The 55,651-nt window shown below is 64.1% G+C and carries 54 protein-coding genes (2 of these 54 cut by a window edge); 34 read left to right on the top strand and 20 right to left on the bottom strand.

Annotation, left to right across the window (positions count from 1 at the left end):
* Positions 1–421, bottom strand: the 5' portion of a protein-coding gene (locus ACP2YP_RS10185) for an RMD1 family protein (RefSeq protein ID WP_426423995.1). The gene continues 416 nt to the left of window position 1, outside the view; 421 of the gene's 837 nt are visible here — the first part of the coding sequence; the start codon lies at positions 419–421; the stop codon falls past the left edge of the window.
* A gap of 234 nt (positions 422–655) precedes the next feature.
* On the opposite strand from ACP2YP_RS10185, the gene ACP2YP_RS10180 reads away from it, so the two are divergent.
* Both ACP2YP_RS10180 and ACP2YP_RS10175 read left to right on the top strand, forming a co-directional pair.
* A complete protein-coding gene (locus ACP2YP_RS10180; RefSeq protein WP_426423994.1) occupies positions 656–1,231 on the top strand; it encodes a glycosyl transferase in 576 nt (191 codons plus the stop codon).
* Between the two features lie 61 nt (positions 1,232–1,292).
* The gene (locus ACP2YP_RS10175) at positions 1,293–2,222 is read left to right on the top strand and encodes a bifunctional helix-turn-helix transcriptional regulator/GNAT family N-acetyltransferase (RefSeq protein ID WP_426423993.1); all 930 of its coding nucleotides are present in this window, start codon (positions 1,293–1,295) and stop codon (positions 2,220–2,222) included.
* 204 nt (positions 2,223–2,426) lie between these two features.
* On the opposite strand, the gene moaB is transcribed toward ACP2YP_RS10175, so the two are convergent.
* Positions 2,427–2,990: a molybdenum cofactor biosynthesis protein B gene (moaB, locus tag ACP2YP_RS10170; RefSeq protein WP_426423992.1), complete on the bottom strand. Its 564-nt coding sequence runs from the start codon at positions 2,988–2,990 to the stop codon at positions 2,427–2,429.
* A gap of 158 nt (positions 2,991–3,148) precedes the next feature.
* A complete protein-coding gene (gene ypfJ, locus ACP2YP_RS10165; RefSeq protein WP_426423991.1) occupies positions 3,149–4,090 on the bottom strand; it encodes a KPN_02809 family neutral zinc metallopeptidase in 942 nt (313 codons plus the stop codon).
* Positions 4,091–4,505: 415 nt separating this feature from the next.
* Between ypfJ and ACP2YP_RS10160 the strand changes: the two genes are divergently transcribed.
* Together ACP2YP_RS10160 and ACP2YP_RS10155 are read left to right on the top strand one after the other, a co-directional pair.
* Positions 4,506–5,636 (top strand): site-specific DNA-methyltransferase, encoded by a 1,131-nt coding sequence (locus ACP2YP_RS10160; protein ID WP_426423990.1) that lies wholly within the window; start codon positions 4,506–4,508, stop codon positions 5,634–5,636.
* Positions 5,637–5,972: 336 nt separating this feature from the next.
* Complete coding sequence (locus ACP2YP_RS10155) at positions 5,973–6,653, top strand: glutathione S-transferase family protein (RefSeq protein WP_426423989.1); 681 nt, start codon at positions 5,973–5,975, stop codon at positions 6,651–6,653.
* Between the two features lie 51 nt (positions 6,654–6,704).
* On the opposite strand, the gene ACP2YP_RS10150 is transcribed toward ACP2YP_RS10155, so the two are convergent.
* Positions 6,705–8,714, bottom strand: coding sequence for a methyl-accepting chemotaxis protein (locus ACP2YP_RS10150; RefSeq protein WP_426423988.1), 2,010 nt, complete (start codon positions 8,712–8,714; stop codon positions 6,705–6,707).
* 279 nt (positions 8,715–8,993) lie between these two features.
* Positions 8,994–9,437, bottom strand: coding sequence for a nuclear transport factor 2 family protein (locus ACP2YP_RS10145; RefSeq protein WP_426423987.1), 444 nt, complete (start codon positions 9,435–9,437; stop codon positions 8,994–8,996).
* Positions 9,438–9,528: 91 nt separating this feature from the next.
* Between ACP2YP_RS10145 and ACP2YP_RS10140 the strand changes: the two genes are divergently transcribed.
* On the top strand, positions 9,529–10,443 hold the full coding sequence (locus ACP2YP_RS10140) for a LysR family transcriptional regulator (RefSeq protein ID WP_426423986.1): 915 nt from the start codon (positions 9,529–9,531) through the stop codon (positions 10,441–10,443).
* 110 nt (positions 10,444–10,553) lie between these two features.
* Here ACP2YP_RS10140 and ACP2YP_RS10135 read toward each other — a convergent pair whose 3' ends face one another.
* A complete protein-coding gene (locus tag ACP2YP_RS10135) occupies positions 10,554–11,174 on the bottom strand; it encodes a glutathione S-transferase family protein (protein ID WP_426423985.1) in 621 nt (206 codons plus the stop codon).
* 141 nt (positions 11,175–11,315) lie between these two features.
* Here ACP2YP_RS10135 and ACP2YP_RS10130 point away from each other — a divergent pair, with 141 nt between their 5' ends.
* Entirely contained in the window at positions 11,316–12,593 is a 1,278-nt protein-coding gene (locus ACP2YP_RS10130; protein WP_426423984.1) for a flavin-dependent oxidoreductase, read from the top strand.
* A gap of 203 nt (positions 12,594–12,796) precedes the next feature.
* Here ACP2YP_RS10130 and ACP2YP_RS10125 read toward each other — a convergent pair whose 3' ends face one another.
* Both ACP2YP_RS10125 and mutY read right to left on the bottom strand, forming a co-directional pair.
* Positions 12,797–13,219 carry a PaaI family thioesterase gene (locus ACP2YP_RS10125; protein ID WP_426423983.1) on the bottom strand — a complete coding sequence of 141 codons (423 nt, stop codon included), beginning with the start codon at positions 13,217–13,219 and terminating at the stop codon, positions 12,797–12,799.
* Between the two features lie 52 nt (positions 13,220–13,271).
* A complete protein-coding gene (gene mutY / locus ACP2YP_RS10120; RefSeq protein ID WP_426426102.1) occupies positions 13,272–14,390 on the bottom strand; it encodes an A/G-specific adenine glycosylase in 1,119 nt (372 codons plus the stop codon).
* Between the two features lie 122 nt (positions 14,391–14,512).
* On the opposite strand from mutY, the gene ACP2YP_RS10115 reads away from it, so the two are divergent.
* From ACP2YP_RS10115 to ACP2YP_RS10070, 10 genes are all read left to right on the top strand, one after another.
* On the top strand, positions 14,513–15,004 hold the full coding sequence (locus ACP2YP_RS10115) for a DUF721 domain-containing protein (RefSeq protein WP_426423982.1): 492 nt from the start codon (positions 14,513–14,515) through the stop codon (positions 15,002–15,004).
* A 136-nt stretch (positions 15,005–15,140) separates the two neighbouring features.
* Complete coding sequence (locus tag ACP2YP_RS10110; RefSeq protein WP_426423981.1) at positions 15,141–15,812, top strand: DsbA family protein; 672 nt, start codon at positions 15,141–15,143, stop codon at positions 15,810–15,812.
* Positions 15,813–16,028: 216 nt separating this feature from the next.
* Positions 16,029–19,493, top strand: a complete 3,465-nt coding sequence (smc, locus tag ACP2YP_RS10105; RefSeq protein WP_426423980.1) for a chromosome segregation protein SMC — start codon at positions 16,029–16,031, stop codon at positions 19,491–19,493.
* Between the two features lie 58 nt (positions 19,494–19,551).
* Positions 19,552–20,529 carry a small ribosomal subunit Rsm22 family protein gene (locus ACP2YP_RS10100; RefSeq protein WP_426423979.1) on the top strand — a complete coding sequence of 326 codons (978 nt, stop codon included), beginning with the start codon at positions 19,552–19,554 and terminating at the stop codon, positions 20,527–20,529.
* Between the two features lie 134 nt (positions 20,530–20,663).
* The gene (locus ACP2YP_RS10095) at positions 20,664–21,224 is read left to right on the top strand and encodes a LemA family protein (protein WP_426412300.1); all 561 of its coding nucleotides are present in this window, start codon (positions 20,664–20,666) and stop codon (positions 21,222–21,224) included.
* 32 nt (positions 21,225–21,256) lie between these two features.
* Complete coding sequence (locus tag ACP2YP_RS10090) at positions 21,257–22,495, top strand: M48 family metallopeptidase (protein ID WP_426423978.1); 1,239 nt, start codon at positions 21,257–21,259, stop codon at positions 22,493–22,495.
* 208 nt (positions 22,496–22,703) lie between these two features.
* Positions 22,704–23,456, top strand: coding sequence for a hypothetical protein (locus ACP2YP_RS10085; RefSeq protein ID WP_426423977.1), 753 nt, complete (start codon positions 22,704–22,706; stop codon positions 23,454–23,456).
* Between the two features lie 62 nt (positions 23,457–23,518).
* Positions 23,519–24,187: a hypothetical protein gene (locus tag ACP2YP_RS10080; protein WP_426423976.1), complete on the top strand. Its 669-nt coding sequence runs from the start codon at positions 23,519–23,521 to the stop codon at positions 24,185–24,187.
* An 85-nt stretch (positions 24,188–24,272) separates the two neighbouring features.
* Positions 24,273–24,605, top strand: coding sequence for a GIY-YIG nuclease family protein (locus ACP2YP_RS10075; protein ID WP_426423975.1), 333 nt, complete (start codon positions 24,273–24,275; stop codon positions 24,603–24,605).
* Positions 24,606–24,756: 151 nt separating this feature from the next.
* Positions 24,757–26,742: a methyl-accepting chemotaxis protein gene (locus ACP2YP_RS10070; protein ID WP_426423974.1), complete on the top strand. Its 1,986-nt coding sequence runs from the start codon at positions 24,757–24,759 to the stop codon at positions 26,740–26,742.
* Between the two features lie 67 nt (positions 26,743–26,809).
* Here ACP2YP_RS10070 and ACP2YP_RS10065 read toward each other — a convergent pair whose 3' ends face one another.
* The 5 genes from ACP2YP_RS10065 to petA form a co-directional block, all read right to left on the bottom strand.
* Positions 26,810–27,349 carry an adenine phosphoribosyltransferase gene (locus ACP2YP_RS10065; RefSeq protein ID WP_426423973.1) on the bottom strand — a complete coding sequence of 180 codons (540 nt, stop codon included), beginning with the start codon at positions 27,347–27,349 and terminating at the stop codon, positions 26,810–26,812.
* Positions 27,350–27,461: 112 nt separating this feature from the next.
* A complete protein-coding gene (locus tag ACP2YP_RS10060) occupies positions 27,462–29,627 on the bottom strand; it encodes an anthranilate synthase component I (RefSeq protein ID WP_426423972.1) in 2,166 nt (721 codons plus the stop codon).
* A gap of 231 nt (positions 29,628–29,858) precedes the next feature.
* The gene (locus ACP2YP_RS10055; protein ID WP_426423971.1) at positions 29,859–30,533 is read right to left on the bottom strand and encodes a dienelactone hydrolase family protein; all 675 of its coding nucleotides are present in this window, start codon (positions 30,531–30,533) and stop codon (positions 29,859–29,861) included.
* A gap of 148 nt (positions 30,534–30,681) precedes the next feature.
* Complete coding sequence (gene fbcH / locus ACP2YP_RS10050; protein WP_426423970.1) at positions 30,682–32,745, bottom strand: cytochrome b/c1; 2,064 nt, start codon at positions 32,743–32,745, stop codon at positions 30,682–30,684.
* A 62-nt stretch (positions 32,746–32,807) separates the two neighbouring features.
* Complete coding sequence (gene petA / locus ACP2YP_RS10045) at positions 32,808–33,338, bottom strand: ubiquinol-cytochrome c reductase iron-sulfur subunit (protein WP_426423969.1); 531 nt, start codon at positions 33,336–33,338, stop codon at positions 32,808–32,810.
* 277 nt (positions 33,339–33,615) lie between these two features.
* Here petA and ACP2YP_RS10040 point away from each other — a divergent pair, with 277 nt between their 5' ends.
* The 6 genes from ACP2YP_RS10040 to ACP2YP_RS10015 all read left to right on the top strand — a co-directional run bounded on the left by ACP2YP_RS10040 (position 33,616) and on the right by ACP2YP_RS10015 (position 37,283).
* Entirely contained in the window at positions 33,616–34,074 is a 459-nt protein-coding gene (locus tag ACP2YP_RS10040; protein ID WP_426423968.1) for a tRNA (cytidine(34)-2'-O)-methyltransferase, read from the top strand.
* Between the two features lie 30 nt (positions 34,075–34,104).
* Positions 34,105–34,737, top strand: a complete 633-nt coding sequence (gene queE / locus ACP2YP_RS10035; RefSeq protein WP_426423967.1) for a 7-carboxy-7-deazaguanine synthase — start codon at positions 34,105–34,107, stop codon at positions 34,735–34,737.
* Positions 34,738–34,754: 17 nt separating this feature from the next.
* A complete protein-coding gene (locus ACP2YP_RS10030) occupies positions 34,755–35,120 on the top strand; it encodes a 6-pyruvoyl trahydropterin synthase family protein (RefSeq protein WP_426423966.1) in 366 nt (121 codons plus the stop codon).
* A 4-nt stretch (positions 35,121–35,124) separates the two neighbouring features.
* Complete coding sequence (gene hemF / locus ACP2YP_RS10025; RefSeq protein WP_426423965.1) at positions 35,125–36,024, top strand: oxygen-dependent coproporphyrinogen oxidase; 900 nt, start codon at positions 35,125–35,127, stop codon at positions 36,022–36,024.
* Entirely contained in the window at positions 36,021–36,767 is a 747-nt protein-coding gene (locus ACP2YP_RS10020) for an HAD family hydrolase (RefSeq protein WP_426426100.1), read from the top strand. Before hemF ends, ACP2YP_RS10020 begins: the two co-directional genes overlap by 4 nt.
* A gap of 318 nt (positions 36,768–37,085) precedes the next feature.
* Positions 37,086–37,283 (top strand): YodC family protein, encoded by a 198-nt coding sequence (locus ACP2YP_RS10015; RefSeq protein WP_426423964.1) that lies wholly within the window; start codon positions 37,086–37,088, stop codon positions 37,281–37,283.
* Positions 37,284–37,433: 150 nt separating this feature from the next.
* On the opposite strand, the gene ACP2YP_RS10010 is transcribed toward ACP2YP_RS10015, so the two are convergent.
* Both ACP2YP_RS10010 and ACP2YP_RS10005 read right to left on the bottom strand, forming a co-directional pair.
* On the bottom strand, positions 37,434–38,408 hold the full coding sequence (locus ACP2YP_RS10010; protein WP_426423963.1) for an ABC transporter substrate-binding protein: 975 nt from the start codon (positions 38,406–38,408) through the stop codon (positions 37,434–37,436).
* 130 nt (positions 38,409–38,538) lie between these two features.
* Positions 38,539–40,305, bottom strand: a complete 1,767-nt coding sequence (locus ACP2YP_RS10005; RefSeq protein ID WP_426423962.1) for an adenylate/guanylate cyclase domain-containing protein — start codon at positions 40,303–40,305, stop codon at positions 38,539–38,541.
* A gap of 315 nt (positions 40,306–40,620) precedes the next feature.
* Between ACP2YP_RS10005 and ACP2YP_RS10000 the strand changes: the two genes are divergently transcribed.
* From ACP2YP_RS10000 to ACP2YP_RS09980, 5 genes are all read left to right on the top strand, one after another.
* Complete coding sequence (locus ACP2YP_RS10000; protein ID WP_426423961.1) at positions 40,621–41,400, top strand: transporter substrate-binding domain-containing protein; 780 nt, start codon at positions 40,621–40,623, stop codon at positions 41,398–41,400.
* A 349-nt stretch (positions 41,401–41,749) separates the two neighbouring features.
* Positions 41,750–41,965: a dodecin family protein gene (locus ACP2YP_RS09995; RefSeq protein WP_027529685.1), complete on the top strand. Its 216-nt coding sequence runs from the start codon at positions 41,750–41,752 to the stop codon at positions 41,963–41,965.
* A 162-nt stretch (positions 41,966–42,127) separates the two neighbouring features.
* Entirely contained in the window at positions 42,128–42,439 is a 312-nt protein-coding gene (locus tag ACP2YP_RS09990) for a hypothetical protein (protein WP_426423960.1), read from the top strand.
* Between the two features lie 155 nt (positions 42,440–42,594).
* Entirely contained in the window at positions 42,595–42,780 is a 186-nt protein-coding gene (locus ACP2YP_RS09985) for a hypothetical protein (protein ID WP_426423959.1), read from the top strand.
* Between the two features lie 39 nt (positions 42,781–42,819).
* Positions 42,820–43,146 (top strand): GcrA family cell cycle regulator, encoded by a 327-nt coding sequence (locus ACP2YP_RS09980; protein WP_426423958.1) that lies wholly within the window; start codon positions 42,820–42,822, stop codon positions 43,144–43,146.
* A 163-nt stretch (positions 43,147–43,309) separates the two neighbouring features.
* Here ACP2YP_RS09980 and ACP2YP_RS09975 read toward each other — a convergent pair whose 3' ends face one another.
* Positions 43,310–44,302 carry an ABC transporter substrate-binding protein gene (locus ACP2YP_RS09975; RefSeq protein ID WP_426423957.1) on the bottom strand — a complete coding sequence of 331 codons (993 nt, stop codon included), beginning with the start codon at positions 44,300–44,302 and terminating at the stop codon, positions 43,310–43,312.
* A gap of 421 nt (positions 44,303–44,723) precedes the next feature.
* On the opposite strand from ACP2YP_RS09975, the gene ACP2YP_RS09970 reads away from it, so the two are divergent.
* From ACP2YP_RS09970 to ACP2YP_RS09960, 3 genes are all read left to right on the top strand, one after another.
* Entirely contained in the window at positions 44,724–44,975 is a 252-nt protein-coding gene (locus tag ACP2YP_RS09970; RefSeq protein WP_426423956.1) for a DUF3551 domain-containing protein, read from the top strand.
* Between the two features lie 245 nt (positions 44,976–45,220).
* Positions 45,221–45,481: a hypothetical protein gene (locus ACP2YP_RS09965; protein WP_426423955.1), complete on the top strand. Its 261-nt coding sequence runs from the start codon at positions 45,221–45,223 to the stop codon at positions 45,479–45,481.
* A gap of 442 nt (positions 45,482–45,923) precedes the next feature.
* The gene (locus tag ACP2YP_RS09960) at positions 45,924–46,280 is read left to right on the top strand and encodes a hypothetical protein (RefSeq protein WP_426423954.1); all 357 of its coding nucleotides are present in this window, start codon (positions 45,924–45,926) and stop codon (positions 46,278–46,280) included.
* Positions 46,281–46,649: 369 nt separating this feature from the next.
* Here the strand turns inward: ACP2YP_RS09960 and ACP2YP_RS09955 are convergent, their stop codons facing one another.
* Genes ACP2YP_RS09955 through ACP2YP_RS09940 form a run of 4 tightly spaced genes read right to left on the bottom strand, consistent with a single transcriptional unit; the run spans position 46,650 to position 49,465 of the window.
* A complete protein-coding gene (locus tag ACP2YP_RS09955; protein WP_426423953.1) occupies positions 46,650–47,906 on the bottom strand; it encodes a CCA tRNA nucleotidyltransferase in 1,257 nt (418 codons plus the stop codon).
* Positions 47,907–47,916: 10 nt separating this feature from the next.
* Entirely contained in the window at positions 47,917–48,180 is a 264-nt protein-coding gene (locus ACP2YP_RS09950; RefSeq protein ID WP_027529215.1) for a DUF6111 family protein, read from the bottom strand.
* The gene (locus ACP2YP_RS09945) at positions 48,177–48,857 is read right to left on the bottom strand and encodes a CoA pyrophosphatase (RefSeq protein ID WP_426423952.1); all 681 of its coding nucleotides are present in this window, start codon (positions 48,855–48,857) and stop codon (positions 48,177–48,179) included. The genes ACP2YP_RS09950 and ACP2YP_RS09945 overlap by 4 nt, the downstream gene beginning before the upstream one ends.
* On the bottom strand, positions 48,854–49,465 hold the full coding sequence (locus tag ACP2YP_RS09940; RefSeq protein ID WP_426423951.1) for a DUF1285 domain-containing protein: 612 nt from the start codon (positions 49,463–49,465) through the stop codon (positions 48,854–48,856). Before ACP2YP_RS09940 ends, ACP2YP_RS09945 begins: the two co-directional genes overlap by 4 nt.
* A gap of 272 nt (positions 49,466–49,737) precedes the next feature.
* On the opposite strand from ACP2YP_RS09940, the gene ACP2YP_RS09935 reads away from it, so the two are divergent.
* The 4 genes in view from ACP2YP_RS09935 to ACP2YP_RS09920 are tightly spaced (at most 7 nt apart) and all read left to right on the top strand, a layout consistent with a single transcriptional unit that may run on beyond the window.
* Positions 49,738–50,736 carry an AAA family ATPase gene (locus tag ACP2YP_RS09935; RefSeq protein WP_426423950.1) on the top strand — a complete coding sequence of 333 codons (999 nt, stop codon included), beginning with the start codon at positions 49,738–49,740 and terminating at the stop codon, positions 50,734–50,736.
* Positions 50,736–51,680, top strand: coding sequence for a DUF58 domain-containing protein (locus ACP2YP_RS09930; RefSeq protein ID WP_426423949.1), 945 nt, complete (start codon positions 50,736–50,738; stop codon positions 51,678–51,680). The genes ACP2YP_RS09935 and ACP2YP_RS09930 overlap by 1 nt, the downstream gene beginning before the upstream one ends.
* Complete coding sequence (locus tag ACP2YP_RS09925) at positions 51,677–54,490, top strand: DUF4159 domain-containing protein (protein WP_426423948.1); 2,814 nt, start codon at positions 51,677–51,679, stop codon at positions 54,488–54,490. Before ACP2YP_RS09930 ends, ACP2YP_RS09925 begins: the two co-directional genes overlap by 4 nt.
* A gap of 7 nt (positions 54,491–54,497) precedes the next feature.
* Positions 54,498–55,651, top strand: partial view of a hypothetical protein gene (locus ACP2YP_RS09920; protein WP_426423947.1) — the 5' portion only. It continues 910 nt past the right edge of the window; only the first 1,154 of its 2,064 coding nucleotides appear in the window; the start codon lies at positions 54,498–54,500; the stop codon falls past the right edge of the window.

The following is a 55,651-nucleotide window of genomic DNA, read 5'->3' as shown; positions in this document are numbered from 1 at the left end:
GCGACGTGCTCTTGGCGAGTGCGTCCGCGATCAGCAGCAGCCGTTCGTCGGAAAACTTGGAGAGGTTGATCGGCCCGCCCGGCTGAATCGCCTCGGCGTTTTCGTCGTGACAAAGCTGAGCTTGCGCGGTCTCCTCCTCATGGGGGCTGAGCTCGCCGATCACGCGCGACTTGAGACTGTCGAGGAGGACTTTCTCCTCCGATGGCAACAGCCCGATCAGCACCACGACGCCGTAGCGGAAGATCACGGCAAGGCCGCCATGGACGCGGAAGGCCGCCGGCGTCGAGGACACCAGCGTGCCGATCTCGAGCCCCGACGGATTGATGCGTTCGCCCAGCATCACGGCGCGGATCCGCAAGGTCGGCGCGGCGTCCGGCTTCGGCGATGGCGGCGCGCCAATGGGAAGTTGATCGGCGTTCATTGGACACATCGAAAGAGAAAAACCCCGTCTGAAACTCACGAAAGCGAAAATCGCCGAAACATTCGGCAAATTGACCACCCTGCGCACGACATATTCGGCTGCGATGGGCGCCGCCGGTTTACCATCGCACGCCGTGGGGGCCTGCGAAAAGTTGCACTCGGCAGCGCAGCATGTTTATGACAACATCGTAACGAGCTACGCTTCTCCCGAATTGCGGACATCGAAGTCTCAATCATGCTGAGCGTCATCATTCCGACCGAAGGCGTCGAGCAGACCGCGGTCGCAACTCTGGCCGCGCTGGTCCCCGGTGCCGCGGCGGGCATCATCAAGGAAGTTTTGCTGGTCGACGGCACCCGCAATGGCGTCATCGAGCGCGTTGCCGACGTCGCCGGCTGCCGTTTCATCGGCTGCGAGGGAACTTCGCAAGGCGCTGCGCTGGCCGCCGGCGCGCTCCAGGCCCGTTCGCCCTGGCTGATGTTCCTTCCTGCCGGCGCGGTGCTGGACACCGGCTGGATCGACGAGACCACCCAATTCATCCAGGCCGTCGCGGCCAGCGGTCGGGATCGTGCGGCGGTGTTCCGCTATGCCCGCTCGCCTTACGCCGATACCGGCTTCCGCGACGTGCTGTGGTCCGTGGCGCGCAAGCTGGTCGGCCCCCTCGGCGATCAGGGGCTGCTGATCGCACGCGATCATTACGACCGGATCGGCGGCTATCCGCCGCAGGCCCGCCGTTCCGAGGCGCGGCTGTTGCGGCGGCTCGGCCGCTCCTCCCGGACCATGCTGCGTAGCCGAATCGTCATGGTCGCGTGAGGCACCAGATACTTGCCAAAGTCAAATAATTATTTGACAATGGCAATTATCGAGGTGTCCCATGCCAATCGACGGTACCGACGAGCAAATCGCAGCGGTTCGCGCCTTCAACCGCTTCTATACCCGCAAGCTCGGCGTGCTCGACCAGCACCTTGGAAAGAGCCCGTTTTCGCTGAGCGAAGCACGGGTGCTCTACGAGCTCGCACATCATGACGACCTTGCGGCCAAAGAGATCGGAAACGAGCTCGGTCTCGACCCCGGCTATCTCAGCCGCATCGTCCAGAGCTTCGACGAACAGGGGCTGATCACGCGGAAGCCCCTGCCTGCGGATCGCAGGCAATACCAGCTGAGCCTCACGGCCAAGGGGCGCCAGGCTTTCGCCAAGCTGAACCTGAGCTCTCAGACTGAGGTCGCCGCAATGCTGGCTCGGCTTTCGGCCAGCGATACGTCGCGGCTGACGCAGGCTATGGCGACGATCGAGGCCGTGCTGGAGCAACGTCGAGACCAGCCTGCAGCTTTCATGCTGCGCAGCCATCGCGTCGGTGACATGGGGTGGGTCATCTCCAAGCAAGCGGCCGCCTATGCCGCGGACTACAACTGGGATATCAGCTACGAGGCGCTGGTCGCCGAGATCTGCGCACAGTTCATCAAGACCTACGACCCCGCGCGCGAGCACTGCTGGATCGCGGAAATCGATGGCGAGCCGGTCGGCTCGATCTTCCTGGTCAAGGCCACGGACGAGATCGCAAAACTCCGCCTGTTGCAGGTGGAGAAGAAAGCACGCGGGCTCGGTGTCGGCCGCGCGCTGGTCGAGCAATGCATCCAGGGCGCCCGCGAGAGAGGCTATCGCCGCATGACGCTATGGACGCAGAGCATTCTGGTCGCCGCACGCGGCATCTATCAGAGCGCCGGCTTCAAGCTCGTGAAGGAAGAGAAGCACCACAGCTTCGGTGCCGATCTGGTTGGTGAGACCTGGGAGCGGGATCTCTGACGGTCCCGCAAGGGCGAGAAGCAGATTGCGGCGCGATGCGCATTGTCGTGCCCTCTCCCCTTGTGGGAGAGGGCATCTCTGCTCGCAGACATGAACTCGCTTGGGTGAGGGGTATGTCTCCGAGCATTCCGTGCGGATAGATAACCCCTCATCCGGCGCTTCGCGCCACCTTCTCCCACAAGGGGAGAAGGGAAAAAGCAGCGCTCACGCCGTCGCGCCCTGCGCTTTGGGCCTTCGCAGATGCTCGTCCAGCCGCGGCATGATCTCGACGAAATTGCAGGGGCGCGTGCGATAGTCGAGCTGGCTTGCGAGGATCCCGTCCCAGCCGTCACGGCAAGCACCGGGCGAGCCCGGCAGGCAGAAGATATACGTCGCGCCAGCAACGCCCGCGGTGGCCCGGCTCTGGATCGTCGACGTCCCGATCTTGGCGTGGCTCAGCATGTGGAAAGCGATGGAGAAACCGTCCATCCGCTTCTCGAACAACGGCTCGATCGCCTCCGGCGTGACGTCTCGCCCGGTGAAGCCGGTGCCGCCCGTGGTGATGACGACGTCGATGCCGGCATCTGCGACCCAGCGGCGGATGACGGCGCGGATCGCCTCGACATCATCGGTGACGATCTCGCGCGCGGCGAGATGGTGGCCGGCTGCGGTGAGACGATCGACGAGCGTCTGGCCGGACTTGTCATCCGCCAGCGCACGTGTGTCGGACACGGTAAGCACCGCGATGTTGAGCGGGATGAATTGTTTGGATTCGTCGATGGAGGCCATTGGTGCTTCCTCTCGTGTCCCGGACGCGATGCAGCGCGGCAGCGGTGCATCGCAGAGCCGGGACCCATTTCTAAACCTGGCGCGACCGGCATTGTGGACCCCAGCTCTGCAGCGCACCGCAAGAGCGCTGCGCTGCGTCCGGGTCACGAGACCTGTGACTACGGCCCGCCGCCGAACGTGTTGCAGGCCTGCAGCGTGCCCTGCTGATAGCCGGTCATGAACCACTGCTTGCGCTGCGCGGCCGAGCCGTGGGTGAAGGAATCGGGCACGACGCGCCCGGTTGCCTGACGCTGCAGCGTATCGTCGCCGATCGCGCTCGCCGTGGTCAGCGCGGCGTCGATGTCGCCGGTTTCGAGGAAGTTCGGACGTTTCTTCGCCTCGCGATTGACCCAGACGCCGGACAGACAGTCGGCCTGCAATTCGACCTTGACCTGGAGCGCATTGGCCTCGGCCTTGCTGCCGGCCTGCTGCTGCAATCGCGTCACCTTCGGAAGGATGCCGAGCAGGTTCTGGATGTGATGGCCGGCCTCATGCGCGATGATATAGGCGGTGGTGAAATTGCAGGCTGACTTGCCGGAGCAGCCGTGGAAACGCGACTCGACCTCGCGGAAGAACGAGGTGTCGAGGAAGATGGTGCGGTCCGGCGGACAATAGAACGGACCCATCGCCGATTCCGCCCGGCCGCAGCGGCCGCCATTGGTGGCGTTGCGGAACAGCACGACCTTCGGGCCGGTGTAGGACTGGCCGCTGGCCTGGAAGATCTCGCTCCAGCGATCGTCGATCTCGCCGAGGATGCCGGAGATCATGCTGCCCATCTCGTCGGTCGGCGTGCCGCGCTTGGCCTGGGAAGACGGACGGTCGCTCTGGTAGCTCGGCGCCTGGCCGCCGCCGGTGAGGACCTCGGCGCCGCCGATCAGGATACGCGGATCGATGCCAAAGGCATAACCGACCAGCCCGAGCACGATGATGGTGCCGATGCCGAGACCGCCACCACCCATCGGCAGGCCGAACCCGCCGCCGCCACCGCCGCCCAACCCTCCGCCGCCATCGTCGCGACGATCCTCGATGTCGTCGCTGCGGCGGAAATCATCGTAGCGCATGGCGGGCTTCCCTTAAGTGCTTGATGGCGTCAACTGGGCGGCGCAGAAACGCGAAAACCCAACGCGCCACATACGTAAAATTTCCGTTGCCTTTATCAATATAGGGGCCGGCAAAAATTGCCTAGTGCGACAGCACCGTCGCATCAGCAATTTTTTCCGGGGGCCGTGCATTTTTTTCCGAGAGAATTTGGAGTCCTTTTGACGACTTGGCCGCCCCCGCAACGCGAGGAAACGCGAAAGACACTACAAAACACGGCGATTGCGCACGACGAGCTGCGCACAACGCGCGATGGCCGGCCTGCTCACGAAAGCAGCGGGTTAAGTCGATTTTTACTTTGCCGCTTCAATGTAACGGTCAGTCGGTTGTTTGGTCCCGCGTCGCCGACAGCGTCGCCTGAGTCAGAGTTCTTGAGTCATGGTAGTGTCGCGTCGCGGGGCGTCTGCAAGGGCGCCCCGCACAAACTTTGAGTCCGCTTCGCACAGCATCATTCTCGGTGATTGCGTCGCCGAGATGTCGAAGCTTACACCTGGTTCGGTCGATCTGGTGTTCGCAGATCCGCCCTACAATCTTCAGCTCAAGGGCGATCTCAAGCGCCCCGACGAATCCCATGTCGATGCCGTCAACGACGACTGGGACAAGTTCGATTCGTTTTCCGCCTATGACGATTTCACCCGCGCCTGGCTGCTGGCCGCGCGCCGCGCGATGAAGCCGTCGGCGACGATCTGGGTGATCGGCTCCTATCACAACATCTTCCGCGTCGGCGCGATCATGCAGGACCTCGGCTTCTGGCTCCTGAACGACATCGTCTGGCGCAAGACCAACCCGATGCCGAATTTCCGCGGCCGCCGCTTCACCAACGCGCACGAGACCATGATCTGGGCCGCGCGCGACGAAAAGGCCAAGAGCTACACCTTCAACTACGAAGCACTGAAAGCGGCCAACGAGGACGTGCAGGCGCGCTCCGACTGGCTGATCCCGCTCTGCACCGGCGAGGAGCGCCTCAAGGGCGCCGACGGCAAGAAAGTGCATCCGACACAGAAGCCGGAAGGCCTGCTCGCGCGCGTGCTGCTGTCGTCGTCGAAGCCCGGCGATCTCGTGATCGATCCGTTCAACGGCACCGGCACCACCGGCGCCGTGGCAAAACGTCTCGGCCGCTCCTATATCGGCTTCGAGCGCGACAAGACCTATGCCAAGGCGGCGCAAGCGCGCATCGCCGCGGTCGAGCCGCTGCCGCAAGAGAGCCTCGCCCCGTTCATGACCGCGCGCGATGCACCGCGCGTGGCGTTCTCCGAGCTGATCGAGCGCGGCATGATCATGCCCGGCACAAAGCTGTTCGACGCCAAGAAGAAACTTGGCGCGCTGGTCCGTGCCGACGGCGCCATCATGTTCGGCGACAAGGTCGGCTCGATCCACCGCATGGGCGCGGTGGCGCAGGGCGCGCAGGCCTGCAACGGCTGGACCTTCTGGCATGTCGAGACCAAGAAGGGTCTCAAGCTGATCGACGAGCTCCGCGCGGAAATCCGCGCCGGCATGTCGGCGGAATAAATCGCTCCTTGGTCATTCCGGGGCTCGCGCAGCGAGAACCCGGAATCCATCTGACCGCGTCACAAGCCGCCTAATGGATTCCGGGCTCGCGCCAACAGGCGCGCCCCGGAATGACGGCCGGGGGTTATGGGGGCGGCGGCAGCCATTACGGCCGCGAACGGCCTTTGTTACGCCCGCTGATCTGCGCGGCGCGCAGATACCACACGGCAATCTCGCCGGTTGCATCTCCTGACAATGTTCAGGCAAGAGAAGACCGCCTCGCAGCCATGATGCTGCGTCCGCTCTCGGCCACCAACACTTGCACCCACACTTGCACCCGCACTTGGGAGATGCCCGATGCTCAAATTCTATTTCAACGGATCGCCGAACCCGACCAAGGTCGCGCTGTTCCTCGAAGAGGCCGGCCTGCCGTTCGAGCCAGTGAAGATCGACACCCGCAAAGGTGACCAGTTCACGCCGGACTATCTGAAGATCAATCCGAACGCCAAGGTGCCGGCGATCGACGATAACGGCACGATCGTATTCGACTCGAACGCCATCCTGCTCTATCTCGCCGAGAAGACCGGAAAATTCCTGCCCGCCAACCGCGCCGAGCTGCTGTCCTGGCTGATGTTCGTGGCAAGCGGCGTCGGGCCGTATTCGGGGCAGGCCGTGCATTTCAAGCATTTTGCGCCGAAGGACCAGAACCACGACTACGCCCATAACCGCTACCAGTACGAGACCGACCGCCACTACAAGATCCTCGACGGTCATCTCAAAGGCCGCCGCTACATGGTCGGCGACGGCTATTCGATCGTCGACATGGCGCTGTGGGGCTGGGCGCGGATGGTGCCGTTCAAGCTCGGCGACGACGCCTTTGCGCGCTACCCGAACGTGAAGCGGCTGATCGACGAGATCTCGGCGCGGCCGGCGGCTGCGCGCGCGATCGCGCTGAAGGACAAGTTCACCTTCAAGGCCGAGATGGATGATGAAGCCCGCCACCACATGTTCGGGCACATGAGCACGAGAGTGGCCTGATCACATCTCGTCGCGATTGAAGGCCACGCGCATGCGCGTGGCCTTTTGCTTTTACGCGGCGTGGACCGACTCCAGGAACCTGGTGACCTCGAGCTTCAGCCGGTTGCTGTCGGCCGACAGCGAGCGCGCTGCCGACAGCACCTGTGAGGACGCCGAACCGGTGTCGAAGGCGCCGCGCTGGACGTCGCCGATATTGGTCGAGACGCGCTGGGTGCCGTGGGCCGCCTGCTGGACGTTGCGGGAGATCTCCTGCGTGGCCGCGCCCTGCTGTTCCACGGCGGCGGCGACCGTCGATGAGATTTCCGACAGCCGCTCGATGGTGCCGCTGATCTCTCGGATCGAACCAACCGACTCTTCAGTCGCGGCCTGGATGCCTGAGACCTGGTGGGCGATCTCGCCGGTGGCCTTCGCGGTCTGCTCGGCCAGCGCCTTGACCTCGGAAGCCACGACGGCAAAACCGCGGCCGGCTTCGCCCGCGCGCGCCGCCTCGATGGTGGCGTTGAGCGCCAGCAGATTGGTCTGGCCGGCGATGGTGCTGATCAGCTCGACCACGTCTCCAATGCGGGCGGCCGCCTTTGAGAGCTCGCTGACGCGGGCGTTGGTCTTGGTCGCCTGCCCGACGGCTTCGCCGGCGATGCGGGCGGATTCCTGGACCTGACGCGCGATCTCGGAGACTGAGGAAGACAGCTCTTCGGTGGCGGACGCGACGGCCTGGACGTTGGCGGTGGCTTCCTGCGACGCGGAGGCGACTTCCGTCGACAGATCCTGGGCGCGTGTCGCCGTCGTGGTCAGTGTGCCCGCGGAAACCTCGAGCTCGTGCGAGGCCGACGACACGGTGTCGACGATCTCGCCGACCGCCTGCTCGAACTGGTCGGCGAGCCGGACCATGTCCTTCTTGCGGTCCGCGGCCTGACGCGCCTCGATCTCAGTCTGCTCGTGACGCATGCGCTCGGTGTCGATCATGTTGTCCTTGAACACCTGGATCGCCTTGGCCATATCGCCGATCTCGTCCGCCTTGCCGCGTCCGGGAATCTCGGCCGCGAGATCGCCGCCGGACAGCGCGCCCATCGCACGGGTCATCGCGGTCAGGGGACCGACGATGCTGCGGGCGATCAGGATGGCGACGATCAATCCGAACAGGATGGCGAGGCCGCCCGCGATCTCCTGCACGGAGGTCGTGCCGTCAATCACGGCTTCGGCGGTGGTGCGCGAATCCTTGTACTCGTTCTTGAGTGCGGTCTCCGCGACCTTGAGCTTGGCGATGCTGTCCACGATGAGGGGCGCGAGGCTCTTGTGGTAGATCTCCTCGGTCTGAAGCATTGCAGCCGATGTCGTCTCGAACGCGGACTTGTAGATTCCGAGCGAGGTCTTCACCGGCGCGATCGCGATTCGCAAGTCCGCCGCCTGTGGGCTCTTTTCGAGCGCCGCGAGCCGCTGCGCTGCCCTGTCAGCATTGGCTCTGAAGTTGGCCGGCCCTTTGGTGTCGCGCAGGGCCAGGAAGCGCCAGCTTGCGATCTGAACCTGAAGCAGCCTGGATTCGAGGTCCGCGACGAGGGCTGCGGTGTCTTCGTCAGCGGTTGCGCGCGCCGCGTCGACCAGCTTGCCCATCTTGACGGTCAGTTCGTCGCCAGTCGGCAGCAGCGTCGCCTTGCCCGTTCGCGCCTCATTGGCGGCGTCGCCGAGATTGTTGCGCAGGCTGCGCATTTTCGCGATGTCGTCGACGAGATCGGTGTAGAGCTTTCGCCGCTCCTCGGAGAGCGTCCCCTTGGCGCCGACCTGCAACAGCTCGGTCGCAGCCGCCTCCCGCTCTGCGGCCACCCTCATCGCGGGCTCGTTGGCGTCGTAAACGTAGCGAAGGTTGGCGCGCTGGACTATGTGGAGATGAGTCGAGATTTCCAGGATCCGTGCCACGCTGTCCGAAAGCGCCGAGGCCTTTCCGACCTGATCCTGCACGGCCCGCAAATTCCAGATGGCCACCACCGCCATCACGAGGCCAACGACTACCAGCGCCATGAAGCCGGCATAGAGACGGCCCCTGATCCGCAAACGAAAGCTCGGCATTCCCACTGTCCACCCGGATGCATGTGAATTCAGGCGGACGCACAACTCCGGCGATCGTCACGGCCACCCCAGCAGCCGCGCGTCACCTCTTCGGCGACTCACGCTGCACCGCGATACAATGCGGCACACTCGTTAATTGAACCTTCAAATTCTTCGCGCCTGCGCGCATCGGCCCGCCTCAGACCTGCTGATATTATTGGCAGTCGCGCAAAGTTTTGGCGCACGGCCCGCAAGCGTATGCAGATCAGTGCAAAGGGCGCGTGACGCCACGCAATCCGCTCAGCTCGCGGCCCTCGCACCCGTTTGCGGAAACGGACCCAACGCCTTCTCGGTCAGGACCGAGTCGCAGTACTCCCGGATCTCCTTGATCTTGCCGTCCTCGAGCCGAAACACGAGGCAATAGTCATTGTCGTAACGCACGCCCTCGGGCGTGACGTTATCGCCCTTGGCCTCCACCACGACGATGTCGCCATCGGCGATGAAGCGCTCGGCGACCGTGCGCGTCCGGTCGCGCAGGCGGGTGCGGACATAGCCGTGCAGATCGTTGAGGATCGCGTCCTTGCCAACGAAGGTGCGCGACCAGGAATACTGGCCGGTGACGATCCATTTGGCGTCGTCGGCAAGGCTTGCGGTGAACAGCGCGCGGTCGCGCACCGCCGGATCGGGGTTGGCGGCGGCTGCGAAAATATCCTGCATCAGTTTCTTGTTGGCGCTCGCGCTCATGGCGGCATCTCCGTTTGGTGGCAACACGGAGATCATCGCTGCGTGAAGCGAATTCTTCAAATCGATAGAGGATATGATATCTATTCGCCTCATGAATTTGAATTCCCTCGACCTCAATCTATTGACCGCGCTCGATGCGCTGCTGCGCGAGGCCAATGTCAGCCGCGCGGCCATGCGGATCGGGCTGTCGCAACCGGCCACAAGCCACGCGCTGCAACGCCTGCGCGACATCTTCGGCGATCCGCTGCTGGTGCGTACCGGCGCACGGATGGAGCTGACGCCGCGGGCGCAAGCCTTACGCGCACCGCTGGCGCAGGCACTCGACCAGGTGCGCGGGCTGTTCGTGCCCGACGCGTTCGACGCCGCGCGCAGCGAGCGGCCATTCCGCCTGATGATGCCGGACCTCGCGGTTGAGCTGTTGATGCCGCCCTTGATGGAGAAGGTGACGCGCCTTGCGCCCAACGTCCGCATCGACGTCGTGCCGTGGCGGGGGCCTGCGATTTTCCATGCTGAGTTCGCCCGCACCATCGACCTCGTGATCTCGATCGGCAACGCCTTCAAGGGCTTTCACCGCCAATTGCTCTACACCGACAGCGATGCGCTGGCGGTGCGGCGCGGTCATCCCGTGGGCGCCAAGCTGAAGCGGCGCGAGACGTTCCTGGCCGCACGCCATGTCGGCGTGATCATCCGCGGCAACAGCGAGGATCTGATCGACACCTGGCTCCGTACCAAAGGCATCGAGCGGCACATCTCGCTGGTCGTGTCGGGCTATCTCGAAGCCCTACACGTCGCCGCCCGCACCGACCTCGTCGCCTTCGTGCCGCGCCGGCTGATTGCGGCTCTGTCGAAACAGTTGGGGCTCGTCACGGTGACGCCGCCGCTTGACCCCGGGATCGACGAGCAGTTCATGTTCTATCCGACACGGGCGCAGATGGATCCCGGCTCAATCTGGCTGCGGCGGCTGATGCTGGAGACGGGGCGGGAGCTGGAGAAGAGAGGGTCGTAGGGCGTAGGGTGGATTAGCCGAAGGCGTAATCCACCACTGCCTGCCGCTGCGGGGACGAAAGTTGGTGGGTTACGCTTCGCTAACCCACCCTACAAGGCCGGCATCTTACGCTATGCCTTCTGCGCGTCCATCACCTTGCGCACGGCCGGGCGATCCGACATGCGCTTGAAATGGTCGGCGATCTTCGGCGTCGCATTGATGTCGACGTTGTCGCCTTCGAGCCAGTGCGAGAGCGTGTGGAGGTAGGGATCGCAGATCGTGAACTGGTCGCCCATGACCCAGGGACCTTTGAACATCCTCTGCTCGATCAGGGCGAAGCAGGCGCCCATGGTTTTCGGGACCATCGCCTTCATGTCGGCGAACGAGCTCTCCTGCGTCGCCCAGCGCGCGCCGCGCAACTTGTGGGCATGGTTGATGTGCACGGTCGAGCAGAGATAGGAATTGAACGACTGCACCTGGGCGAAATCGAAGGGATCATCGAGCGGCGCGAGCTTCGCCTTGGGGAAGGTTTGCGCGATGTAGGCCAGCATCGCAGGCGTCTCGGTGAGGACGCCACGATCGGTCACCAGTGCCGGCACGCGGCCCTTCGGATTGATCGCGAGATAGTCCGGACTGTTCTGCTGATTGTCCTTGAAGCTCAGCCGTTCAGCCGAGTAGTCGGCGCCGGCCTCCTCCAGGGTCATGTAGGTGGCGAGTGCGCAGGTGCCGGTGGCGTAGTAGAGCTTGAGCATGTCGGACCTCATGGGAAAATTGGAAATTAACGGCTGCGGGCCGCCAGGTTCATAGCACAGCGTTCTCAGGGCGTCTGCTCTTCGCAGTTGCCCACCGCGGCCCGCCTATGCCAAGACGCCCGCAATCGGAGGGGTTTGGTCATGACGGTACTCATCGCCGGCGGCGGCATCGCCGGGCTGACGCTTGCGCTCAGCCTGCACGGAATCGGCGTTCCCGTGAAAGTGTTCGAGAGCGTCGCGGAGCTGAAGCCGCTCGGCGTCGGCATCAACGTGCTGCCGCATGCGGTGCGCGAGCTGATCGAGCTCGGGCTGATGGACAAGCTCGATGCCAGCGGCGTGCGCACCCGCGAGCTCGCTTATTTCTCCAAGCACGGCAAGCCGATCTGGAGCGAGCCGCGCGGGCTGGAAGCCGGCTACAAATGGCCGCAGTTCTCGATCCATCGCGGTACCCTCCAGCAACTCCTGCTCGATACCGCAATCGAGCGGCTCGGCCGCGACAACATCTTGACCAGCCATCATCTGACCGGCTGGACCGAGACGGCCAACGGCGTCCGCGCCGAGTTCATCGACAGGGCGACCGGCAAGCCGGCCGGGACTTACGAAGGTGCCATCATGATCGCCGCCGACGGCATCCATTCCGCCGCGCGAGAAAAGCTCTATCCGCAAGAGGGCCCGCCGATCTGGAACGGTCGTATCCTCTGGCGCGGCGTGACGCCCTCAAAGGCCTTCTTGACCGGCCGCACCATGATCATGGCCGGGCACGAGATCCTGAAATTCGTCTGCTATCCGATCTCGAAGGAGCCGGATGCGGCGGGCAATCATCTGATCAACTGGGTCGCCGAGCGCCACATGCCCCCGACCTATCAATGGCGGCGCGAGGACTATAACCGCACCGCGCGGCTGGACGAGTTCTTGCCGTGGTTCGAGAGCTGGCAGTTCGACTGGCTCGACGTGCCCGGCCTGATCAAGAACTGCCCGCACGCCTATGAATATCCGCTGGTCGACCGCGACCCGGTCTCGCAATGGACCTTTGGCAAGGTCACGCTGATGGGCGATGCCGCGCATCCGATGTACCCGATCGGCTCGAACGGCGCCTCGCAGGCGATCCTCGATGCCCGCACCATCACCCGCGAGATCCTGGCACACGGCCCGACGCAAGCCGCGCTGCTCGCCTATGAAGCCGAGCGGCGGCCCGCGACCACCGATCTCGTGCTGCTCAACCGCAAGAACGGTCCCGAGCAGGTGATGCAACTCGTCGAGGAACGCGCGCCTGACGGTTACAAGGTCGTCACCGACGTGCTATCGCAGAAAGAGCTGGAAGACATCGCCGCAAACTACAAGCGCGTTGCGGGATTCCAGGTCGAGGCGCTGAACGCCAAGCCGCCGATCGTGAGCAAGGACGCGCGGGCGGGAGCGTGAGTCCTCTGAGCGAGATGCAAGTTGATGTGCCCTCGCCCCTTGCGGGAGAGGGCAGCGACGCCGGTAGACGCGGACTCGATCGGGTGAGGGGTTCTCTCCGCGTGCAACTCTCTTGCATTCGCATTCGCTGAAGCAACCCCTCATCGGGCGCTTCGCGCCACCTTCTCCCACAAGGGGAGAAGGACAAAAGCGGCGCGGCTGGATTATTTTCCCACCACCCTCGCCGCCTCCAGCAGCCGCTCGCTGGCGCTTGCCGTCGCCAGCACCGTGCCATCCTCCGCCATCAGCCTGGCCTCGACGAACGCAATGGTCTTGCCGAGCTGTCTCACCGTCGCCTCACCAATGATCGGGCCGGGCTTTGCGGACGCCAAAAAGTTCACGGTCATGCTGATCGTCGCGGTGTGGAGCCGGCCTTCGCTCATCACAAGGACGGCCGGGCCCATGGTATCGTCGAGCATGGCCGAGAGCATGCCGCCCTGGATGAATCCCGCGGGGTTGCAGAACTCAGGTCTGCCTTCGAAGCCGAGCTTGATCCAGCCTTCCTCGGGGCGGGCATCGAGCAGGCGCCATCCCAACAGCTCGGCGCAGGGCGGCCTCTTGAAGGTGTCGAGCGCGGTCTTGACCATTGGCAGCCTCCATATCGCACGCTGATAGCGTAGCGCTGCTGCCAGTGTATTGTCAGGAGGATCGGCCCAATGAAAGGTCCAGCGCGTGCGCAATCACCTTGCGCATGACGTTGGGCAGCGCCTCGTCGGCCAAGGTCGCGATCGGCACCCAGCGCATGCCTTCCGGCGCGCGCGTGCGGGCTTGGGCCTTCGCGATGTAGACCACGAGCTCCAGCGGGAAATGCGTGAAAACGTGGGTGACCACACCGACCTTGCGCTGCCAGCGCGACAGCCCTTCTAGTTCCGGCGCCTGCTGTTTTGCCGCCGAGTCTTCCTGTCCGGCGAGCCAGTCGGAACCCGGCACCTCGGTCATGCCGCCGAGTAATCCCTTCTCGGGTCGGCTGCGGACCAGCAGCTCATCGCCGCGCGTGACGACGAAGGCGGCACCACGCCGCAGCGTTCCGCTCTTCTTCGGCGCCTTGCGCGGAAACGTCTCCTGCGTGCCCTGCGCACGCGCCGTGCAATCCTCGTTCAACGGGCATAGCGAGCAGGCCGGCTTCTTCGGCGTGCAGATCGAGGCGCCGATATCCATCAGAGCTTGCGCACTGTCGCCAGCGCGGGAGTTGGCCAGCAGCGTCGCTGCCAGTTGCTGAATCAGCGGCTTGGCCTGCGGCAACTCCTCCTCGACCGCGAACAGGCGCGACACCACGCGCTCGATATTGCCGTCGACGGGCATGGTGTGACGATCGAAGGCGATCGCCGCAATCGCAGCCGCAGTGTAGGGCCCGATCCCCGGCAGAGTTCGGAGCCCCTCCTCGGTGTCTGGAAAGGCGCCGCCATGCTCGCGTGTCACCGCCACCGCACAGGCATAAAGATTGCGCGCTCGCGAGTAGTAGCCAAGCCCGGCCCACATCCGCAGCACATCATCCCGCGAGGCGTTCCCCAACGCTGTGACATCCGGCCAGCGCGCGACGAACTTTTCAAAATAGGGACCGACCGCCTTCACCGTGGTCTGCTGGAGCATGATCTCCGACAGCCAGACGCGGTAGGGATCCGATGTCTCGCCGGGCGCGGCGCGCCAGGGCAGCCTGCGGCGGTAGCGGTCGTACCAGGCGAGCAGCAATGTCGGACGCGATGACGCTACCGGCTGCGCTGGTTCCGACTTGGCCTTGAGGGCAGATTTCGGGCTCATGCGGCTACTGTAGCGGCGCCGAGCCGATCTCTCCACGTCGTGCCCGCGCTCGTCGCGGGCATCCACGTCTTTCTTCACGACGAGGAGCCTGTGGCTCGAGCCACGGAGTGCTATAAGGGTCCATGTCCAAATTCCCTCCCAAACCCGGCCCCATCAGCGCCAAGCCGCTCGGGATCCTGCTCAACGACGTCTTTGCCGAGGCCTATGCCAAGCAGGGATTTGCCGCGCGTGAGCTGGTGACGCGGTGGGCGCAGATTGCGGGGGCTGAGATCGCGGCCCATGCCGAGCCTTTGAAGATGCAGTGGCCGCGGCCGGTCGAGGGCCAGCCGCAGGAGCCGGCGACACTGGTGCTGCGGGTCGAGGGCCCGATGGCGCTGGAGATCCAGCACTCGGCCGACGTGATCCTGGAACGAGTCAACCGCTTCTTCGGCTGGAGCGCGGTCGGCAAGCTCGCTTTCCGCCAGGCGCCCCTGTCGCGGCCCCGGCGGCCTGTGCGGCCCGGCCCGCCGGACCCCAAGGTCGTCGCCAAGGTGGCGGAGAGCCTGGGGGATATCGAAGATGAAGAATTGAAGACGGCGCTGGCGCGGCTCGGGGCCGCCATCAAGCGAAATTGAGCCTCATTCCAGCGCTAATCTGGACCCGTCCCCGCCGCTCGCCATTGCGCTAAACCACGTTTCAAGCTAGCGACAGGCCGCCCGGGAACCTTGATATGAGCCTCGGGGCGAGACCAAGCCAATTCGGGAGCCGACCTTGATCATCACCCGCCGCGCCTTCACCACGATGCTGTCGCTGACCGGTCTTGCCGCGCTCGCCGGGCTCTCGCCGCTGCGGTTTATTTCCGAAGCCATGATTCCTGAAGCCATGGCTCAGGCCGCCGGCGATGTCGCCAAGCCGGTGTCGCTGCCCGACATGGCGCTGGGCTCCAAGGACGCCGCCGTCACCATCACCGAATTCGCCTCGATGACCTGCCCGCACTGCGCGGCCTTCAACGAGCAGGTATTCCCGAAGATCAAGTCGGAATACATCGACACCGGCAAGGTGCGTTACATCTTCCGCGAGTTCCCGCTCGACATCAAAGCCGCGGCCGGCTCGATGCTGTCGCGCTGCATCGCCAATGACGACGCGCCGAAATACTTTGCAGTCACCGACATGCTGTTCCGCCAGCAGAACGACTGGGTGGTGAAGAACACCACCGAGACGCTGACGCGGATCGGCAAGCAGGCCGGCCTCACCCAGCAGCAGGTGGAAGCCTGCCTGAAGGATCAGGCGCTGCTCGACAAGATCGCCGCCGACCAGAAATATGCCAGCGACGTTCTGAAGGTGGATTCGACGCCGACGTTCTTCATCAACGGCGAGAAGATCAAGGGCGAGACCTCGTTCGAGGAGTTCGCGAAGAAGATCAATCCGCTGCTGAAGAGCTGATTCGCTCGTCAAGATCCTGATTCGCATCTCGAAAGCCGTATCTTTCCCGGCATAAATCCCTTGGGAAAAGCGGCTTACGCAGGTTGCCCTCGCGGCGCACCGCGGCCATTGTCCGCCGCATGAGGCGCCTCGGGCGACTCACCCAGAGAGTGACATTGCCTTCCATGGTATTGTCCCGGCAGGGGGATTCGCGCCTGCCAACAGAGATGCGTGCTTATGAAAATCACCCGCCTGCGCCTTCACGGCTTCAAGTCTTTCGTTGAGCCCACGGACTTCGTCATCGAGCCCGGCTTGACCGGCGTGGTCGGACCGAATGGCTGCGGCAAGTCGAATCTCGTCGAGGCGCTGCGTTGGGCCATGGGTGAGACCTCGTACAAGTCGCTGCGCGCCGCCGACATGGATGCGGTGATCTTCGCCGGCTCCGGCAACCGTCCCGCGCGCAACCACGCCGAAGTGACGATGACGATCGACAATGCCGATCGCACTGCGCCCGCGGCGATGAACGACAGCCAGCTGCTCGAAATCTCACGCCGCATCGAGCGCGAAGCCGGCTCGGTCTATCGCATCAACGGCCGCGACGTCCGCGCCCGTGACGTGCAGATCCTGTTTGCGGACGCCGCCACCGGTGCGCGTTCGCCCGCCCTCGTCCACCAGGGCAAGATCGGTGAGATCATTCAGGCCAAGCCCGAGCAGCGCCGCCGCGTGCTGGAAGACGCCGCCGGCGTCGCCGGTTTGCACGCCCGCCGCCATGAAGCCGAGCTGCGGCTGAAGGCCGCCGAAACCAACCTCACCCGCGTCGAGGACGTGATCGGCCAGCTCGCAGGGCAAATGGAAGGCCTGAAGAAGCAGGCCCGCCAGGCCGTGCGTTATCGCGAAGTCGCGGCCAAGGTGCGCAAGGCCGAAGCCACGCTATTCCATCTGCGCTGGATCGGCGCCCACGCCGACGTCAATGAATCCGGCCAGACCCATGATCTCGCCGTGCGCGAGATGGCCGAGCGTACCCAGCACCAGGCCGAAGCCGCCCGCATCCAGGCGATCCGTGCCGCCGAAATGCCGGCGCTGCGCGATGCCGAAGCCCGCGCTGCCGCCGGCCTTCAGCGCCTGACCAATGCCCGCGAGTTGCTCGACCGCGAGGAAGCGCGCGCCAAGGAGCGCGTCGCCGAGCTCGAGCGCCGTCTCGCCCAGTTCGAGGGCGACATCGCGCGCGCCCAGCAGCAGACCATGGACGCCGACGTCGCGCTGCAGCGGCTCGACAGCGAAGACGCCGAGCTGAAGGAAGAGATCAAGTCGCGCGTCGAGAAGCGCTCCGGCGTCGACGAGCGCGTCGGCGAAGCCGAGGCGGTGCTGACCGAAACCGAGCAGCAATTCGCCGAGCTCACCACGGCGCTCGCCGACCTCACCGCGAAGCGGAACCAGCTCGAGGCCAACGTCCGCACCCACCGCGACAAGCTCGCCCGGCTCGACCAGGAAATCACGAATGTCGCCGCCGAAGAGCAGAAGCTTGCCGACGAGACCGGCGGCTTCGGCGATCTCGACGAGCTGACCGCAACGGTCGAAACCGCCGAGCAGACGCTCGCAGCGTCGGAAGCGGCCGCGCAGGCGAGCGAAGCCGCGCATGTCGCCGCGCGCCAGACGCTGGAATCTTCGCGCTCGCCGCTGGTCGAAGCCGACAAGCGCGTGCAGCGGCTCGACACCGAGGCGCGCACGATCTCCAAGATCGTCAACGGCGAGACCAAGAACCTGTGGCCGCCGATCATCGACGGCATCACCGTCGACAAGGGCTTTGAAAAAGCGATCGGCGCAGCCCTCGGCGACGATCTCGATGCGCCCGTCGATCCGTCGGCGCCGATGCGCTGGACCAATGCCGGCGTCACCGACGGCGATCCGGAATTGCCCGAAGGCGTCACCCCGCTCGCCAATCACGTTCAGGCCCCGGCCGAACTGACGCGCCGCCTGGCGCAGATCGGCGTGGTGCCGCGTGAGCGCGGCGCCGAGCTGGTCTCGCAGCTCAAGACCGGTCAGCGGCTGGTTTCGCCCGAAGGCGACGTCTGGCGCTGGGACGGCTTCGTCGCCGCCGCTCATGCCCCGACCGGCGCCGCACGGCGCCTCGCCGAGCGCGCCCGCCTCGTCGACATCGAGAACGAGCTGGAGCAGGCCCGCATCGACGCGCAGATCAAGCGTCAGGCGCTGGAGAACGCCGAGTCCGAGCTGCACATGGCGGCCAGCACCGAAGGTGCCAACCGCGAAGCCTGGCGTGCCGCACAGCGCGAGCTGAACGTCGCGCGCGAGCGCCACGCCGCCGCCGAGCGCGAGATCAGCCGTCATGCCGCGCGCAAGGCGACGCTCTCGGAAGCGCACAGCCGTCTCGCCGCCGACCGCGCCGAGGCTGAGGCTGCCTACGAATATGCCGAGGCCGGCATCAGCGAGTTGCCGTCGAGCGAGGACACCGAGACCCGTCTCGCCGCCGTCCGCAGCGACATCGAAGGCCAGCGCCGCATCGCCGCGCAGGTCCGCGCCGAGGCGCAGGCACTGGCGCGCGAGGCCGAGCTCGCCGATCGCCGCGTGCAGGCGATCCTCGCCGAGCGCGCCGAATGGCAGAACCGCAAGGAGAGCGCGGCCTCCCATATCGACACAATCCAGACCCGCATCACCGAAGTCTCGATCGAGCGCGGCGATCTCGAAAACGCGCCGACCGTGTTCGCCGAGAAGCGCAGCGCGCTGATCACCGAGATCGGGTATGCGGAGAACGACCGCCGCATGGCCGCCGACGCGCTCGCCTCCGCGGAGACGGCGATGGCCGAGACCGATCGCGTCGCGAAGTTGACGCTCGAGGCGCTGTCGAGCTCGCGCGAGGCCACCGCCCGCGCCGAGGAGCGCATGGAAGGTTCGCGGCGCCGGCTCGAAGACATCGAGCGCGAGATCCGCGACATGCTCGAAGTCGAGCCGCAGGCCGTCGCCGGCCTCGCCGAGCTCGAGCCTGGCGCCGAGATGCCGCCGCTGCACGACATCGAGGAAGACCTCGAAAAGATGCGCCGCGACCGCGAGCGCCTGGGCGCGGTGAACCTGCGCGCCGAGGAAGAGCTGCGCGAGGTCGAGACCCAGCACAACGGCCTCGTCACCGAGCGCGACGACCTCGTCGAAGCCATCAAGCGGCTGCGCCAGGGCATCCAGAGCCTCAACAAGGAAGCGCGCGAGCGCCTCCTGACCTCGTTCGAGGTCGTCAACAACCACTTCAAGCGCCTGTTCGTCGAGCTGTTCGGCGGCGGCGAAGCCGCGCTGCACCTGATCGAGAGCGACGATCCGCTGGAAGCCGGCCTCGAAATCATCGCAAAACCGCCGGGCAAGAAGCCGCAGACGCTGTCGCTGCTCTCGGGCGGCGAGCAGGCGCTGACCGCGATGGCGCTGATCTTCGCGGTATTCCTCACCAACCCCTCGCCGATCTGCGTGCTGGACGAAGTCGACGCGCCGCTCGACGACCACAACGTCGAACGATACTGCAACCTCTTGCACGAGATGACCGGCTCGACCGACACGCGCTTCGTCATCATCACGCACAACCCGATCACGATGGCGCGGATGAACCGCCTGTTCGGCGTCACCATGGCCGAGCGCGGCGTCTCGCAACTCGTGTCGGTGAGCCTGTCAGAGGCGGTGGACATTCTCGACCAGAACGTGGCGTGATATCTCTGCCGTCATTCCGGGCTCTAGGAGCGAGAACCCGGAATGACGGTAGGCAACCATGATCTCACCCACCCTCCCCGCCGAACTCAAAGCTGCGCTCGACGCCAGGCTGCAGGGCTTTTCCCGCACCGACGCTGCACAGCGGTCGCAGAAGATCTCGACCACCTATCGCGCGGGCGGCGGCTCCGGCACGATCAGATCTGAAGCAGATGCGCTCGCGTATGCGCTGGCGCGCATGCCGGCGACTTACGCTGCCGTCGCCGCAAGCCTGAGCGCGCTCACCGGGATCGCGCCGGACCTCGCTCCTGAAACATTGCTCGACGTGGGCGCAGGCCCGGGTACGGCGAGCTGGGCCGCAGCGGAGGCGTTCTCCTCGCTGCAAGATTTTATGCTGCTCGACGCCAACGCCACGCTGAGCCGGCTGGCGCTCGAACTTGCACGCGACAGCTCGCGCCTTTCTGGTTGCCGCTATCTGCCGGGCGACGCCGCCACCAACCTCGCCGAGGTCTCGCAAGCCGATCTCGTCGTCGCGAGCTATGTCATCGGCGAGATCGGCGAGAGTGACCAGCGCAAGCTCGCCGAGGCGATGTGGGCCAAAGCACGCCACGCGCTGGTCGTGATCGAGCCCGGCACGCCCGCCGGCTACGCCCGCATCCTCGCGCTGCGCCAGCAACTGACCGCGGCTGGCGCCTTGGTCGCCGCGCCCTGCCCGCACGAAAAGCCCTGCCCGCTCATCGCGCCCGACTGGTGCCATTTCAACCAGCGCCTGCCGCGCTCCCAGGCGCACCGCCAGATCAAGGGCGCCGAGGTACCGTTCGAGGACGAACGCTTCATCTACGTCGCCCTGACCCGCGCGCCGCCAATAGCCCGCGCTGCGCGCGTGCTGGCGCCGCCCGATGTCGGCAAGGCCGAGATCACGGCAAAGCTCTGCACGGAGGACGGCGTCGGACTCGCCAAGGTCGCGCGGCGCGACAAGGCCGCCTATGCGGACGCAAGGCGTTGGCGCTGGGGCGATGCCGTTCTGTCCGAAAGTTAACCCCGTTCGACACTTTTGCCTTGAACTCGGGTGGTTCCTGATCCGACCAAGTCTTACCTTCCCTCCGCGCGGGGCTCTCCCCCGGCCCCATTTTGGTTTACGCTGTCCGCCCCAATTCCCTTCAGGAGTTCTCCATGTCGACCGGCTGGATCGTTCTCGGCGTCATCGTCGTTCTCGTGTTCCTGGCTTTCAGCGCCTACAACCGGCTGGTGGCGCTGGGCCAGCGCGTCGGCCAGGCCTTTGCCGATGTCGACGTGCAGCTCAAGCAGCGTCATGACCTGATCCCGAACCTGGTCGAGACGGTGAAGGGTTATGCCTCGCACGAGCGCGGCACGCTCGACGACGTCATCAAGGCGCGCAATTCGGCGATGTCGGCGCAGGGGCCGGCGCAGGTGTCCGCCGCCGAGAACCAGCTCTCCGGCGCGCTCGGCCGGCTGATCGCCCTGTCGGAGGCCTATCCCGACCTCAAAGCCAACGCCAATTTCCAGCAGCTTGCCAGCGAGCTCTCCGATCTCGAGAACAAGATCGCGGCGAGCCGCCGCTTCTTCAACAACGCGGTCCAGGAATACAACACCGGCATCCAGCAGATGCCCGCCGCTCTGTTCGCCGGCATGTTCGGCTTCACCAAGAAGGACTTCTTCGATCTTGGCGCGAGCCGCGCCGAGGTCGAAGCTACGCCCCAGGTGAAATTCTGATCTGAGCCGACAGGCCGGCAGGGCAACGCGTCATGGCCGCGTATGGTCTCTACACGCACATCGCCTCGAACAAGTTTCGTTCGATGCTGCTGCTCGCCGGCCTGTTCGCGCTGGTCTATGTTCTGGTCTTTGCCGGCGCGCTGGTCGCCGAGGTCGTCACCAACGGCGACGGGACCGTCGCCTATTACCTGAGCCGTGCCTTCACCGACCTGCTCAAAGCCGCCCCCTTCGCGACCGTTGCCGCGATCGCCTGGATCGTCATCGCCTATTTCTTCCACCAGTCGATGATCGACGCGGTGACCGGCGGCCACGACGTCACCCGGCAGGAGGAGCCGCGGCTCTACAATCTGCTGGAAAATCTCTGCATCTCGCGCGGCATCACCATGCCGAAGCTGAAGATCGTGGAGAGCCCGGCGCTGAACGCGTTCGCGACCGGCCTCAATCCGCGGCAATATGCTCTTACCGTCACCACAGGCCTCCTGAAGGCGCTGAACGACCAGGAGATGGAGGCGGTGCTCGGCCACGAGCTCACCCACATCAAGAACGGCGACGTGCAGCTGATGGTGGTCGCCGTGATCATCGCCGGCGTTGTGGGCTTCTTCGGCGAATTATTCTTTCGCCTGTTCACCAATTTGAGCTGGAGCTCCGGCGGCTCGTGGTCGTCGGGCTCCTCCTCGTCGTCGCGGTCGTCCTCGTCGTCGAGCGACAGCAAGAGCTCCGGCGGCGGCGCCATCGTGGTCATCATCATCGCAGTCGTGCTGATCGTGGTGGCCTGGCTGGTGTCGCAAGTGGTCAAGCTCGCACTGTCGCGCTCGCGCGAATATCTGGCCGACGCCGGCTCGGTCGAGCTGACGAAAAATCCTGATGCCATGATCTCGGCGCTGCGCAAGATCGAGGGCCGCGGCGAATTGCCGGGCGCGACCTCCGCGGTGATGGAGCTTTGCCTCGACAATCCGCGCGAAGGCTTTTCAGATCTGTTCGCGACCCACCCCTCGGTGCAGTCCCGCGTCGATGCGCTGGTCAAGTTCGCCGGCGGCCATGATCCCGGTCCGCTGCCGCCACCTGCCGACGAGACGGAACAGCCGGAAGAGCCCGAAGCCCAGGCCGATCAGCAGGACGCCCCGCCGCCACTGCCACAGGGTCCGTGGAACGATGCAGGCGGCCGGGCCACGCCACCGCCCGTCCCTGCGCCACGCCCCTCCGGAGCCGCGGCCGGCAATCCGTTGGGCAGTTCGATAGGCGATCCCATGGGTCCGTGGGGCCGCCACTGAGCGCGTGATTGGCCGCGCTCAGCAGCCGGTTTCAGAGCGATCTGGAAAAACTTCGGGAATTGCCGCCACGGCATGCCGAGGATTTGAATTCTCCCTTGTTTCTGCCATGTTCGCGCCCAACAGCAGACTCGGGACCATCCTTGGGACATCGATTTGGGGCCCGGCCGATTGCGACCTCGCGATCGGGGGCGCGCGTTAGGGGACAGCAATGGCAAAGCCGGCAGTGGTTGTGGTGGGCGCGGACAAGGGCGGGGTCGGCAAGACCACGGTATCGCGCACCCTGCTCGATTATTTTTCCGCCAACAACGTGCCGACGCGCGCGTTCGACACGGAGTCCCCGCGCGGAACGCTGAAGCGCTTCCACCCTGACATCACCGAGATCGTCGACATGACGACGACGGCCGATCAGATGAAGATCTTCGATACGCTCAACGCGACGAGCCCGTCGGTGACCGTGATCGACGTTCGCGCCGGCCTGCTCTCGCCGGCTCTGGCCTCGCTGCGCGACATCGGTTTCCTCGACGCCGCCAAGGCTGGTCAGATCACCTTCGCAGTGTTCCACATCCTCGGACCCTCGATCGCCTCGCTGGACGAGATCGCCGAGACGGCCGGCTTCATGACCGGCGCCAAATATTTCCTGGTGAAGAACTTCATCAACGACACCCAGTTCTTCCAGTGGGACCAGTCGACCTACAATTCCTACTTCCACCGCATCAAGGATGCGACCGAGCTGACCATCCCGAAGCTCAACGAAATGGCCTATGAGCAGGTCGAGGTTTCGTCAGTTCCGTTCCTGAAATTCGTCGCCAACAAGGGCATCAACGACGATGCCGCGAACTATTCGTTCGTGCTGCGCGGCTATGTCCGGCACTGGCTGGCGAACGTCTGGAGCGAGTTCGACCGGATCCGGCTGACCGACATCGTCGGCTCGAAGTCCGGTACCCGCAGCAGCGAAAAATAGTTGCGGAGCGTGGGCGGATACGGCTGGATTGGGCGGTGAGTTCGCTCAGATAATGGCCCGTGATGCCCGCGACGCCCCTCTACATCATCTGCTCGCCCCGCCCGCAGGTCGGCAAGACGCTGCTGGCGCGGCTGCTCGCCGAATTCCTGCTGCTCAAGAACGGCAACGTCACGGCCTTCGACGTCAATTTGAAGGAGCCGTCGCTGCTCGATTACCTGCCCAAGGTGACCGAGACTGCCGACGTGATCGACACCTACGGCAAGATGCAGCTGATGGACCGGGTCATCGTCGATGACGGGCTCGCCAAGGTCATCGACCTCGGCTTCCACGCCTTCGACGAGTTCTTCAAGATGACCGACGAGATCGGCCTGCTCAAGGAAGCGGCGCGTCGACACGTCGCACCACAGATACTGTTCGTCGCCGACACCGATCGCGTCTCCGCACGCGCCCACGAGATGCTGCGCCAGCAGATCCCGCGGATGAATCTGATCACCGTCGACAACGAGTTCATCATCCGCGGCGAGCTGCCGCCCGCGATGGCCGGCGGCCGGCTGTTCCGCCTGCCGGCGCTGCCCGGCTTCCTCAAGACCTATATCGACCGGCTGAACTTCTCCTTCACCGGCTACCTGCGCCAGGAAAAGGACTCCTCGACCGAGCTGCACCAGTGGACCCGGCGGAATTACCTCGCCTTCCGCGAGCTTGAGCTCAGCCTGATCCTGCAAAGATCCTGAATATTTAGCCCGGGTAATATTGACGCGCGGCGGAGCGGCCGTTACTTGAGGCTGTGGAAACAGCGCCCTCAGCAAGGCTCTCCTAATGACCGTCGACCGGAAAGCATCCATCGCCGCCTACAAGGAGCGGAAGACCATTGCGGGCATCTACGTCGTCCGCTGCACGGCGTCGGGCGAAGCCTGGGTTGGCCAGGCCCCGAACCTGGAGACCATCCAGAACCGCATCTGGTTCACCCTGCGCCAGGGCAGCCACCCCTGCCAGAGCCTCCAAGCGGCGTGGAACACACATGGCGAGGCGGGCCTGACCTTCGGTGAGTGCGAGAGACTGGAGGATGAGCAAACGGACTACGTCCGCAACTCGCTCTTGAAGGAGCGCTGGCTGCATTGGCGGACCGCGCTCAAGGCGGAGGCGATTTAGATCGGAGGTTCGCTGTAACGCTAGACATGATCGATTGCATCGAAGGGGATGAGTTCCATCATGTGGAACTCATCAATGTTTTGGGGATTTAGGCCTTCGTTAGCAGGAGATCCGTATTGCATGCTGCATCGCATTCACGCGGGCAAGTTCCATGTTCAAAACTGCAAGACGCCTGAAAAAGATTATTCCACGCTGGCGCACCGGTTTGCGGGTCCAGATCGCGCTGTTGGGCCTGATGGGCGTTGTCGTAACCGGACTGAGTTGCGTGGTGGGTCTTCATCTCGAAGCCCAAGCTCAGACTGAATCGGACCAAATGGTCAATCTGACCCAGCATGTCATGGGTCTCTCGGGGGCCTATCTTGAAGCCGGCCAGATCTCGGACGAATTTCTGCGCCAGCACGATGAAATGCTGATCGGCGCCCACGGTGACGTGCTGAAAACGGCGCTAGCGCATCTGTCGGCGATCGAAGCCTTCGCTGACCAGCTTCCGGAGGGCGATCCTCTGAGACAGGACAGCGTGCTGCGGTCCGGCCTGAATTTGTATCAAACCCGCTTCAACAACATTGCCTCGATCCAGCGCACGCTCGGGCTTAATGAAAATCAGGGCCTGCAGGGCAAACTCCGCACCGCCGTTCATCAGCTCGAGAGCAAGTTGGGAGAGCTCAACCAGGTCGGCCTGACCAACCTCATGCTGATGATGCGCCGTCATGAAAAGGATTTCATGCTGCGCGGCGAGGAAAAATACGGGGATGATTTCGACAAGCGGAAATCCGAGTTCGCCGATGCGCTGAAAACTTCGGGACTTCCAGACCAGGTGCGCACCGAACTGGGGACTCTGCTCAAATCCTATGGTGAAAGCTTCCTGGGTTACATGGTCACGCAAAGCTCGCTCAACGATGAGGTTGCCGACCTTGCCACCGTATTCGGACGCAATCGCCCTGCCCTGGACAAGCTGGTCAAGACGGCGGACGAGCGCTATCGCGCCGCGCAGGCGCGAGCAGCGCAACTGCGTGAGATCCTGCGGTGGACTATCACGATTGTATCTCTCTTCGCCGGTCTTATCGCGATCTTCTTCGGCCAGCGCATCGCCAGCACGATCGCGAGGATGACGCGAGCGATGCAGGACCTGGCGGCCGGCGACTTCACCGTGGTGCTTCCGGGTCTTGGCCGCGCCGACGAGGTCGGCGACATGGCGCAGGCCGTGGAAACATTCAAGGTTCGGGCACGAGAAAAGTCCGAGCAGGAGCTCCAAGCGAAAATGCAGCAGGAGCTGGTCGCGAGGGAGGCTCGCAAGGCCGACATGACGAGACTCGCCGATGAATTCGAAAACGCTGTCGGCCAGATGATCGAGACCGTCACCACCGCCTCAATGGAGCTTGAAACCGCGGCGACCTCGCTCACGACGACAGCCGAACGCTCACAGCAGCTGACGAAGACGGTTTCGCTCGCGTCCGAGAACGCGTCTACGAACGTCCAATCGGTGGCCTCGGCGACCGAGGAAATGTCGTCATCTGTGCAGGAAATCAGCCGCCAGGTGCAGGATTCCGCGCGGATCGCTGGTGAGGCTGTGCAGCAGGCAGAAAACACCAACCGTCAGGTCAACGAATTGCTGAGCGCCGCCAGCCGGATCGGTGAAGTCGTCCAGCTGATCAACTCCATCGCCAGGCAGACGAATCTCCTGGCGCTCAATGCGACGATCGAGGCCGCGCGCGCAGGCAGCGCCGGCCGGGGATTCGCAGTCGTGGCATCCGAGGTCAAGGCACTGGCCGAGCAAACCGCCCAAGCCACCGAGGAAATCAGTCAGCAGGTCGACGGCATCCAGGGTGCGACCAAGGAATCGGCGCTCGCCATCAAGGCGATCGGCGGCACGATCGGACGGATGTCCGAAATCGCATCGACAATCGCCGCCGCAGTCGAGCAGCAGGGCGCTGCGACCCAGGAAATTGCCCGCAATGTTCAGCACACAGCCCAGGGGACGCAAGAGGTCAGTTCGAGCATCATCGACGTGCAACGCGGGACGAGCGAGACCAGAACGGCCTCGGCAAAGGTTTTGTCGGCCGCACAGTCGCTTTCGAGCGGCTCCAATCAGCTCAAGCTCGACGTGGGTGCTTTCCTCGAAACAATTCGCGCAGCGTAGCATCCAAACCGGCAGCGGCATCAGGCCGGCTAGATAGATCAACCCGGACAAACCCGGGGCCGGTCGCTCAATGCCCCTCGAACGTCATCAGCGTGCGCACCGGAATATCCATGGCGCGCAGCTTGGCGGCGCCGCCGAGCTCGGGCAGGTCGATGATGAAACAGGCGGCAACGACATTGGCGCCGATCTGGCGCAGCAATTTTACCGCACCCTCGGCAGTGCCGCCGGTGGCGATGAGATCGTCGACCAGGATGACGCGCTCACCGGGCTGGATCGCATCGACATGCATCTCCATCTCGTCGATGCCGTACTCCAGCGAATAGGCGATGCGGACGGTGGTGTGCGGCAGCTTGCCTTTCTTGCGGATCGGCACGAAGCCGGCGGAGAGCTGATGCGCCACCGCGCCGCCGATGATGAAGCCGCGCGCCTCCATGCCGGCGACCTTGTCGATCTTGTTGCCGGCCCAGGGATTGACGAGCTCGTCGACCGCGCGGCGGAAGGCGCGTGCATCCGCAAGCAACGTCGTGATGTCGCGGAACATGATCCCCGGCTTGGGATAGTCGGGAATGGTGCGGACGCTCGCCTTCAGATCGTGGTCAAAGGTCATTGGTCTCTCGCTTTGGTTTTCTCGTCATTGCGAGCGAAGCGAAGCAATCCAGAGTCTCTCCGCGGCGGCAGTCTGGATTGCTTCGTCGCTTCGCTCCTCGCAATGACGGCACTCAATTTGCTTCAGTATCCAGCCGGAACGCATTCTCGACAATACGTAGTCCCACTTCGTTGCCGAGCGACATCAGCGATTCCGGGTGGAATTGCACGCCGCCGACCGGCAGGGTCTTGTGCTCCAGCGCCATGGCGACGCCGTCCTCGGTGCTGGCAGTGACATCAAGAACTTCCGGCATGCTGTCGCGCTCGACAAAAAGCGAGTGATAGCGGCCGATCACGATCTCGTTCGGCAGATTGCGCATCAAGCGCCCGCCGCGCACCTGCACACGCGAGGGCCGGCCGTGCGCGGGATGGGCGAGCTGGCCGAGCTCGCCGCCAAAATATTCGCCGATCGCCTGCACGCCAAGGCACACGCCGAACACCGGCAGCTTGTTCTCCAGTGCCGCGTCGATGGTTGTCTTGATCCCGAAATCCTCCGGGCGGCCAGGGCCGGGCGACAGCACCAGCAAATCCCACCTCTTCTGCTTGAGCATGTCGAGCGCATGCACATAGCGGACCACGGTAACGCTGGCGCCGACCTGACGGAAGTAATCGGCCAGCATGTGCACAAAACTGTCGTCGTGGTCGATCAGCAGCACGCGCTTGCCCGAACCGGTGGCATCGGGGGCGAACGCCGACAGCGGCTTCGGCGGATCGCCGCGCAGCGCCTGGAACAGGGCTGCAGCTTTCACCTGACATTCGCGATCTTCCGCGGCGGGATCGGAGTCGAACAGACACGTAGCGCCGACGCGGACCTCGGCGAGACCGTCCTTCATGCGGATGGTGCGAATGGTGAGACCGGTGTTGATGCTGCCATCGAAATTCACCGCGCCGATCGCGCCGGCATACCAGCGCCGCGGCGAGCGTTCGTGATCCTCGACGAACTGCATGGCCCAGAGTTTTGGCGCGCCAGTCACCGTCACCGCCCAGGCATGGGTGAGGAAGGCGTCGAGCGCATCGAAGCCGGGACGCAGCATGCCCTCGACGTGATCGACGGTGTGGAACAGTTTTGAGTAGGTTTCGATCTGCCGGCGCGCCAAGACCTTGATCGTGCCGGGGACGCAGACGCGCGCCTTGTCGTTGCGATCGACGTCGGTGCACATGTTGAGCTCGAACTCGTCCTTCTCCGAGTTCAGGAGCTGGCGGATCTGCTCGGCATCGCCGATCGCATCGGTGCCGCGTGCGATCGTGCCTGAAATCGGACAGGTCTCGACGCGGCGTCCATCGGAGCGTACGAACATTTCCGGCGAAGCGGAGACGAGGAATTCGCCATCGCCGAGATTCATCAGTGCGCCGTAGGGCGACGGGTTGATGACGCAGAGGCGCTGGAACACTTCGGCCGGAGAGCGATCGCAGGGCTCGGCGAAGAGCTGGCCCGGCACGGCTTCAAAGAGATCGCCGCGGACGAATGCTGCGCGCGCGGTCTCGACGGTGGCCTGATATTCGCCGGGCGCATGATCGGCAAAGCCTTGGCGCCCCGTCTTCACATACGGGCTCTCGGCCGTCTCGCGCGGCAGGCCTTTGGTCGACGTGCCCTTCCACGCGAAATCGTAGCTGAGCACGACGCCGCGCCCCGTGGCGCGGTCATAGGCGAGCAGGCGATCGGGGACGTAGAGCACGATGTCGCGCTGATCAGTCTCGCGCGGGCGCCTCTGCACGAGGTCCTCGATCTGGAACACGAGGTCGTAGGCGAAGGCGCCGAACAGGCCGAGCAGCCCGTCGTCATTGGCGGAGAAGGCAGCGACGAGATCGCGCACCAGCGACATCACGCTGGCGCGCCGCGTGCGCTGGTCTTCCTCGACCGGCGCATCGCCGCGGATGATGTGGCCGGCAAGGCCCGTGGCGGTCTTCTCGGAGACCACGACGCAGGGCTCGCGCAGGACGTCAGCGAGGAAGGCGATCAGCACCTCGCCACGCGCGTTGAGCGCTTCGAGCTTGAAATTGACGCCAGTGGTCTCGAGCTTGAGCGGCGGATCGGAGAAGCCGAGGTCAAAGCTCTCGTAGCGGCCCGGCACGGTCGTGCCCGAGGACAGCACCACGCCGCGGCGGCGGTCGAGCAGACTGACGAGATCGTCGAGCCGATTGGCGCCGCCGGTAAACTGTTCGGCCACGCGCGTGATCGCGAGACCGCCGCGGGTGACGTAATCGCTTCTGGCCGGGAGGGCAAAGACTGTCCTGTTCATGGGGTCCTCTTACGAAACTTGCCGAGGGAACGCCACACAGGACAAACGATCAGGCCGCCGCGCTGTGCTGGCGACCTTCGACGATTTGGGGAAAAAAATCGCACCGGCCACCTCTTAGGAGGTGCGCCACCAAAGACGGGCTGGGCGGGCTGCGGTGCTCATTGGGGGGATACTCACCATGGCGCGGGGACGGCGTCAAGGGTGCCGCCCCGCACGATGGGGCTACGGCGATTACCCCAAATGCTTCCGGAAAAACTCCGTCGCCCTGCCCCAGGCAAGCTCGGCGGCTTCGCGGTCGTGCACGGCCTGGCGCTGCTCGTTGACGAAGGCGTGTTCGGCGTCATAGCGGAACAGCTCGAGCGACTTGCCGGCGGCCTTCATGGCCTTTTCGAAGCCGTCGACCAGTTCTGGCGTGCACCAATCGTCCTTGTTGGCGAAATGGGCCTGCAGCGGGATCTTGACGTCGGCGGGCTTGGCCGCCTGCTCAGGCGGAATGCCGTAGAACACGACGCCGGCGGCGAGCTCCGGCACATGCACCGAGCCGATGATGGTGACGGCGCCGCCGAGGCAGAAGCCGGTCAGCCCGACCTTGGCGCCGTTGCGCGACAGATATTGCGTGGCGCCGCGCACGGTCTGCGTGGTGGCGTCCATGAAGTCGAGCGAGTTCATTTCTTTGCCGGCCGCGTCCGTGTCGTGATACGGCACCACCTTGCCCTTGTAGAGATCGGGCGCCAGCGCATCGAATCCGGCGAGCGCAAAGCGGTCGCACAGGCCCCTGATCTGGTCCGACAGGCCCCACCATTCCTGGATCACGACCACGCCCGGCGCGTTGCCGCGTGCGGCGTTCGCAAGGTAGCCCGAAGCGTCCTTGCCATCCGGACGCTTGAAGGTGATGGCGGTTCCCATGGTGTCCTCCGATGGGTTTCTGGGGGAGAGGTTGGTGGTATTTTGGCGCCTGCGCGCGCGATAGGCAACCGCGCCGAACAACACACGCGCGTGTGCAACAAAAAAGCCCCTTGCGGGGGCTTCTTCATTTTCGTCTCGCGTCGGCCGCTCAGTGCGAGTCGGCCCAGACCTTCTTCTTGGTGAAGTACATCAGGAACGCGAAGATGATCAGGAACACGAACACCTGGAGGCCGAGGCGCTTGCGCGCCTCCATGTGCGGCTCGGCGGTCCACATCAGGAACGTGGTGACGTCCTTGGCGTATTGCGCGACCGTCGCCGGTGAGCCGTCGTCATAGGTCACCTGGCCGTCGCTGAGCGGCTTCGGCATCTTGATGGCGTGGCCCGGGAAGTACTTGTTGTAGTAGGAGCCCTCCGGGATGGTCACGCCTTCCGGCACCTTCTCCTCAAAGCCTTGGAGCACCGCCGAAACATAGTCCGGGCCCTGCTCCTGGTACTGGCTGAAGAAGTCGATGATGAACATCGGGAAGCCGCGGCCATAGGAGCGCGCCTTGGTGATCAGCGACAGGTCCGGCGGCGCCGCGCCGCCGTTCGCCGCACGCGCCGCCTGCTCGTTCGGGAATGGCGAGGGGAAGTAGTCAGCCGGCCGGCCCGGGCGCTCGAACATGTCGCCCTGATCGTTCGGACCGTCCTTGATCTTGTAGTCGGAGGCAAACGCCGACGCCTGCGCCGGCGAATAGCCGGGACCACCGGCTTCCGCGAGGTTGCGGAAGGCGATGTAGGACAGGCCGTGACAGTTGGAGCAGACTTCCTTGTAGACTTTCAGGCCGCGCTGGAGCGCACCGCGGTCATACTTGCCGAAAGGGCCCGCAAACGACCAATTGTTGCCCGGCGGCTTGGTGCCGCCTTCCTCGGCGCGGGCATCCTGCAAGGTGCCGACCAACAGCGCGCCGGCTGCGACGAGCGCGACCGCGATCGAGGCCACGGCCTTGGCGCTCTTGGCGAGGATTGCCTCCGAGATCGAGTTCGGCACCGGCCGCGGCGTCTCGATGCGCGCGAGCAGCGGCAGCACGATCAGGAAGTAGGCAAAGTAGCAGGCCGTCAGGACCCGGCCGGCGATCACGTAGATGCCTTCCGGCGGCTGCGCGCCGAGATAGCCGAGCAGGATGCAGACGACGACGAAGATCCAGAAGAACTGCTTGGCCAGCGGACGGTACTTCGACGACCTGGTCTTGGCGGCATCGAGCCAGGGCAGGAAGCACAGGATGATGATCGCCGAGAACATCCCGATCACGCCCGCGAGCTTGTTCGGGATCGAGCGCAGGATCGCGTAGAACGGCAGGTAATACCATTCCGGCACGATGTGCGGCGGCGTCACGCCCGGGTTCGCCGGAATGTAGTTGTCGGCGTCGCCGAGATAGTTCGGCATGTAGAAGATGAACCAGGCGTACAGCAGCAGGAAGCAGGCGACGCCGAAGCCGTCCTTGATGGTCGCATGCGGCGTGAACGGCACCGTGTCCTTTTCCGTCTTCGGCTCGACGCCATCAGGATTGTTCTGACCGGCGACGTGCAGCGCCCAGACATGGAGCACGACGACGCCCGCGATCAGGAACGGCAGCAGATAGTGCAGCGAGAAGAAGCGGTTCAGCGTCGGGTTGCCGACCGAATACCCGCCCCATAGCAGCGTCACGATGCTCTCGCCGACATAGGGAATGGCCGAGAACAAATTGGTGATGACGGTGGCGCCCCAGAAGCTCATCTGGCCCCACGGCAGCACGTAGCCCATGAAGCCCGTCGCCATCATCAGAAGGTAGATGATCACGCCGAGGATCCAGAGCACCTCGCGCGGCTCCTTGTAGGAGCCGTAATAGAGGCCGCGCAGCATGTGGACGTAGACCGCGAAGAAGAACATCGACGCGCCGCAGGCGTGCATGTTGCGCAGCAGCCAGCCGTAGTTGACGTCACGGACCAGCAGCTCGACCGACTTGAAGGCGAGATCGGCGTGCGGCGTGTAGTGCATCGCCAGGATCACGCCGGTCAGGATCTGCATCCCCAGCATGAAGGAGAGGATGGCGCCGAAGGTCCACCAGTAGTTCAGGTTGCGCGGGGTGGGATAGACCACGAAGGAGGAATGGACGAGACCCAGGATCGGCAGACGCCGCTCGATCCATTGCAGGGCCGGATTGCTCGGCTGGTAGTCGGATGGTCCGCTCATGATGCGATCCTGAGGAAATAATACGACGAGACGGTTCGAGGTTTCGGACGCTGGTCCGACGCTCAGCCGATCTGGATTTTGGTGTCGGAAACGAACTGGTACGGCGGCACCGGCAGGTTGGCGGGCGCGGGCCCCTGGCGGATGCGGCCGGACGAATCGTACTGCGAACCATGGCAGGGGCAGAAGAACCCGTCGTAATTGCCTTCATGGGCGATCGGGATGCAGCCGAGATGGGTGCAGATGCCGATCACGACCAGCCACTGATCGTGGCCCGCCTTGACCCGGGCCTCGTCGGACTGCGGATCGGGCAGGCTCGCCACGTTGACGGCGCGCGCCTCGTCGATCTGCTTCTTGGTGCGGTGGCTGATGTAGATCGGCTTGCCGCGCCAGAACACCTTGATGTCCTGTCCTTCGGCGACCGGGCTCAGATCGACCTCGATCGGCGCACCGGCGGCGATGGTCGAGGCATCCGGATTCATTTGGGAGATAAAGGGCCAGAGCGCAGCTGCGCCCCCTACTGCTGCAGCTGCCCCCGTTGCAACGAATAAGAAATCACGGCGTGTCGGATGGTCCGCCGAAGACGCTGTCGTCACGATTCCAACCCTTTCTTCTTATGCTGCCGGTGGAACCGTCCCAGGAGCCCCCAAGGTCCCCGGAACAATCTGCCGGCGCCCGCGGCCCCCCGCGGCGGCAGAACGGCGTGTCCCCGCCAAAACAAGGCGAAAAACAGCAGTCCAGAATCGTTCTATTGGCACCCTTGCCGGGCGAGCGCAAGCCCGCTAACGGCGCGGGAGCGTGCAATGCACGAATTCCGCGGCTGGCGATGTTTTATTGAGACATTTCCAGCCTACAACCGGCCCGTTATCGCACATGCAGATCGCACTTTTCCAACCCGACATCCCCCAGAACACCGGCACGATTCTCAGGCTGTGCGCCTGTCTGGGCATCGCCGCCCACATCATCGAACCGGCCGGCTTCCCGGTCTCCGACCGGCATTTCCGCCGGGCGGGAATGGATTACCTCGACCAGGTCAATATCACCCGCCACGATTCCTGGTCGAAATTCGAGGAGTGGCGGGCGGCACAAGGCACCCGCCTGCTGCTGTTCACCACCAAAGGTGCCACCGACTACCGCGATTTCCGTTACCAGACGTCGGACATCCTGCTATTCGGGCGCGAGAGCGCCGGCGTCACCGACGCGGTGATCGAGGCCGCGGATGCGCGGCTGGTGATCCCGATCACGCCGGGGCTGCGGTCGCTCAATGTCGCCATGACCGTGGCGATGGCCGCTGGCGAGGCGCTGCGGCAGGTCCGGAACCCGCAAGTTTGATATCAAGTTTGATATGACGAGGAGAGAGCAGTGAGTTACGCGGTCAAGGAAATCTTCCTGACCCTGCAAGGCGAAGGCGCCCATGCCGGGCGCGCATCCGTGTTCTGCCGTTTTGCCGGCTGCAACCTCTGGAGCGGCCGCGAGGCCGACCGCGCTGAGGCGACATGTCAGTTCTGCGACACGGATTTCGTCGGTACCGACGGCACGCTCGGCGGCCGTTACGCCTCGGCCGTGGAACTCGCCGACACCATCGCGGCGCAATGGACTGGATCGACCTCCAACCGCTACGCGGTGCTGACCGGCGGCGAGCCGCTGCTCCAGGTCGATGACGCCCTGGTCGAGGCGCTGCATGCCCGCGGCTTCGAGATCGGTGTCGAGACCAATGGCACGGTTGCTCCGCCTGAGGGACTCGACTGGATCTGCGTCAGCCCGAAAGGCGGCAGCGAGCTGGTGCTGCGTCAGGGCCACGAGCTGAAGCTGGTCTATCCGCAGGCCCTCGCCGCCCCCGAGACTTTCGAGGGCCTCGCCTTCGAGCGCTTCTCGCTGCAACCGATGGACGGGCCGCAAGTCGCAGAGAACACCGCGCGCGCGATCGATTATTGCCTGCGCCATCCGCAATGGCGGCTGAGTGTGCAGACGCATAAATCGCTCGGCATCAGATAGAATGGGTTGACGGACAGATGTGGGAATTGACGAAATCGTTCCGCTTCGAGGCGGCGCATTCGCTGTCGGGAACGACCTTTGGTGCAGCGAGCGAAGAAATCCACGGCCACTCCTTCCGCGCCGAGGTGACGGTGCGCGGCACGCCGGATCCTGCGACCGACATGGTGGTCGATCTCGGCCTGCTCCATCGCGCCATCGAAGAGGTGCGCGTGACGCTCGACCACAAGTTCCTCAACAAGATCGAGGCGCTGGGCACACCGACGCTGGAGAACCTGTCGCGCTTCGTCTGGGAGCGGCTCGCTCCGATCGGCAAGCTCACCCGCGTCAGCATCCACCGCGACAGTTGCAACGAGAGCTGCACCTATTACGGTCCGCAGGGATGAAGGCATGACATCTGCAATTGACCCGACCGTAATCGAAGACCGCAAGGCCCGCGCCCGCAGCTGGTTCGAGCACCTGCGCGACGACATCTGCGCGAGTCTCGAGCGGCTCGAGGATGACGCGCCGCAAAGCCTCTATCCCGGCGAGGCCGGCCGCTTCGCGCGCACACCCTGGCAGCGCACCGATCACAGCGGCGCTGCTGGCGGCGGCGGCGTGATGGCGATGATGTCAGGCCGCCTGTTCGAGAAGGTCGGCGTGCATTGCTCGACCGTGCACGGCGAGTTCGCGCCCGAGTTTCGTGCGCAGATCCCGGGCGCAGCCGAAGACCCGCGCTTCTGGGCGTCGGGCATCTCGCTGATCGCGCATCTGCGCAATCCGCACGTGCCGGCCGTGCACATGAACACGCGCTTCGTCGTCACCACCAAGGCGTGGTTCGGCGGCGGCGCCGATCTCACGCCGGTGCTCGACCGCCGGCGCACGCAGGAGGACGCGGACACCCTCGCCTTCCACGCCGCGATGAAGCAGGCCTGCGAGCAGCCCAACGGCGTTGCCGATTACGACAAGTACAAGAATTGGTGCGACGAATATTTTTATCTGCCGCACCGGAAAGAGGCGCGCGGCGTCGGCGGGATCTTCTACGACTGGCACGACAGCGGCGATTGGGACGCTGACCTCGCCTTCACCCAGGACGTCGGCCGCGCGTTCCTGAAAATCTATCCTGAGATCGTCAGGCGCAATTTCGCGACCGCCTGGACCGCCGCTGATCGCGAGGAGCAGTTGATCCGGCGCGGCCGCTATGTCGAGTTCAACCTGCTCTACGACCGCGGCACCATCTTCGGGCTCAAGACCGGCGGCAATGTGGATTCGATCCTGTCGTCGCTGCCGCCGGAGGTGAAATGGCCATGACGACGATCAAGCCCGCAATCAAGCCGCTCCCCCGCGCCATGCTGATCGACATGGACGACACCATCCTGTCGGCCTATGGCCGGCCCGAGATCGCCTGGAACACGATCGCGGAAGAATTCGCCGAAGAGCTCGCGCCGCTGCACCCGCGAGAGGTCGCCGCGGCCGTGCTCGCCTATGCGCGGCAGTTCTGGTCGACCGCGGAAGCCGCCTGGCGAATGAAGCTCGGCGAGGCGCGGCGGCTCACGGTGCGCGGCGGCTTCGCCGCGCTCGCCGCCAACGGCCATCGTGCCCTCCCCGACGATCTCGCCGCTCGCCTCGCCGACCGCTTCACCACCTATCGCGAGGAAGCGATGTTCGTCTTTCCGGGCGCGCATGATGCGATCGACGCATTCAAGGCGCACTGCGTCAAGCTGGCGCTGGTCACCAACGGCGCCGCCGACATGCAGCGCGCCAAGGTCGAGCGCTTCGAGCTGACCCATCGCTTCGATCACATCCAGATCGAGGGCGAGCACGGTTTCGGCAAGCCCGAGGAACGCGCCTATCTGCATGCGATGGAAGCGCTCGGCGTCACCGCCGGGGACACCTGGATGATCGGCGACAATCTGGAATGGGAAGTCGTGACGCCGCAGCGGCTCGGCATCTACGCGATCTGGATCGACGTGCATGGCGACGGCCTGCCCGCAGGCTCGACCGTCAAGCCCGATCGCATCATCCGCTCGCTGACTGAGCTCGTGCCGGGCTAAAATCCCGAAAACAACCCCATGCACAGTAGGCGGCTGCTGCGAATTCAACAGCTTGCAGCCAAACGCAACGGGACTACTGATTTTACGAAATCACTTGACGCGTCGGGCAAAACAGGCGCATGATGCCATCATCGCCGCACCCGGGACGGAATAGTCCTTGGGCGACCATCGCGCGATCCCCCACTCGAACCTCTGCCATCGACGTTTCGCGCAGTCTATGCAAGCCGGCGCAAAGTCACGGGTCCCTCAGCCCGTGATCGGCGTGTCATGACGGGTTGCTAGCCTCCGCTCTCGTCGATCAACCCGAAAGGACCATCCATGGAACTGAAAACCGGCGACGTCGTGATGCTGAAATCCGGCGGCCAGCCGCTGACTGTCGCAGAGGTGAAAGGCGACGACATCCTCTGCCTCTGGATGGGCTCGGAGGGCGATCTGTTCCGCGAGACGCTGCCGCTGGCCACGCTCGAGCGCCTGGAAATCGAAGACGAGGAAGAAGACGACGAGGACGACGAGTAGGCGCGCCTAAGGCCGCGTCCTGGTCAGACCGGCGCGCTCAGCTCCGGCACATCTGATGTCCGCTTCTCCGCCAACAACGGCGCATTAGCGGACATCGCTGGAGATCGCAGAAGGGCCAAGAGCGGACTCATGCAGCGCAGCGGTGCTCCGTTATTCGATCACCTCGTCGGCGGCTGCGAGAAGGGTCGGCGGCACTGTGAGGCCGAGCGTCCCGGCAGTCTTGAGGTTGATGACAAGTGAAAATTTCGTCGGTTGCTGGACCGGAAGATCGGCAGGCTTTTCGCCTCTGAGAATACGATCAATGTAGCTTGTCGCGTGCAGGAACTGGCCGGTCACGTCGATGCCATACGAGAGCAGGCCGCCCGCCGTGGCGAAGAATTTGAAACCGTAGACGGAAGGTATGCGGTGGGCGGTTGCAAAATCGACGATACGTTGCCTGTTGGACGCTGTGATGGTGTCTCCGGGAATGATCAGGCCGCCGTCCGGCTCGCTCCCTAAGGCCGCCAGAGCCGGTTCGATGATCGAGGGATCGCGCACCACGACTTTGGTGGTTTCAACGGAGAACTTCGGTGCCGCTTTCTCCGCCGAAAGAAAAATCGCATCGCTGGACGAGGAGTATCCGACCATCACCGAAACCCGCTTGACGCCGGGTGCGATTTGCTTGAGCAGATCCACGAACTTCGCCCCTTCCACCGGCTGATTTGTAAAGCCGGTGATATTTCCGCCGGGGCGCGCAAGACTTGCGACGAAACCGGATCCCACCGGGTCAGTGACAGTCGTGAACACCACGGGGACGTCGCGGGTAAGTTCGTGCAAAGCCTGCGTGGCTGTATTCGCATTTGCAAGCATCACGTCCGGCGACAATTTGAGCAATTCCGCAGCGGCGGCCCGGGCGCGCCCGGTCTGGCCCTGATACCAGCGATAATCGATCCTGACATTGCGGCCGACGCTCCAGCCAAGCTTGCCGAGGCCGTTCTCGAAAGCCGCGATCCGGGCCTGAGACTCCGGGTCATCCTCCGAGGTCACCAGAAGCACGCCGATCCGGCGCATCTGCTGCGCGCGAGCGGCGATGGGCCATATCGCAGCCACGCCCCCGACAACTGCGATGAATTCTCGCCGTTTCATTCCCACTTCCAATCCTGATCCTAGCCGAAGCAATTTCCGGCGCAGCCCAGCGCGCCGGCCTCATCGGCGCTGACGAGGCGGGAATAGTCGACGACATCGGCGGCGAGGATCGCTGCAAGCCGGCGCTGAGTCATTCGGGCATGCCGGCGATGCGGAAGGCCATGGCCAGCTTTTCGATGTCTGTCTTCCGAACGTAAGGAATCTGCCTTTTGATATCAGAGATGCGCTGCGTGGGATCCAATTGCAGCGCAACCGCGCAGACCCGTCGCGCTTCTTCAACTCGCCCGGCCATTGCATGGCATGCCATTGCGGCGCGATGCGCAAGGATATAATTTGGTTGCTGCTGCGCTGCGATTTTTGCGCATAATGAACCCTCCTCATAACGATCGGCAAGGAAATGGGCATATGCCATGCCCGAGTGAGCCAAAAAGATCCGTGGTTCAAGCGGGCTCAGGCGCAAAGCTGCATTAAACTGGTCGATAGCGAGGTCTACTTCGCCAAGAGACGTCAGCGTGAAGCCGTACCAATATCGAGCGGGAGCCAGATTTGGATCGAGGCCGATAGCGCGCGCCAGCAAAGCCGCTCCAGCCTCGACTTCCCCTACGACGAAGGAGACGGTTTGCCCAGCCATGGCAAGCACCATGGGATCGTCTTTATCGAGTTCAACAGCCCGTCTCGCTAGTCGTCGAGCCTCTTGCACTTCTCGATCAGCGTCAACAATCCAGGCAAATGCCTTCTTTTGATTGATGCAAAGGGCGCCAAGCGCATAGGCCAAGGCAAATTCAGGATCAAGCTTGGCAGCGGTGTGAGCGAGATTTAGGGCTTCAAGATTTGCTTCTCGGGTATAGCGATGAGTACTTGAGAGGGCGCGAAGATAATAATCGTATGCCTGAAGACTCTCGGTCGGCTTCCGCTGAGCGCGCTCCATCTCTGCTCGTTCAAGGTGCGGTACGATTGCACCCAGCACGCTCACCGATACGCGATCTTGCAGATCGAAAATATCCTCGAGTTGGCTGTCAAAACGATCCGCCCAGAGATGCGCTCCTGTCGCTGCATCGATCAACTGCCCTGTGATGCGAACTCGGTTCCCAACCTTGCGTACGCTGCCTTCCAGCACATATCGAACCCCGAGCTCGCGTCCGACCTGCTTGATATCGATCGCCTTGCCCTTATAGGTGAAGCTCGAATTGCGCGCGATCACGAACAGCGATTTGGATCGCGAGAGCGCGGTGATGATGTCCTCGACCATGCCGTCGGCGAAATATTCCTGCTCGGGATCGCCGCTCATGTTCTGGAACGGTAGCACCGCGATCGACGGCTTGTCGGGTAGCGCCGGCTGGGCCGGCCCTTGCATGTCTTTGCTCGACGTCGGATTCGGGGGGCCAGAGCCGCTCGGGGTCACGGCATAAGTCCTGATCGGTTTAGCGATGTTCTTGAGCTGCCGTTCACCTCGATCCTCGAATTCCGCCTCGAGCTTGCCTTCGATCTCGTTGTGCACCTTGGCGGAGACCAGGATCCCGCCGGGATCGGCGAGCCCTTCGAGACGCGCGGCAACGTTGATGCCTTCGCCGTAGACGTCGCCGTCCTCTTGCACGATGACGTCGCCGAGGTTGAGCCCGATCCGCATCCGGATGCCGTCGGGAGAGGCGGAGAGTGTCCGCTGGATATCGATCGCGCATTTCGCCGCCGCAAGCGGACTCGCAAATTCGGCGAGAACGCCGTCGCCGGTCGACTTGATGAGCCTGCCTTGATGACGCGCAAGGTTGGGGTCGATCACCTCCCGCCGGAGCCGGTTGATCTCAGCGTAGGTCGCCTCCTCGGCGCGTTCCATCATTGCGGAGAAGCCGACCACATCGGCCGCCAAAATTGCCGCTAATCGCCTCTGTACCTCTGCCATGCTCCCCATCCCTGGATGGTTCTTATAGCGCAGGAGCGAAGCGATGAGCCACACCGCGTTTGGCCGTCTTCCCCTGTTCCGGACCGGGATTATGATCGTTGGCTTCTGCGGCCCCCTTCTTCCGTTCTGGGTCAAAAGCGCCGTTTCGAGACACGGACGGTCACTTCCAGTCTACCCCTACAAGCCGACAATTCAGGACACCGTCCGGACATCGCATCCGGGCCTGACCGGAAGTCCTCCCGTCGGCTGTCCAAAAACGCTATTGTTCCCCGGCCATTGACCGGAGGAGACGATGACGTGGACAAGGGGAGACGTATGCGCAACCGCGATTGCCATCTCAATGACAAGCACGACGCGGGCTTCGCGTGCGCAGACGCCGCGCGCGCTTCGGTGGTGGCTGCGCTGTGCCCGACCGGCAAGCTGCGGGCTGCTCTGATCATCTCCAACCCTGTTCTGGTGACTCGCCGCTCCGATGGAACACTCGGAGGCGTGTCGGTCACCATCGCCAACGCGCTCGCTACGCATCTGGACGTTCCGTTGGAGCTCAAGCCCTATGACAATCCGGCGCGCTATAACGAGAGCCTCGCAACGGATGACTGGGATGTCGGCCTTGCCGCGCGCGACCCTTCCCGCGCCGACTACCTGGTTTTCAGCACCACCTTCATGGAGGTGGATAATGGCTTTGTGGCCCGCGCTGGTGCGGCACCTGCGAATGCAGATGGGGTCGACCAGCCGGGCGTCAGGATTGCCGTAGCGCAAGGAAGCGCGCCGCACGCGGTGCTACGCCGTATGATCAAACAGGCGGAAATCGTCGCGGTGCCGGGCGGGTTCGAGGCAGCGTGCGATGCGCTGGCGAAGGGAAATGCCGATGTTTACGGCGAGAACGTGCACCTTGCCTACCGGATTGCTGATGCCGTGCCCGGTGCACATGTGCTGCCCGGACGTTTCAATGTGGTGCAGATGGCGATTGGAGTTCGCAAGCACGCCGCTGTGGCGCTGCCCGATATTGACGTGTTCGTGAGCCAAATTCGAGCAGATGCCACTGTGCAGAAGGCAATCACCGGGTCTGCGCTGAACGGGGTTAGAGTGCCCTGAGTCCGTTCCGGGTCAGGAGCGCCGGTTTTAAAGCGTGCCGGTCACTTCCGGCCTACCCCGACAAGCTGACGGTTTCAGAGCCAAGCCGAACTTCGCGTCAGGGCCCAATAGGCGACATGCAGCGGGATATTGATCTACGAACAGCAGCCCGCTTCTTATCGCCTTCGAACGTATTTACACCGTCGAACAGCCGCTTCCGCTCGACCAGCCCGACAGAGGGCCGCTCGAGTTCTTTTGGCGTCAAGCAGGAAAGCGACAGCCAATCGGACCCTTTTCCGCGGCACCCCGAGACGTGTCAGCGTCGAGATCGTGATGCTAGATTTCCTGCTCCTACCGATAGGAGGACGACATGCCCGATAGCGTCTACAAGGTCATTGAACTGGTCGGTACCAGCACCGACTCATGGGAGAAGGCGGCCGCCAATGCGGTCGAGCAAGCTGCAAAATCGCTCCGAGATCTTCGCATTGCTGAGGTCGTCAAGCTCGATATGCAACTGGATGACAAGGGAAAAGTCGAAGCCTATCGCGCCAAGCTCAACGTATCGTTCAAGTTCGAGGGCTCCTGAGCCTTAGCACCTCGCCCCCACTCGGGCGAGGATGGCTCATTGGAAAAGGCGCGTTGCGCGGTCCGCCCAACCGGACGCTGTGGCCCATCCCGGAAGTTGGCCCTAGTCCGACAGGGACCGATATGCTTTGATGCGAGGGGGCGTGTGGCGCGTGGTGGCCCCATGTACATGGTCATTCGCAAGTATGCCAAGGTTCGTTCGGTAGCGGACGCCGCTCGTCGCGCCAAGAGCGGCGTCGGTGAGATCCTAAGGCAATCGCAGGGATTCAGATCTTACCATGTGCTGGATGCGGGCGACGGTGTCGGTATCGCCGTGATGATATTTGACGACCGCGAAAGCGCCAACGCAGCGAACGCCAAGATACTGGCGTTTGTTCAGGCGAGTTTACATGACCTCGATCTTGGGGTTCCCGAAGTCACGACCGGCGAGGTTTTAGTGAACATAGAGCCTGATGGGTCTTCAGGCATAAAGTAGCGGCAAACGTCATCAGTGGCGTGGCGGGTGTCCCGCCTTGCTCTTGTAATCGACCTGATGTCACCCTCGCGCTTGCACGATCGCGTCTTGGACATGCGCGTGCCGCCCGTCAGGAATATTCGACCGGCGCGTGCTTTTCGAGGAGCAGCAACGACATGAAGCAACACACCCCCGAAGCATTTTCCACCACAGCGATCGGCTGGACACCGCTGATGCTTATGGGCATCGCGATGCCGCCCCGGGATCCCGATGAAGACGAGGAGGACGAGGAGGACGAAGACGACGATGAGGAAGATGATGCTCACGAACCAGCGGTCGTGCGCGAGCCTGACGAAGATTAGACTAGCCCGTGTCTGGCAGTCGGCGCTATAATATCTGCCATGGGCTGGGATGCGAAAAACATAGCGCTTCTCAAAAAGCTCTGGTCCGCAGGACAGAGCGCGGCGCAGATTGCGCGCCGTCTCGGGTGCAGTCGTAACGCGGTCTGCGGCATGCTGACCCGTCTGAGTCTGAAGCGCGGCCACAAGCCGCCCACAGCACGGCCCAAGATAAGACCGGCCCCGAAGCTGAGGCCGTCGTCGGCAGCCTGCGCCCGTCTAGTCGCGCAGAAGGTGTCCTTGAGTACAGCAGAGATGCAGCAGCCGAAGGAATTCAGCAGGCAGCAGCTTTACGCGATTTTGGCTGAGGCGGTCAGAAACACCAGCTAAGAGCTCACCACGAACGCGGTTGCGCTCCCGTCAGTGTCTGGCCCAGCTCGACGGGCTCGGCTGTCGTGCACCTTCCCAAGCCTTCGTCTGCTACGGGTCACACGCGGACATCGGCTCCGAGCGCGGCCATATCCGCTCAGGGCCAACAACGGAAGTGGTGCCCCTATTCAATCACCTCGTCGGCAGTCGCCAACAGTGATGGCGATACGGTGAGGCCAAGCGCCTTGGCGGTCTTCAGGTTCAGAGCCAATTTGAACCGCGTAGGCTGTTCAACCGGTATATCTGCGGGCTTTTCGCCTCTCAGTATCTTGTCAACGTCGGCCGCTGCGCGGCGGAAGAAATCGGGGAAATCCTGTCCGTACGACAGCAGGAGACCGTGAGGGACCATCTCCGCGATGAACGACAACGCCGGTAATCGGTGTGCCAGAGCCGATGAACCAATACGTGTCCGCTCATTAAACAGCATCGATCCGGCTCCCAAAATGACTCCGTCGGCGCGATCGTGAGCCATTTTGGAGAACGCAGGCTCAATGTCATCGGGCGTCGATACTTCGGCTGGCCACAACGAAATGCCAAGCGCTTCGGCCGCAGCCTGATTGGCTTTGACTGCGCGCTTTGCGAACGGATCGGTCGTATCCACCAAAAGTGCTACGCGCGACAGGTGCGGAACCGCCTCCTTCAACAACGCTAGACGTTTTCCGCTCAGGTCGATCGCCATGAGGGAAAGACCGGTGGCATTGCCGCCGGGTCGCGCGAGACTCTCGACAAGACCGCTACCGACCGGGTCGGATACGATGACAAATACGATCGGAATGGTGCTGGTGGCCTGTTTAGCCTCCTTTGCGCCTAAGGCAGTCACCGCGACAATCGCGTCGATTTTGTCCGCGACAAGCTCGCGTGCAAGCGCGCGAAACCGCTCGGGCTGCTCGGCGGGAAACCGATGAAGGAACTCAATGTTCTTGCCTTCGATATAGCCAAGATCGCTGAACGCCTTGGTCAGGACATCCAAATAGACCTGCTCTTCATTCGCATTACTGGCGTGCCAGAGGATACCAACCCTATTGATTCTTGCGCTCGCCACGTTTTGCTGCGCGCGCGCCAAGAAAGGCCAAGCGACCCCTGCTGCCGTAAGCCTGATGAATTTCCGACGTTCCATAGCAACCCCCGAGTTGATACCAACTTAGCATCCGTCATGGGAATCGGGAAAGGTTCTGGAGGTCCAAGTTGGGTCACACGCGGACATCGGCTCCGAGCCCGGCAATATCCGCCATGAGCCAAGTGCCGACAGCTGCCGAGCGCGGCTCAGCAGCCTCTTCTTCAGAGCCACGAGGCCACCGAGAGAATTGTCTTTCGCATGTTCAACTCCGTTTGACGTTGCGCTCGTCAAGCGAAGCTGCTTGCGGATGTTCCTAAGAGCTGATGACAAGCTTTCGCAATCGTCAGAAACGATGTCGTGTGACGCCGGATTGGTGCTTGCCGCTGGGGCGACAATTCGTTAGCCCTATTCAGCGACCGGCTACCCTTGCCGGGCTACAGCTTTGCCAGGCTCCAGTTTTTTCCGGCGCCGTTCGGCCGACATGATGGAGGATCTCATGCGAACCGCCGTGCTGGTTGTCTTCATGGTGGCGGGGCTTGCTCCCGCAGCACACGCCGACCGTGACTATCCCTGGTGCGTCTTTGGCGGAGGGCTCGGCGCTTCCGGCGACTGCATGTACTCGACGCGAGAGCAGTGCCTGGCCTCGTCATCCGGGCGGTGGAACACCTATTGCGATGTGAACCCGCGCGTGAGGTTCAAACAGCAGCTGCCGCCTCCGCCCCGGACGCGCTGATCGCGGCAACGCTGGCACGCGCTCAGCGCAGACTGCGCTCCCAGTCCCATTTGATCGCAGGGCCCGAAGGCTCATTCAACGTCTCCCGTCCTGCGATGTCTCCAGGCGACATTTGCCAAATCGCACGATCGCTCGCCCCATGCGGGTCCGGGATGCCGGGGATGTGACCAGTCGTGAAGCCGCTATCTGTTGGGGCTCCGCGGCCGAGCCTTACCTGGGGAGGGACGATATCTGGAGAAAAAGCGATGCGTTCCCTTTTGGCCTTGAGCCTTTTGATCTCGCTGTGCGGCGCTGCGAACGCGGCGACGGTGCATCACGCCCACCGGCACGCTGGTGTTCACGCCCATCAGGGCATGTCACCGAATTCCGCTTCGAGCTTTGCCTACGCGCCAGAACGGTCGCCGACCCAATTCGGCTCCGCGCCCACCGAAGCGTATTACGGCGCTTCCCAGGGGTATGCGCCTGGCGAAAAGGAACGATTTCTGCACAGCCTGTTCAGCCCATAGATACTCGGGCGTGAATCCTTGGGGCCACTCTGATCTCGAACAACAATCCAACGGCACGTTCAGGCTGGTGCCTTTGGTGACGATGCCGTCCGGATCTGTAGTCGCGTTGAGCATAAAAGCAAGAGCGACCTCGACAGTGCCATCGCCGGCGCTTGCGCCCGCGATGTCCGCCCCCCAAACCGGACACCGTGCAACTCATCTCGCCGATGAACCATTCGTGTTGCGCCCCGACTAAGGGAGCGGGCCGGCGAGTCCGCTTTCCGGGCTCCTCCCGTTCATTGCGGAGACCACCGTAGCCGGCTCCGGGCAACTGCGGAGCTTACCGGTTTGGCTATTCGATCACTTTGTCGACGCGGTTCAGCATGTTGATTCAAATCAATGGCAATCGCAATGCTTCGACCTCAATGGCCGGAATGCCACATCATACTCACAGGAGACGGGCATGCGCTTGTTGGCCCTGGCAGCTGTGCTGAGCTTGGCGCCGGTTTCGGCTTTCGCCGTCTCCGACTGCCGCGTCACCGGACATCCATCGGCGTTTGGCGTCGATATGGCGGCCTACATTTCGGTCAAGTCAGGTGAAACGTGCAATTATCCGATGCGAATCCCAGGAGCAATGCATAGCTCTGGCGTTTCCCAGAAGCCAGCGCACGGGACTCTCAGGCAGCTGAACGTAACAACGTTCAGATACACCGCGGCATCGGGATATAAGGGGCAGGATGTGTTTGCTATTTATGGTCAAGGAGAAGGGCCGTACGGCTCAGGAAGATCCGTCATGACGGTGAATGCAACGATAGAATAGGCGCGGCCCCAATCGGCGGATCGGCGAAGCCGGGGTAAATGCGAGCCGCGAGAATCGGAGGATGTGATGCGCTCCGTTTCGATCCTGTGCCTATTGTTCGCTCTGTGCGCATCCACTAGCGCCGGGGCTGCCTCTCACTCACATCGCCGACATGGCGTCGTTCGCACGAACCAAAGCGTCATCGCAGGTACTGTTCCGCGTCCTGCCCGCGCACCGCATGGGCATCGGATTCCGCCCCCTCAGCCCGTTCCACCGGATGGAGGGTATAACAATCCTTATCCGTACTGGGGAGGAATGTAAGCGGGTTGTGACAGCGGCAGCGCCGGCTTAGCTGGAGAAGCGAGATGTCGGCGAAACCTGAGACGAGGGTCAATTTTTCTGATCGCGGCTGACGCGTGCCGCAGCTTGATCGGCGATGGAAGCGAGCGCGGCTTCGTTGAGTGGAAAATCCGCCGCAAGCCAAGCATCCTCGGCGAGCGTCAACACATGTCCGAGCGCGGGCCCTTCCGCCATGCCGCGTGCGATGAAGTCGGCGGCGCGTAGCGGGAATTTCGGCGCGGTCCAGCGCTGCGGCAGTTCGGCGAACGCGCGCCAGCGCGACGAGGTCACGTCGCCGCCGGCGCGCGCCCAGGCCAGCAACACACGATCGTGATAGCGCTCAGTGCCGAGACGATACAGCAGCCGCCGCGCATTGGCTTCGTCCTTGGTGGCAAAACGCCACCAGCGATGGCCCATCGAATCCAGCGCTCTGGCTTCCGCATTGGAGAGCCTCAAGCGGGTGGCGACACGCTTGGCGTCTTCGGTGACGGCCACCGTCAACGCGGCGAGGCGGCGCGTGCTGCTGGCCGGCAAGCCCAGCGCGTGCTCGATCGCGATCATCGCCGTCATCGGCCCGGTATAGACAACGCCACCGATCAGCGTTTGCAGCAAGCCGGCATCGGCCATCGCAAGCGCCGCGCTAGACGCGCCACCCGCGACCAGCAATTTCAGCATCTCCATGCGCACGCGCTCGGCCGAGAGGGTCGCGAGGCCCGCACGTCCCCGGATGCAGGCGAGAGTGCCGTCGCGGTCGGGCTCGCCCGTGCCAAACGCGGCATGGATGCGGAAGAAGCGCAGGATGCGCAAATAATCCTCGGCGATGCGCTGGTCGGGATTGCCGATGAAGCGCACGCGCCGCGCCCTGGCATCGGCGATGCCGCCGACATAGTCGTAGACCACGCCGTTCGCGTCGACCGACAGGCCGTTCATGGTAAAATCGCGCCGCTCGGCGTCCTTCACCCAGTCGCGGCCGAAGACGACCTTGGCCTTGCGGCCGAAGGTCTCGGTGTCCTCGCGCAATGTCGTGACTTCGTAAGGCGTGCCATCGATGACGAGCGTGACGGTGCCGTGGTCGATGCCGGTCGGCACGCTCTTGATGCTCGCGGCTTTCGCGCGCCGCACCACCTCCTCCGGCCGCGCCGTGGTCGCGATATCCGTGTCGCCCGGCGGCAGGCCGAGCAGCGCGTTGCGGACGGTGCCGCCGACCACGCGCGCTTCCTCGCCATTGGCGTTGAGCAGTTGCAGGACGCGCGCCGTCCCGCCTGCGGTCAGCCAGGGCGCACCAGCGAGTATCGGCTCTGCGCTCATCATCCAGCCCCTATTTTTCCGTGCCCGGCACGAGCTTGCCATTCACGACATGGGCGGGAACGTAGGTCGAGTTCGGCGCGGCGCCGGAGAAATGCGCAAGTCCAATCAGGCCTGCGATCACAAGCACCAGCGCCACCAGGATAAGGCGCGCGACGACGGTGATCGGCCAGGACGATTGCACGAACAGGCCGGACCTCGTGGCGGCCAGGAACAGCGCGTAAACGGCAAAGGGGATGAGGAAGATTCCGATCTCGGTCAGAACCGGCCGGATCATGACGAATAGATCCGCTCATACAGCACACGCAGCATTCCGGCCGTCGCGCCCCAGATGTAGCGCTCCGCAAACGGCATCGCATAGTAAAACCGCTCCATGCCGCGGAATTCCTTGCTGTGCACCTGGTGGTTCGCCGGATTCATCAGGAAGGATAGCGGCACTTCGAATGCGTCATCAACCTCGGAATGGTTGATGGTGAGCTGAAAACCGGGCCGCACCCGGGCGACCGTCGGCAGGATGCGGAAGCCGAACGCCGTGCCATAGAGATCGAGATAGCCGATCGGCTCGACGAAATCTCTGGACAACCCGACCTCCTCCTCGGCCTCGCGCAGCGCGGCGTCGAGCGGCGAGGAATCGGTCGCGTCGATCTTGCCGCCGGGAAAGGCGATCTGGCCGGCGTGATCGTTGAGATGCGCCGAGCGCTGCGTCAGCAGGATGGTCGGCTCGGGATGGTCGACCACCGCGATCAGAACCGCCGCGGGGCGCACCGGCTGCTCGCGCGCGACGATCTCGAGCATCTTGTCGGTGCCGGGATCGCCGGAAGCGGGGATGATGTTGGGATCGAACAGGCCTTGAGGAACGTCGAAGCCGAGCTTCGCCTTGGTGCGGGCGAAGAAATCCGCCGCGCGGAAAGCGACGGGCTCGCTCTTCTCGCTCTTGGAGATAGGCTTGTTCAAAGCGCGGCCCTCACCTGCTCCGCGTCGGCCATGGCGAAGAACTCGCCGGCCGACTCGACGCCGAACATCGGCTGGCCATCGACCATCCGCTCCTCGCCCATGTCAACCAGATCGTAATAGAGCGCACGGGTGACCTTGGCCCAGAGATCGGCGCGGACATGCAGATATGGCGTCAGCCCTCCGTCCCTGGCCTGCTCGAAGCGCAGCCGGTGCGCGGCATCGCAGGTGACCCAGTCGTCGACATTGGTGCGGAAGCTCAGCACGCGATGGTTGTCCTCGCCGCTCTTTTGCATCTCGACCGCCATGAACGGCGCGTCGTCGACGCGGATGCCGACCTTCTCCACCGGCGTGACGAGGAAATGCTTGTCGCCTTCGCGCTTCAGGATGGTCGAGAACAAGCGGACCAGCGCGTGACGCCCGATTGGCGTGCCCATGTAGAACCAAGTACCATCGGAGGCGATTCGGATGTCGAGATCGCCACAAAACGGCGGATTCCACAGATGCACCGGAGGCAGGCCCCTTTTGGCACCTTCGGCATTGGCAGCACTTTTGGCGGCGGCAGTCAGCCCCTCAAGACCGCGATCGGCGCTCTGCCCTTGGTTCGCCATGGTTTGCCCTGACTTTGTCCGTTGGCACGATTGGTGCACGTCTGATCAGTACGTCTATGTCGTACGTAAGTGTACGGTTCCACCCGGTAAAGTCCGGTGTGGAGGTCTCCACTTCGTGATGCCGTACATAACCCGAAGCCGATAAGGTGGGGATAGGTTAACTCAACGAATACATGGCCTTCCTGCAAGTCTAGCATAGGGCCAATGATCCGGCGTGATGAGATAATTTGACGACGCAGAAAAGCCGCGTGGCAGGCTTAAGGAGCTAACGGATGGCGGAAAGTGTCGAGAAGCTCGAAGACGGTGTCGTCCGTTCGGCCGAGCAGGTGTCGAGCCAGGTGCGCGCGGCAAAGGACGCGATCGCATCGGTGATCTTCGGCCAGGATCGCGTGATCGAGAACACGCTGGTCACCATCCTCTCCGGCGGCCACGCGCTCTTGATCGGCGTGCCCGGGCTTGCCAAGACCAAGCTGGTCGAGACGCTCGGCGTTACGCTCGGTCTCGATGCCAAGCGCATCCAGTTCACGCCTGACCTGATGCCGTCGGACATTCTCGGCGCCGAAGTGCTCGACGAGAGCACCACGGGAAAACGCTCGTTCCGCTTCATCTCCGGTCCGGTGTTCGCGCAGCTGCTGATGGCCGACGAGATCAACCGCGCCAGCCCGCGCACGCAATCGGCGCTGCTGCAGGCGATGCAGGAGCAGCACATCACCGTCGCCGGCGCACGCCACGATCTGCCAAAACCGTTCCACGTGCTCGCGACCCAAAATCCGCTGGAGCAGGAAGGCACCTATCCGCTGCCTGAAGCGCAGCTCGACCGCTTCCTGATGGAGATCGACGTCGACTATCCCGATCGCGACGCCGAGCGCCGCATCCTGTTCGAGACCACCGGCGCCGAAGAGACGCTGGCGAAGGGCTCGATGACCGCTGACGCGCTGATCACCGCGCAGCGGCTGGTGCGCCGCCTGCCGGTCGGCGATTCCGTGGTCGAGGCCATCCTGTCGCTGGTGCGTTCGGCCCGTCCGGGCGCCGAGAGTGGCGAGACCGGCAAGTTCATCGCCTGGGGTCCCGGCCCGCGCGCCAGCCAATCCTTGATGCTGGCCGTGCGCGCCCGCGCGCTGATCGACGGACGTCTCGCGCCCTCGATCGACGACGTGCTCGACCTCGCCGAGCCCATATTGAAGCACCGCATGGCCTTGACGTTCCAGGCACGCGCCGAAGGCCGCACGATTCCCGACGTGATCAAACAATTGAAGACACGGATCGGTTGATGGCCGCAGAGACCGGGCACACGGCGAAGGAGACATTAGCGATCCGACGTGCCGATGGCGAAAGCCGTACGCTCGCCGCTTCGCTGCCGCGCCTGGTGCTCGAGGCCCGCCGGATCGCCGCCAACGTCATCCATGGCCTGCATGGCCGCCGCCGCGCCGGCTCCGGCGAAAATTTCTGGCAATACCGCCGCTTCGTCTCCGGCGAGCCGTCGCAGAATGTCGACTGGCGCCGCTCGGCGCGTGACGACCATCTCTATGTCCGCGAGCTCGAATGGGAAGCCTCGCACACGGTCTGGATCTGGCCTGATCGTTCGCCGTCGATGGCGTTCGCCTCGAAGACCGCGCGCGAGTCCAAGCTGGAACGCACGCTGATCGTCGCTTTCGCGCTGGCCGAGCTGCTGGTTGCGGGCGGCGAGCGCGTCGGCATTCCCGGATTGATGGCGCCGACCGCAAGCCACAGCGTCATCGACAAGATGGCGCAGGCGATGCTGCATGACGATGCCGACCGGCTGAGCCTGCCGCCATCCTTCGTCCCTGCGGCGCTGGCTGAGACGATCGTGCTGTCGGATTTCTGGTCGCCGATCGCGGAGATCAGGACCACACTCGCCGGCCTGTCCGGCTCCGGCGCGCATGGCACGCTGGTGCAGGTGGTCGACCCCGCGGAGGAATCGTTTCCCTATTCGGGCCGCGTCGAGTTCGTCGAGCCCGAGGGCTTTGGCGTGATCACCGCCGGGCGCGCGGAGAGCTGGGCGCAGGATTACACCGCGCGGCTGGCGCTGCACCGCGACCAGATCCGCGCCGAGACCAACAAGCTCGACTGGCTGTTCACGACGCATGCGACCGACCGTTCGGCGGCCGAACTCCTGCTGTTCCTGCATGCCGGCATGCAGGTGAGCAAGTCGGGCGGGCGCACCACCTCGATCAAGGCGGGGCCGGCCGCATGATGGGATTGCCGCTCGCCTTCACCGAACCGCTGCTCCTGATCGGCCTCGTCAGCCTGCCGGTGCTGTGGTGGCTGTTGCGCGTGATGCCGCCGCGGCCGCGCCGCATCGAATTTCCGCCGACACGCCTGCTGTTCGACATCTCGCCACGGGAAGAGACGCCGTCGCGGACGCCATGGTGGCTGACCGCACTGCGGCTGCTCGCTGCAGCCCTGGTGATCTTCGCCGCCGCCGGCCCGATCTGGAATCCGCAGACCGGCCTTGCGGCCAGCAAGGCGCCGCTGATGATCATGCTCGATGATGGCTGGAGCGCCGCATCGAACTGGGACACGCGGATCCGGGCCGCCGACGAGCTGATCGCCAACGCCGACAATGACCGCCGCGCGATCGCGCTGGTGCCGCTGTCCGAGCCGAACCGCGACATCACGCTGATGCCGGCGGGCGCGGCGCGGGTTGCGCTGCGGCAGATCGTGCCGAAACCCTATTCGATCGAGCGCGTTGACACCCTCACCGCGATCGATCGTTTCCTGAAAGCGACCGGCGACTGCGAGATCGCCTGGCTGTCTGACGGCGTCGACACTGGCCGTGGCGAAGAGTTCGTGCAAGGGCTCGGCAAGACCATCGGAGATCGCAGCTTGACGGTGTTCGAGGGCGGCACCTCCTCCCCGCTGGCGCTGGTCGCGGCGGAAAACGCGGCAGCGAAGATGACGGTCAAGGTGCTGCGCACCGACAGCGGCATTGCTGCCGGCACCGTGCGGGCGCTCGACCAGAAGGCCTCGCCGATCGGTGAGGCGCGCTTCACCTTCGGACTGCAGGACAAGGAGACCGAGGCGGCGTTCGACCTGCCGGTCGAGCTGCGCAACGACATCTCGCGGCTCGAGATCTCCGGCGAGCGTTCGGCCGGCGCGGTGCAGCTGCTCGACAAACGCTGGCGGCGGCGTGCCATCGGCATCGTCTCGGGCGCAAGCAGCGAGACCGCGCAGCCGCTGCTGGCACCCACCTTCTATCTCACGCGCGCGCTGGCGCCGTTCGCCGATGTGCGGCTCGCCGACAAGGGCTCGCCGCAGCAGGGCATCACGCAGTTTTTGGACCAGAAGCTGCCGATGATCATCCTGGCCGATGTCGGCACGGTTGCACCCGAATTGCGCGAACGGCTCAACGCCTGGATCAACCAGGGCGGCGTGCTGGTGCGGTTCGCAGGCCCCCGTCTGGCGCAGGCCGAAGACGATCTCGTGCCGGTCAAGCTCCGCAAGGGCGGCCGCACGCTCGGCGGCAGCTTGACCTGGGAGAAGCCGCAGCATCTCGCCGCGTTCGCCGCCGACGGTCCGTTTGCCGGCGTTATCGTCCCCAAGGATGTCACCGTGAGCCGGCAGGTGCTGGCCGAGCCCGATGCGGTGCTCGCCACCAAGAGCTGGGCCTCGCTCGAAGACGGCACGCCGCTCGTGACCGGCGAGCATCGCGGCAAGGGGCTGGTCAGCCTATTCCATGTCAGCGCCGACATGCGCTGGTCGGATCTTCCGATGTCCGGCACCTTCGTCGAAATACTCAGGCGTGTCGTCGACATGTCCGGCTACACCTCCAAGCCTGGCGCCGGCGTTGCCACTGAGGCCAGCACCGAGACGCTGGCGCCGCTGCATCTGCTCGACGGCTTCGGTGCTTTCGGCCCGCCGCCGGCCACCGCCAAGCCGCTGACGGCTGATTATCGCGACCGCGCCACGCCGGACCATCCGCCCGGCTTCTACGGTCCGGCAGAAGGACCGCTCGCCGTGAACACGCTCGCAGCCGCCGACCGCATCGCAGCCCTCAACACCGCAGGTCTCCGCGCCCGGCACGCCACCTACACCAACGCCGAGCCGCGCGACTTGCGCGGCTGGCTGCTGTCGACCTCGCTGGCGCTGTTTCTGGTCGATGCCATCATCGTGGCGCTGCTCGGCGGCGGCCTCGACGCGCTGCTGCGCCGCCGTGCTGCGCCTGCCATGATCCTGCTCGGGCTCGTGCTCGCGGGCGTCGCGGTGCTGACGCCGACGCCGTCGCGCGCCGACAGCGTATCGGACGAGTTCGCGATGAAGTCGACGTCGCAGACGCGCCTCGCCTATGTCGTCACCGGCAATGCCGACGTCGATTCCATCGTCAAGGCCGGCATGTCCGGCCTGACGCTGTTCCTGGCGCAGCGCACCGCGCTCGAGGCCGGCGATCCCGTCGGCATCGATCCCGCGCGTGATGAGATCGCTTTCTTCCCGCTGATCTACTGGCCGATCATGCCGGGCGCGCCAAAACCGCCGCAGGACGCCATCAACAAGATCGACGCCTATATGAAGCAGGGCGGAACCGTGATCTTCGACACCCGCGACGCGGTCGAGGCCACGCCCGGCGAGAACGGCGCATCGCAGACGCCGGGCATGCAGGCCTTGCGCGAGATCCTGTCCTCGCTCGACGTGCCCGAACTGGAGCCGGTGCCGCGCGAGCATGTGCTGACCAAGACCTTCTATCTCTTGCGCGACTTCCCCGGCCGCTTCAACTCGGGCGAGACCTGGGTCGAAGCGCTGCCGCGCGACGACGACGACGAGAGCGCACAGCGGCCCGCGCGCGGCGGCGACGGCGTTTCGCCGATCATCATCACCTCCAACGACCTCGCCGGCGCCTGGGCGCTCCGTCCCGACGGCCAGCCGATGCTGCCGCTCACGCCCGGCGAACCGCGCCAGCGCGAATTCGCCTACCGCGCCGGCGTCAACATCGTGATGTACACGCTGACCGGCAACTACAAGGCCGACCAGGTGCACGCACCGGCCCTGATCGAGCGTTTGGGGCAATAGGACAGAGATGAATTACGGCATCGCCTTCACGCCGCTGGTTCCCGCGATCGTCCTGTGGATCGCGCTCGCTGCGATCGTGGTCATCGCGATCGTACTGCTGCTTGCTCGGGCGCGCGGTGCGGCGGTGCGCGTCGCTGCGCTGGCGCTGTTCTTGCTGGCGCTCGCCAATCCCTCCTTCACGCGCGAGGACCGCGATCCCCTCACCTCGGTCGCCGCCGTCGTGGTCGACAAGAGCCCGAGCCAGAATTTCGGCAAGCGCAACCAGGAAGCCGCGAGGGCGCAGGAGGCGCTGGTCGACAGCCTGAAGAAGATCAAGGGACTTGAAGTGCGCGTCGTCGATGCCGGACAGGCCGACGGCGAGACCGACGGCACGAAGCTGTTCGGCGCGCTGGCCTCAGCACTGTCGGACGTTCCGGTCGACCGCGTCGCCGGCGCGTTCCTGATCACCGACGGCCGCGTTCACGACATCCCCGCCAACGCCGCCGCGCTCGGCTTCCAGGCGCCGGTGCAGGCCCTGATCACCGGACAAAAGGACGAGCGCGACCGCCGCATCGCGATCACGGCGGCACCGCGCTTCGGTATCGTCGGCCAGAACCAGACCATCACCTACAAGCTCGACGACCAGGGCGTCACCGGCGAGCGCGCCAAGGTCACGGTCCGTCGCGATGGCGAGGTCATCAACGAGCGCACGCTCTCGAGCGGCCAAAGCGCCAGCGTCGACGTCGAGATCAAGCATGCCGGCCCGAACATCGTCGAGATCGAGGCCTCGCCGCTCGAGCGCGAGCTGACGCCGGTGAACAATCGCGCCGTGGTCGCCATCGACGGCGTGCGCGACAAGCTGCGCGTGCTGCTGGTATCCGGCGAGCCGCATTCCGGCGAACGCACCTGGCGCAACCTCTTGAAGTCCGACGCCAGCGTCGACCTCGTGCATTTCACGATTCTAAGGCCGCCGGAGAAGCAGGACGGCACGCCGATCAACGAATTGTCGCTGATCGCGTTTCCGACCCGCGAGCTGTTCCAGCAGCACATCAACGAATTCCAGCTGATCATCTTCGATCGCTACGCCCGCCAGGGCGTGCTGCCGATCGCCTATTTCGACAACATCGCGCGCTATGTGCGCTCGGGCGGCGCCGTGCTGGTCTCAGCCGGCCCCGATTATGC

It is taken from the genome of Bradyrhizobium genosp. A (assembly GCF_049949275.1).
Lineage (GTDB): Bacteria > Pseudomonadota > Alphaproteobacteria > Rhizobiales > Xanthobacteraceae > Bradyrhizobium.
The sequence above is the reverse complement of the archived record's forward strand: the minus strand, read 5'-3'. Positions and strand labels throughout refer to the sequence as shown.

What these genes read in the sequence shown, in the direction of transcription:
- ACP2YP_RS10180 (WP_426423994.1), top strand. Translation starts at nt 656, where the DNA reads ATGCTGAGCGTCATCATTCCGACCGAAGGCGTCGAGCAGACCGCGGTC.
- ACP2YP_RS10175 (WP_426423993.1), top strand. Translation starts at nt 1,293, where the DNA reads ATGCCAATCGACGGTACCGACGAGCAAATCGCAGCGGTTCGCGCCTTC.
- moaB (WP_426423992.1), bottom strand. Translation starts at nt 2,990, where the DNA reads ATGGCCTCCATCGACGAATCCAAACAATTCATCCCGCTCAACATCGCG.
- ypfJ (WP_426423991.1), bottom strand. Translation starts at nt 4,090, where the DNA reads ATGCGCTACGATGATTTCCGCCGCAGCGACGACATCGAGGATCGTCGC.
- ACP2YP_RS10160 (WP_426423990.1), top strand. Translation starts at nt 4,506, where the DNA reads ATGGTAGTGTCGCGTCGCGGGGCGTCTGCAAGGGCGCCCCGCACAAAC.
- ACP2YP_RS10155 (WP_426423989.1), top strand. Translation starts at nt 5,973, where the DNA reads ATGCTCAAATTCTATTTCAACGGATCGCCGAACCCGACCAAGGTCGCG.
- ACP2YP_RS10150 (WP_426423988.1), bottom strand. Translation starts at nt 8,714, where the DNA reads ATGCCGAGCTTTCGTTTGCGGATCAGGGGCCGTCTCTATGCCGGCTTC.
- ACP2YP_RS10145 (WP_426423987.1), bottom strand. Translation starts at nt 9,437, where the DNA reads ATGAGCGCGAGCGCCAACAAGAAACTGATGCAGGATATTTTCGCAGCC.
- ACP2YP_RS10140 (WP_426423986.1), top strand. Translation starts at nt 9,529, where the DNA reads ATGAATTTGAATTCCCTCGACCTCAATCTATTGACCGCGCTCGATGCG.
- ACP2YP_RS10135 (WP_426423985.1), bottom strand. Translation starts at nt 11,174, where the DNA reads ATGCTCAAGCTCTACTACGCCACCGGCACCTGCGCACTCGCCACCTAC.
- ACP2YP_RS10130 (WP_426423984.1), top strand. Translation starts at nt 11,316, where the DNA reads ATGACGGTACTCATCGCCGGCGGCGGCATCGCCGGGCTGACGCTTGCG.
- ACP2YP_RS10125 (WP_426423983.1), bottom strand. Translation starts at nt 13,219, where the DNA reads ATGGTCAAGACCGCGCTCGACACCTTCAAGAGGCCGCCCTGCGCCGAG.
- mutY (WP_426426102.1), bottom strand. Translation starts at nt 14,390, where the DNA reads ATGAGCCCGAAATCTGCCCTCAAGGCCAAGTCGGAACCAGCGCAGCCG.
- ACP2YP_RS10115 (WP_426423982.1), top strand. Translation starts at nt 14,513, where the DNA reads ATGTCCAAATTCCCTCCCAAACCCGGCCCCATCAGCGCCAAGCCGCTC.
- smc (WP_426423980.1), top strand. Translation starts at nt 16,029, where the DNA reads ATGAAAATCACCCGCCTGCGCCTTCACGGCTTCAAGTCTTTCGTTGAG.
- ACP2YP_RS10100 (WP_426423979.1), top strand. Translation starts at nt 19,552, where the DNA reads ATGATCTCACCCACCCTCCCCGCCGAACTCAAAGCTGCGCTCGACGCC.
- ACP2YP_RS10095 (WP_426412300.1), top strand. Translation starts at nt 20,664, where the DNA reads ATGTCGACCGGCTGGATCGTTCTCGGCGTCATCGTCGTTCTCGTGTTC.
- ACP2YP_RS10090 (WP_426423978.1), top strand. Translation starts at nt 21,257, where the DNA reads ATGGCCGCGTATGGTCTCTACACGCACATCGCCTCGAACAAGTTTCGT.
- ACP2YP_RS10085 (WP_426423977.1), top strand. Translation starts at nt 22,704, where the DNA reads ATGGCAAAGCCGGCAGTGGTTGTGGTGGGCGCGGACAAGGGCGGGGTC.
- ACP2YP_RS10080 (WP_426423976.1), top strand. Translation starts at nt 23,519, where the DNA reads ATGCCCGCGACGCCCCTCTACATCATCTGCTCGCCCCGCCCGCAGGTC.
- ACP2YP_RS10075 (WP_426423975.1), top strand. Translation starts at nt 24,273, where the DNA reads ATGACCGTCGACCGGAAAGCATCCATCGCCGCCTACAAGGAGCGGAAG.
- ACP2YP_RS10070 (WP_426423974.1), top strand. Translation starts at nt 24,757, where the DNA reads ATGTTCAAAACTGCAAGACGCCTGAAAAAGATTATTCCACGCTGGCGC.
- ACP2YP_RS10065 (WP_426423973.1), bottom strand. Translation starts at nt 27,349, where the DNA reads ATGACCTTTGACCACGATCTGAAGGCGAGCGTCCGCACCATTCCCGAC.
- ACP2YP_RS10060 (WP_426423972.1), bottom strand. Translation starts at nt 29,627, where the DNA reads ATGAACAGGACAGTCTTTGCCCTCCCGGCCAGAAGCGATTACGTCACC.
- ACP2YP_RS10055 (WP_426423971.1), bottom strand. Translation starts at nt 30,533, where the DNA reads ATGGGAACCGCCATCACCTTCAAGCGTCCGGATGGCAAGGACGCTTCG.
- fbcH (WP_426423970.1), bottom strand. Translation starts at nt 32,745, where the DNA reads ATGAGCGGACCATCCGACTACCAGCCGAGCAATCCGGCCCTGCAATGG.
- ACP2YP_RS10040 (WP_426423968.1), top strand. Translation starts at nt 33,616, where the DNA reads ATGCAGATCGCACTTTTCCAACCCGACATCCCCCAGAACACCGGCACG.
- ACP2YP_RS10030 (WP_426423966.1), top strand. Translation starts at nt 34,755, where the DNA reads ATGTGGGAATTGACGAAATCGTTCCGCTTCGAGGCGGCGCATTCGCTG.
- hemF (WP_426423965.1), top strand. Translation starts at nt 35,125, where the DNA reads ATGACATCTGCAATTGACCCGACCGTAATCGAAGACCGCAAGGCCCGC.
- ACP2YP_RS10020 (WP_426426100.1), top strand. Translation starts at nt 36,021, where the DNA reads ATGACGACGATCAAGCCCGCAATCAAGCCGCTCCCCCGCGCCATGCTG.
- ACP2YP_RS10015 (WP_426423964.1), top strand. Translation starts at nt 37,086, where the DNA reads ATGGAACTGAAAACCGGCGACGTCGTGATGCTGAAATCCGGCGGCCAG.
- ACP2YP_RS10010 (WP_426423963.1), bottom strand. Translation starts at nt 38,408, where the DNA reads ATGAAACGGCGAGAATTCATCGCAGTTGTCGGGGGCGTGGCTGCGATA.
- ACP2YP_RS10005 (WP_426423962.1), bottom strand. Translation starts at nt 40,305, where the DNA reads ATGGCAGAGGTACAGAGGCGATTAGCGGCAATTTTGGCGGCCGATGTG.
- ACP2YP_RS10000 (WP_426423961.1), top strand. Translation starts at nt 40,621, where the DNA reads ATGCGCAACCGCGATTGCCATCTCAATGACAAGCACGACGCGGGCTTC.
- ACP2YP_RS09995 (WP_027529685.1), top strand. Translation starts at nt 41,750, where the DNA reads ATGCCCGATAGCGTCTACAAGGTCATTGAACTGGTCGGTACCAGCACC.
- ACP2YP_RS09990 (WP_426423960.1), top strand. Translation starts at nt 42,128, where the DNA reads ATGTACATGGTCATTCGCAAGTATGCCAAGGTTCGTTCGGTAGCGGAC.
- ACP2YP_RS09985 (WP_426423959.1), top strand. Translation starts at nt 42,595, where the DNA reads ATGAAGCAACACACCCCCGAAGCATTTTCCACCACAGCGATCGGCTGG.
- ACP2YP_RS09980 (WP_426423958.1), top strand. Translation starts at nt 42,820, where the DNA reads ATGGGCTGGGATGCGAAAAACATAGCGCTTCTCAAAAAGCTCTGGTCC.
- ACP2YP_RS09975 (WP_426423957.1), bottom strand. Translation starts at nt 44,302, where the DNA reads ATGGAACGTCGGAAATTCATCAGGCTTACGGCAGCAGGGGTCGCTTGG.
- ACP2YP_RS09970 (WP_426423956.1), top strand. Translation starts at nt 44,724, where the DNA reads ATGATGGAGGATCTCATGCGAACCGCCGTGCTGGTTGTCTTCATGGTG.
- ACP2YP_RS09965 (WP_426423955.1), top strand. Translation starts at nt 45,221, where the DNA reads ATGCGTTCCCTTTTGGCCTTGAGCCTTTTGATCTCGCTGTGCGGCGCT.
- ACP2YP_RS09960 (WP_426423954.1), top strand. Translation starts at nt 45,924, where the DNA reads ATGCGCTTGTTGGCCCTGGCAGCTGTGCTGAGCTTGGCGCCGGTTTCG.
- ACP2YP_RS09955 (WP_426423953.1), bottom strand. Translation starts at nt 47,906, where the DNA reads ATGAGCGCAGAGCCGATACTCGCTGGTGCGCCCTGGCTGACCGCAGGC.
- ACP2YP_RS09950 (WP_027529215.1), bottom strand. Translation starts at nt 48,180, where the DNA reads ATGATCCGGCCGGTTCTGACCGAGATCGGAATCTTCCTCATCCCCTTT.
- ACP2YP_RS09940 (WP_426423951.1), bottom strand. Translation starts at nt 49,465, where the DNA reads ATGGCGAACCAAGGGCAGAGCGCCGATCGCGGTCTTGAGGGGCTGACT.
- ACP2YP_RS09935 (WP_426423950.1), top strand. Translation starts at nt 49,738, where the DNA reads ATGGCGGAAAGTGTCGAGAAGCTCGAAGACGGTGTCGTCCGTTCGGCC.
- ACP2YP_RS09930 (WP_426423949.1), top strand. Translation starts at nt 50,736, where the DNA reads ATGGCCGCAGAGACCGGGCACACGGCGAAGGAGACATTAGCGATCCGA.
- ACP2YP_RS09925 (WP_426423948.1), top strand. Translation starts at nt 51,677, where the DNA reads ATGATGGGATTGCCGCTCGCCTTCACCGAACCGCTGCTCCTGATCGGC.